This window comes from Butyrivibrio hungatei DSM 14810, from assembly GCF_900143205.1.
GTDB lineage: Bacteria > Bacillota > Clostridia > Lachnospirales > Lachnospiraceae > Butyrivibrio > Butyrivibrio hungatei.
Genome location: NZ_FRDH01000003.1, coordinates 519044 through 576714 on the forward strand (window position 1 = coordinate 519044; position 57671 = coordinate 576714).

The window sequence follows — 57671 nt, forward strand, 5'->3', positions numbered from 1 at the left end:
AAGTGCGACGATGCCAAGATCGACCATATGCTGGAATGCTTTGACAGTGCCTTCAAACACCCTGACAGTCAGGATATATATAGAACCCACCAGTTCGTAGATAATTGCCTAAAAAAGGCTCCTAAAAAGGAATTTGCACCTGTATGACATATTCCTTAAAGAGCCAATTTTGTAGTGAATTATTTAACGTGAATAGTGGCAATGCTCTTTTCAAATAAAGCTTCGCAGTCATCATCTTCTGCTCGCTGATATGTTATGGTAAATGTTCTGTACTTTGAAAGAACAATTACAACTATCTGATGGATCTTTTCTTCCCCTGATTTCTGATATTCAGAAACTATCTTATATCCCGGAAATCCATCAATCTCAACATTTTCAAAAGAAGTTACAGATAATCCCACATCCTCGCCATAAGCCTTGTTATAAGACTCAGACATGATCTCTAGATATTTATCTTTTGTGAGCTTTTCTGTGTTATCAACTACTGCCTCAGCAATAGACTCTGGATGCTCTTCTTTTTCCCTATTGGTCAGCACAATATCGTTGCCGTTGTACAGGACATTATAGGCGATCATTGATGATTCCATAGGATAGTTTCTGTTTAAAAAGAGGTCTTTTTCCTCTCCTGGAACAAAATCGGTAGGTATTACAAATGAGCAATGATGCGCTTCTTTTAAATCCTCTTCTACCATAGCATTTGCAACACTTGAGATAGATAGCGCTGCTACCAGTACAAGGGCAAATGTCATAACGCATCCTGCTACAATCTTAACCTTTTTCATAAACACTCCTAAATCACAAGCTTAGTTCAAATACGTCGAACCAGTATCTCTCCATCAGATAACTTCCAAGATTTTCTGATGTGATACCATAATCATTATACCATTCTTCAAGCAGTACTTCTCTGCTATTAAAGCTTCCCAGGAAAAGAACTTTTTTACCTGATAAAAGATAATTCTCAATATCTATGGAATCCTCAATAGTGTAGAGGCCAGTTCCCATTTCTTTTACCAAAGTTTCTGGTTCTGCGTAGTAAAGATATATTCCATACTGATCCTCGGAATATGCACCGCTGTTGAGATAGTAATCAAGTAGTCCCTGCACATGGTCAAAGTTGCTGATGATAACAGTGTCCGGATCAAGGCTTGCAAAAAACTCCAAGGTCTTGTCCATATTTACTTGTCTGTACTCTTCATTGCCGATAAAGGCCTTGAAATCTACACACCCAACTATAACAACTATGACTGTAAAGAGACAATAGGATATCTTTAACACCTTTTTGCCAGAATTCTTAAAATAATCCCCTATGCCAATGGCGATAGCCAGATAAAAGCATCCAAGGGCGGGTATCATGTATCTATTGGCAAATACAGGTCTCATAAGGATCGATACCACAATTCCAAATACTACAAGTACCGGAAGCACCAGAAATGCAAAGAACTGCTCGCAGCTTTCTATCTCTTTTTCCTTGATAAACTTCATAAATGAAAGGACAAATAGCGCTGCCACAAAAAGGAACATGATAACTGCAAGGACTACCGTCACCTTAGAATTACTAAAATATCCGCTAAATAGATATTTGATGACGCTTCCAAAGGATCTAAGTCCCACAGGCTGTATCCAGTAGCTGCCGCTTACCTGCTTGACCTGGGATAAAAGAGCTGATATCCACGGAATATATGAAACTACCGTGAGATTTCCACAAATGATCAGCATTGCAAAGGCTTTGGCCCCAAGTTTACCCTTGTGATCAGGTTCCTTCATGTTTTTAAGATATGTGACCAGCATCCAAATGAAAATAATGCCATAAATAATGCCTACAGAAAGGGCTGCATAGTAGTGAGTGTAAGCAGCTGCCGTTCCGTAAAGCCACAGTGCAAAGCCGTTTACTATGTCCCACTTAGCCTTGCCTTCTAGCATATCTCTCATGAGATTAAACCCATGCAAAAGAGCTGCTGTCACAAAAAACAGTGCCCAGGTATACATTCTGATCTCTGTTGTATACTCTGGAAGCGCCGGCATACTAACTACCATGAAGCTAAAGAGCCCCGCTGTAAGTAGTCCAAAGCGCTTTCTGATAACAGTCATGGAATAGATAAATAAAAGAATAAGAGGAACTATAGATACCATCTTGGCGATTATCTCAAGTGGAACTCCTGTGCCCTTACCAAAGAACACAAGAAAGCCCTTAAGTATCAGGTAGTAAAGAGGCGGATGGACATCTCTTGCTGTGCGGCTCACAAGCTCAGCTACAGATGAGTTTGCAAATCTCATTGAAAAGAGCTCGTCATACCATATGTCTGTAGACATAGATAGGAAAAATGAGCGCACAAGAAAAAAGCATGCCAATATGAACAGCGCCATGCCTATTATCTTATCTATGTTACCTTTAACTTTTTCTTTCATCTTTTCCTCGTAAATAGGCACAGCTTTTCGTTGCTGTGCCTATCAATAATCTTACTGTTTATTTAATGTCTATTAAGCTTCGTATGAATCAATGAGCTCAAGTGGACGTTCTTCGTTCATCTTCTTGCACATTGCTACAAGTGCATCAAGAGGAACGTTCTGGATCTGCTTGTTAGAACCACGTACGTTGATTGATACAGTTCCTTCTGCAGCTTCCTTGTCACCGATTACAAGAATGTATGGATCCTTGTAGTTCTTGAACTTCTTGATCTTCTCTTTCATGTTGTTGTCTGAGTAGTCAGCCTCAACACGAATACCAGCCTTGATAAGAGTATCTTCTACCTTCTTGGCATACTCATTGTGCTCTACTCTGATAGGAACGATACCTACCTGATATGGGCTGAGCCAGAATGGGAATACACCCTTGAAGTTCTCGATGATGATACCGATGAATCTCTCAAGTGAACCGTAGATAGCTCTGTGGATAACTACAGGCATCTGCATTGTTCCGTCCTGAGCCTGATATGTAAGGCCAAAGTTATGAGGAAGCTGGAAGTCAAGCTGTACAGTACCGCACTGCCATTCTCTTCCAAGAGCATCCTTGATCTGAAGGTCGATCTTTGGTCCGTAGAACGCGCCATCACCTTCGTTGATCTCATATCCACCCTCGCCATACTTCTCGTCAAGGATTTCCTTAAGAGCTGCCTCAGCTCTGTTCCAAACCTCGATGTCTCCCATGAAGTCATCTGGTCTTGTAGAGAACTCAGCTCTATATGTAACACCAAATGTTGAATAGATCTCATCTGCGATTGCGATTACGTCTGCAATCTCATCCTTGATCTGTGATTCCATTACGAATGTATGGTCATCATCCTGACGGAATTCCTGAACACGGAAAAGACCATTCATCTGCCCTGACTTCTCCTTACGGTGAAGTACATCGTACTCACTGTAACGGATAGGAAGCTCTTTATAAGAGTGGTTTGTTCTCTTATATGTCATCATGGCATTAGGACAGTTCATAGGTTTAGCTGCCATTGTGTCGTTCTGCTCACGATTATAGATTACAGAACCAGCCTGAATTTTAATGTTCTGTGGCTCTTCTGTAGGCTCGTTGATATTCTCAAGTACGCCTGGAATCTCAGCGTCAGCCTTAAGCCATCCTGAAACACCTGGTACCATGAACATGTTGTTTACATAGTGAGCCCAGTGTCCACTGATCAGCCAAAGCTTCTTGTTATTTACTAAAGGAGCAGCTATCTCTGTGTAGCCGTGTCTCTCCTGAACTTCTCTTGAATACTTAAGAAGTGCCTGGTACATCTTCCATCCTCTTGGAAGCCAGTATGGCATACCAGGTGCAGTCTCATCGAACATGAAAAGATCAAGCTCAGCACCGATCTTCTTGTGATCGCGCTCTAATGCTTCCTGAATAAGCTTGATGTGCTTCTTGAGCTCATCTTTGCTAGGGAAAGCATAAAGATAAATTCTAGAAAGCTGATCTCTCTTCTCGTCGCCTCTCCAGTATGCTCCAGATACAGCCTTGATCTGATATGCTGCATTCATGAGTTCCTGAGAGTTCTCAACGTGAGGTCCGCGGCAAAGATCTACATAATCATCGCCTGTATAATAAACTGTAATTGTCTCTCCCTCTGGAAGATCATTGATAAGTTCAGTCTTGAACTTCTGATCCTTGAACATTTCAAGTGCTTCCGACTTTGAAACCTCTTTACGTGTCCAGTTCTCTCTTCTCTTGATGATCTCGCGCATCTTGTCTTCAATAGTCTTGAAGTCATCCTGAGTTACAGCCTTAGGAAGTACAAAATCATAGTAGCAACCATCGTCGATCTGAGGTCCGATTGCATACTGAACTTCCTTGCCATAAAGCTCGATAACAGCCTTGGCGAGAACATGTGCCAGTGAGTGACGATAAACTTCTAAATACTCTTCTTTATTCATTTGTTTTTCCTTTCGTGCTACCCCAACCGGGAGCAGCCTCTTTCTAATATAATATTTTAATTAAGAGCTATGTTTAATGGCTCAAAATTATCACTTATTTTTGCCGTGGCACTTCTTGTACTTTTTGCCACTTCCGCATGGACATGGATCGTTAGGATAAACCTTCTCCTCTTTTCTGATTGTATGAGAAGCCTTCTCCTCTTTGTAAAGGGCTTTTCTCTTGTCCTCATCAAAGATTGCTTCCCATTCAGGAAGGTTGTAAAGCCAGTCAGCACCAGCATTTACCATGTTCTTGTAAAGAAGCTCCTTGTCAAAGCCAAGGTTAACCTCTGTATCCTCTTCCATATCATCAATAGGGTTCTGCTCTTTCAAGCTGTCGTTGATTCCATCAAGGAAACCAACCATAGTCATAAGATCAACACCGTACTTGTCAGCGAGCTCCTTAACTGTTCCCTTTACAACTTCATCAGGATTTTTTAAAAGAACTGCGTAGATATCACGCTCTTTCTGGAAATATTCTGTCCATAATTTCTGAAGACTTCCCTTATCTGCAGTCTCAGAATATGCCATATCACGCCACTTTTTTAATAATGCCATAATTACTACCTCTGTTTTTCAAATAAATTTAATAATAAAGAACATTTTAATATATTTGCAAAGATATGTAAACCGCATAAAATAGTAAGTGGTGATGAAATATCGTACTTAAAAGCAATATCAAAATCTATATCACCAGGGGGAAATAAAAATGAAAAAGACTAGCTCTTTAGGCTTGAAATGTATCTTGTTACTCTTATCTTTGCTTCTTTTGATAGGTTGTCAAAAGAACTCTTCGGCTACATCTGACAATACCACAATCCGGGTAGCATCACTAAAAGGTCCCACAACAATTGGTCTTGTAAATCTCATGGATGAGGCTTCTAGAGAAGAATGTGAGCACTCCTATGAATTTACAATGTACACTCAAGGCTCAGACATCATGGCAGCTATGGCAACCGGCGATATAGACATAGGCCTTGTACCTGCAAACGTAGCTGCAGTCATGAATAACAAAGTTGAAGGCGGCGTCGCTGTAATAGATATCAACACTCTCGGAGTTCTCTACTGTGTATCCGGCGATGATTCAATACATTCCATTTCTGATCTGTCAGGCAAAACAGTCTACACAACAGGTCAGGGCTCAACTCCTGAATACACCATAAGATATCTACTTGCTCAAAACGACGTAACTGATTGCACTCTTGAATTTAAGTCAGAGGCTACAGAAGTTGCAGCTTTTCTAGCAGAAGACCCAAGTGGAGTCGCAATCCTTCCTCAGCCATTCGTTACTGCTGCTCTTACTCAAAACCAAGAGCTTAAGATAGCTTTTTCTCTAGATGATGAATGGAACAAGGTAAACACTGATTGCCGCATGGTCACAGGAGTAACCGTTGTCAGAAAAGACTTCTTAGAAAACCACAAAGAATTAGTAAACGCCTTTATCAAAGACCACGAAGCAAGCACCAAGAAAGTATCAGAAGATTTGGAAGGAACTGCTGCCCTTGTAGTTCAGCAAGGCATCATAGCCAAGGAACCTATAGTCCTTGTCGCAATCGGCAACTGTAATGTCTGCTGCATCCACGGAAAAGAGCTAAGGAAAACCCTTGAAGGATACCTCGAAGTTCTACACGAACAGGATCCTAAGTCAGTTGGCGGAAACCTTCCACCAGATGAGTTCTACTATGTAGGCAAATAAACTGTTACTATTCACATTTTTTGAAAAAACCGCAAACTAGTTGGAGGCTCAGTTTTAACTGAGCCTCCATTCTTAACTAAAAAAATTATAGTCTCTTTATTCTCTCTAAAGCTTCTACGCTGTTCTCATAGCTTCCAAATGCTGTAAGTCTGAAGTAATGCTCTCCGCTTGGTCCAAAGCCTGATCCTGGAGTACCTACAACATTTGCATTTTCAAGAAGGTGATCAAAGAACTCCCAGCTTGTCATGTTGTTTGGTGTATGAAGCCATACATATGGTGAATTCTTGCCGCCGTACACTTCGTAGCCTGCATCCTTAAGTCCATTGTAGATATAAGTAGCATTCTTCATGTACTTACTAACCATGTCTTTTATCTGAGCCTTACCTTCAACTGAGTAGCAAGCCTCTCCTGCTCTCTGTACTACATATGGAGCTCCGTTATACTTAGTTCCATGTCTTCTAGCCCAGAGTCTGTGCATCTCCACTTCCTCACCATTAAACTTAACCTTAAGATCATGAGGAATGATAGTAGCGCCGAGACGAAGACCAGTAAATCCAGCATTCTTAGAAAAAGACCTAAGCTCTATAGCGCAGGTTCTAGCTCCTTCGCACTCAAATATTGAATGAGGGATATTATCCTGAGAAATATAAGCTTCATAAGCCGCATCAAATATGATAACTGCTCCAACCTTATTAGCATAGTCAACCCATACCTGAAGCTGATCCTTTGTTATAGCCTCACCTGTTGGGTTATTTGGGAAGCACAGATAGATAAGGTCTGGTGTTTCCTTTGGAAGTTCAGGTGCAAAGTTATTTTCTGCTGTGCATGGCATGTAGATAACGTTACTCCAGATTCCACTTTCTTTATCATAATCTCCACATCTACCAGCCATAACGTTTGAATCTACGTATACTGGGTAAACTGGATCGCAAACTGCTATCTTAGAGTCTTTTGCAAAGATTTCCTGAATGTTGGCTGAGTCACTCTTAGCTCCATCAGAAATAAAGATCTCATCATCAGCGATATCGCAGCCTCTAGCTCTAAAGTCATTCTCTGCCATGGCGTGTCTAAGAAACTCATAGCCAAGGTCTGGAGCATAACCTCTGAAAGTACTCTCACTTGCCTGCTCATCTACGGCTTTATGAAGTGCATCGATAACAGCTGGGCAAAGAGGCTGAGTAACATCGCCAATTCCAAGGCGAATGATCTTTTTATCAGGATTAGCCTCTTGATAAGCATTAACTTTCTTAGCTATTGTGCTAAACAAATAACTTCCTGGTAACTTCAAATAATCCTCATTTGGTCTGAACATATATTGGCCTCCTATCAATTATGATAGTTAGTTGTGTTCTTATATGTTTGGATGACGCTTTCGCTCTGTGAAAAACGTAGCGGTACTAAGCTGGTAAAAAACACCAGCAAGTACCGACGTTTTTCAAAGCATCCAAACCACATAAGACCAGCAACTAACTTAGCAATTATTCCAATAGATTTGCAACGAATAACAATTTTGTGTAATTCAATTGCGTGACTATAATAAACTAGAGAATATGATATAACAATTTTGTATCATTGTATACAAAATTCTTGTATTTTTATTCTGGAACAGATAGTATAGCAATATACTTATTAATAAGTGTGTTTGACTTATGTAAACGAAATGGTTTTGTATGAATATACAACTTATCATTATATAGAGGAGAATGCGTATGAAGTTTACTAAGATGCAGGGCTGTGGAAATGATTATGTATATGTTGATGGAGGAAGTGAGAAGATTTCTCAGGAAAAGAAATCTGATCTTGCCGTAAAGGTGTCTGACAGGCATTTTGGAATTGGTTCAGATGGACTTATCTTCATAAATCCTGTTGAAGATGATGACATAGATTTTGAAATGGAAATGTATAACGCTGATGGATCAAGATCTGAGATGTGCGGAAATGGTATCAGATGCGTTGCTAAGTATGTATATGATAAGGGGCTTACAAACAAGAAAAAACTTACTATCGTGAGCGCCGGTAAGAAAAAATACATTGATCTGACTGTTGGAGCTAACAACAAGGTAGAAAGCGTTAAGGTTGATATGGGTGCTCCTATTCTTGACGCCGAGACTGTCCCTGTAAGTGTTCCAGAAGATAAGCTTACTTCTTCTGATAAATTTGCAGAGCTTAATGGCAAATATGGTCACCTTGCAGTAGATGTTCCAATTACAGTTGATGGAAAACAGTGGCATATTACCTGTGTATCCATGGGCAATCCTCATGCAGTGGTATTCCTTCCTGAAGGAATGGACCTTGCCACCTTTGATATTGAAAAGATCGGACCACAGTTTGAAAATCACGAGTATTTCCCAAGACGTGTAAATACTGAGTTTGTAACAATAGATGACAGAAGCAACGTACACATGAGAGTATGGGAACGCGGAACAGGCGAAACTCTTGCCTGTGGCACTGGTTGCTGCGCAACAGCTGTTGCCTGCATCTTGAATGGTCACACAGATACATCAGTCACTATCCACGTCCTTGGCGGCGACATCAAGTGCAGTTGGGACAAGAATCCTTCATCATCAGTGATCATGGAAGGTCCAGCAACTACAGTATTTGATGGAGAAATTGAAATATAAGATTAGCTAATAGTACAAATGAAGCAAATTTTAGCCGAAAGCTCTAATCACACAAGCTTTCGGCTATATTTTTTTCAAATATACAAGATTTTATTTTATACAATTCACTCTTTTCTTTAGCCTACCAATTTAAATTTGCAGGCCTTCGGCTAATCAATTTTTTCTTTTTGATCTTTTAGATAGTTTTTTCTTTAGCCGAAAATAATAAATTGCGTAACTTAGGCTGAAAACACTTACACTTACACTTCCTCTACATAATACTGTGCCTGAGCATTCCAGAGTTCGTAGTACTTTCCATCATGATCTTCAAGGAGTTTCTCGTGTGTTCCCTTTTGGATAACCTGTCCTTCACCAAATACTGCTATCTCGTCGCAGAACTTACATGATGACAATCTATGAGAAATATAGATTGCTGTTTTATCACCAGAGATATCATCAAACTTACTGTAAATCTCAGCTTCTGCTATAGGATCAAGAGCAGCAGTTGGTTCATCAAGGATGATGAATGGAGCGTCTTTATATAATGCTCTTGCTATTGCAATCTTTTGGGCTTCTCCACCAGAAACATCAATTCCATCATCAGAAAGGTCCTTATATATCATGGTATCTAGTCCCTTTTCCAGACTCTCAAGCCTCTCACCAAACCCAGCATCTACTAAAGCTTTATACGCTCTATCTCTATCATAATCCGCGTTACCAGCCACATTCGCTCCTATAGGCTGGCAAAGAAGCTGAAAGTCCTGAAATACAATAGAGAAAATATCCATGTAGTCATCATATTTGTATTTCCTTATATCTATACCATTTAAAAGTATCTGCCCTTCTTGAGGATCATACAAACGGCACAATAGCTTTATAAATGTAGTCTTTCCACTTCCATTCTCTCCAACAATTGCAAGTCTCTGTCCAACCTTAAACTTCATATTTACGTGTCTTAGAGACCAAACATCTGATCCTGGGTATTTGAATGACACATCTTTAAACTCAATCTCATAATTCCTATCACTACGCTTTTCTGTAGTAAGAGAGCCCTGATACATAGCATTTGGAATATCGAGAAATTCAAAAGTTTTATCCAAATAGCTTGTGTTCGTCTCCATAAGAGAGATAAGTTCTGTGAAAGCAAAGATGTTAGCTATCATTGCAGTAGCCGCTCCAACATACTGAGTTACACTACCTACATCAAATGCTCCAGCCCAAGCTTTTAAACATGTAAATACATAGACAAAACCAGTGATAAGCACTGTCATACATACTCCCATGCTAGAATAGATGCCCATTTTCCCCATAAACATTTTTCCCAAAGGTCCATCCACTCCGAAAACAGAATTTCCATCCCAATAGGCTGCCACCAAGCCTTGCTGATCATTCATTCGTATATCTACACTGCGCTTTTTATCAAGGCCTATGAATCCAAAGTGCCAAAATAAGCGATTCCCAAGAGTTGCAAAATCAGCATAATTACTCCAAGACTTTTGTGCTATACCAGAAAGCTTTCCCGAAAAGACACTAATTCCCACCATAACAGCAGCAAAAATCAATATAAATATAGGATTATTCAAAATTACCAGCCGTCCAGCTGTCTTTGGAACAGGAGAAGTAAAAAGTGTTACAGTGAGCGTGATTCCACTTATCATACCTATCATTCCCGTAACAAAACGTTCATAAGCTCTTTGGGATCTCATAAGCCCCCAACTTGCCCAGTTCTCATTTTGTTTGATCTGCGCCCTCAGATCATGATTTTCCTGTTTATCAAGTTCAGAGAAATCCAAAGAAAACATCTTGTGAATAAAAAGAATTTCTTTTCTTCCCCATAAGTCATTTAATAACGTTTCATGTCTTTGTTTCAAAAAAGCATTAATGATTGCTAATACGCAAATGCAGATAGTTCCAGCGATTACCCAATTCCATAACACTTCTTCTCTTCTTAGTCCAGCTAATTCCTTTAATACCTGAGCTGAGAAAAAAACTGTTATATACGGCGATACTGCTTCAAAAATGCACTTTACTGTCAGAAGAGGGAAATAGCTCTTTTGCACTCTATGGAGTTCTCTGACACCGCGAAGATTCATTGCTATGGCATGTCTAAAATCTATTTTTTTCTTCATATCAGAACTCCTTTCCTTCTTGATAATAACGGCTTTGTACTTCAAAGAGCTGGGCATATTCACCGCCAAGCTTCATAAGGCTCTCATGAGTACCCTCTTCTTTGATACCTCCATCTGCCACGAAGATGATACGGTCACAAAATCTTGTTGAAGCAAGCCTGTGAGAAATAAATAGTGATGTCTTTCCTTTTGACATTTCACCATATTTCATGTACATATCATTCTCTGCTATTGGATCAAGTGCAGCTGTAGGCTCATCAAGCAGTAATATTGGCCCATCCTTGTAAAGAGCTCTGGCAAGCATCAAACGCTGAGTTTCTCCCCCAGAAAAAAGAACGCCATCCAAATAAACTTCTCTTCCAATATGCGTTTCTAGCCCCTTTGGGAGTTTTTCTATGTTAGAAGTTAGTCCTGCAAGATCAATGCATTTTTTTATCTTCTCATAATCAATATTCTCTTTAGTTTGGGCAATCTCTTCAGCTACTGTTACATCAACTATAGAGAAATCCTGAAACACAGCGCTAAATAGTCTGTAGTACTCTCTTCGATTGAAGTCTCGTATATCTCTTCCATTTAGAAGTACACATCCCTCTGTAGGATCAAGCAGTCCACACAATAATTTGACTAATGTAGTTTTTCCGGCACCATTAAGTCCGACGATTGCCAGCTTTTCACCCGGCCTGATCGTAAGACTAACGTCATGTATGGTATCTTCACTTGCTCCTGGATATCTAAAAGAAACACCTGATAACTGAAGTTCAAATTCTTCATATTCAGGAATCTTTTCACCATCTTCAAATTTGAATGGTTCTGGATAGTCCAGATATTCACGTAGTCGTGATATATCCATACCATGTTTATGCAGCTTACTAAGATCCTTTAGTACTCCCATTACCCATGTGGTAAAGGTCGTAACTGCCGCAAAATATAAAACAAACTCTGAGACGCTAAGTCCCTCATTCAAAGTCATCTTGATAAGATAAAAATAGGCAATTCCATTTCGTGCCAAAGTAAGAACTGCTTCCACAACTTCCGCAAACACTTCAGCTTTTTCGCATCGGAAAGCATATGCAAGATATACGTCATGAACTTTATCAAGTAAATCATTAAGCCAGTTCTGAAGTCCAAATATTCGAATGTCTTTTGCAAGCTCTACAGACTCTGCTTTTCTTCTGATATATGACTTCTTCAGATAATACTTTTCTTCTTCATCTCTATGTGCATAGCGCCAGTTGTTTGTATATCTAGATACCACAAAGCCTGCAAGACATGTAACAATTATCACAAGCAAGATCACAGGATCAATTTTAGATAAAATAGACAGATATATTATGAGTCCGCCAATATTTGTTAGAAGCTCAGTCAAGGTTTGCCAGATTTCTTCTGTTGCCTGTCCATTATCATTTGTAGCTTGATATGCCTTATCTCTAAGCTTTTGAAAATCTTCTTTAAGAGTATTTGAATACGAAGTCATATTACTCTTGAGCGTGACCTTGCTAATTATAGCTGATCGAACGTCTACTCTTGGAAATAGCGAATTCTGAGTGAAATAATGCATCAGTCCACGAAGTATAAAAATAGCTGCTGTAAACAGTCCAATTGTGGACAATAATGTTCCAATTGAAGCTCTCTGTTCGATGCGTAAAAGAACTTCTGGTGCAATATACAACTGTGCCAGATAATAAGCCACTTCCAATGCAGCAGAAATAATGCAAAAGAAAATAGCTCTTTTACCTGCTTTCCAAGCTACCTTTAACATCCACCAAACATTTTGGAGAGTATTATATTTAGGTCTTTCTTTATTATTCATAGTTGTTTGTCTCCTCTCCTACATATCATGCCACAAAAAAAGTCCCCGGATTTCTCTGGGGACGAATTGCTATTCTCAGGTGATGAATTGCTTTATACCTGTGGCAAAAGTATTTCCGTAGTAAAAGCACCATCTTCACTATTTCTACTTATATAGCCTTCAAGGCGTTCCACAATGGTGTCAATACGAACAAGTCCAAATCCGTGGCCTTCACCCTTGGTAGTACTAAATAAATTACCTTTTTTAGTAAGTTTCTTTTCCGCAGTGAAATTCGTAAAAGAAATGTACAATTGAGTATTCTTCATATCCATATAGACACGAATAAGTCTGTTTTCTTCAGGTAGCTTCACACTCGCCTCTATTGCATTATCAAAAAGATTTCCTATGATACAGCAAAGATCTATCTCAGACATTTTAAGCTTAACAGGTATATGCGCATCAGCAACTACCTTTATCCCCTTTGATTTTGCTAAAGATATCTTAGAATTAAGGATTGCATCTGTCATGGCATTACCAGTCTTGATAACTGTATCAACAGTAGTAAGGTCTTCGTCAAGAAGATCCAAGTATTTGCTGATTGCTTCCCAGTCTCCAGTCGCTGCATATGCTTTCATTGTCTGGATATGGTTGCGATAGTCATGCCTCCAGCCACGTATTTGGCGATACATATTATCAACTTCTCTGTAGTGTGTCTCAATCAGTTCATGTTGATAGGTAGCAATCTGTTTATCAATTTTCTTTGAAAAGAATCCCATTCTCTTACCCCATGTTGATTATAGCACGATTAACTCCATCATATGAGCCTCTGGGTAGATGAATCAATGTTCCATCACTTAACTTGATATCACTTTTGGTCACACGACTGATCTGAGTCAGATTGACGATTGCCGAACGTCCAACTCGATAAAATCTATCATCAAGCTGCTTTTCAACTTCACCAAGTGTCATCTTGACTGTCAACTCTTGCTGAGCATGGATAGTAACGTAATTTCCATAAACTTCAACATATCGGATCTGATATATTGGTACACGTACCATTTCACCATTCACGTCAAAATTTAATACTTTTTCATTTTTCTGAAGTTTATCTGATGCTCTATCTAAGACAGATAACAATTTACCCTCTTTTACAGGCTTCATAAGATAGTGAAGAGCTGCTACTTCATACCCTTCCGCTATATAATCAGAATATCCGGTAATAAAAACTATCTGGATGTTTTCATTGACTTTCCTAAGCCTCTTGGCAAGTGTCACACCATCCATACCATCCATTTCTATATCTAACAAGATGATGTCATAGTCATTCTCATCTTCATATTTGAATAAAAAACTCTCCGCAGATGGGAACTCATCAACATGGATCATGTAGCCATTATCCTTGGCCCAATGACAGACCATGTCACTTACATACTTTCTATCTATATCTGAGTCATCACAGATTGCAATCTTGTATCCCATCTAGTCAGTTCCTTACTTTCCGCTTTCTCTTGCCACAATATAGATTCTCTCGCTATCCTCGGTAGGCTCTTCTTGGGTGTCTGCATCGATTGCAGTGATAAACTCAAGGCCAGCCTTATCTACAAAGTTCTTCATCTCATCAAGGGTATATCCCCTCTGATAGTGAGTCTCAACAGAACGTCTAAAGAGCTCTTTTTCCTCATCACACATGGCAAAGATCGTAAGGTCGTATTCATTGATATGCTCTTCTTCGTGGTAATAATTATCCCAGATGAAGCTGCAATTCTCGCGGCTCTCAGCAATCGTAGTATCTCCGATCACATCGCGGTACTTGTGGAGAGTATTGAAATCAAAGATAAACACTCCCTTAGGAAACAGGAAGTTATTAACAAGCTTAAAGGTCTCTATGACGTCTTCATCCTCAAGAAGGTAGTTGACGCTATCACATACGCTTACGATAGTTCCAGCTGTGCAATAAAGGTCTAGTTCTCTCATGTCCTGTTCAAGGTACATGATGTTTAGGCCGTTCTGAGCCGCCTTATTGCGCGCAATATTGAGCATATCGGAGGATAAGTCGATTCCCACCATATCATATCCTCTTTTAGCCATTTCCTGGGTAAAAGAGCCGGTGCCACAACCAAGCTCAACAACTAGATTTCTCTCTTCTGCAAGAGCTGCCTCTGAATCTTCCTCTGTAGAATATTCTGCATTTCCCTGCTCTGAGGCTTTTGATGGCTTGCTCACTCCATATTTTTCAATTAGTGATACAACAAAATTACCCCATACTTCGTATGGGGTTTCATCCATGAATGTATCATATACAGCTGCAAAATCTGTGTATGCTTCCATAAATTAAAATAAACTTCCTATGATCAAAATAACTTTAGTTCCAAGTCCCATTATAACGCCTGCAAGTACTACTCCGCAAACAACCGCTCTAACGCTCTTCTTGAAATCCATATCAAGGATAGAAGCTGCAAGAGTTCCTGTCCATGCTCCTGTACCAGGAACTGGGATACCTACGAATAAGAAAAGTGCCCAGTAAAGACCTTTTCCAGCCTTCTCCTTAAGCTTCTCGCCGCCCTTGTGTCCCTTTTCAAGACAGAATGTAAAGAACTTGCCGATCACTGGCTTATCTTTTCCCCATTCAAGAACTTTTCTTGCAAAGAAGAAAATGAAAGGCATAGGTATCATGTTTCCTATGATCGCGATAATATAGCTTGGAAGAAGTGGAAGTCCCATACTAATAGCATATGGAATAGCTCCTCTAAGCTCAACAAGTGGCACCATAGAAACCAAAAATACGATCAAATAATCTTTTAACATCAAATAATCTCCTTCAAAGCTCTGATAAGAGTATCCATCTCTTCATCTGTACCAATTGAGATTCTGAGATACTCATCAATTCTAGGTAAATCAAATCGACGCACTATTATACCACGGCTTCTCAAATTAGCAAAGATTTCCTTACCAGACTTGTCTGGATGCTTAGCAAAAATGAAGTTGGTCTTGGAATCAGCAAATTCAAATCCAAGATTCTTTAACTCTTTCTTGACTCTTTCTCTGGTGCCAATGACCATATTCCTGGTCTTATCAAAATAGTCTCTGTTTGAGATAGCAAGTGCTCCAAGCTCAAGAGTTGGTGTGTTCATAGTGTATGAGTTAAAAGAATACTTGACGTCAGAAAGAAATTTTATAAGCTTCTCATTTCCAAAGGCATAGCCTATTCTCATTCCAGCCATTGACCTTGATTTTGAAAAAGTCTGGACAACCAGAAGATTATCATACTTATCAATAAGTGGAAGTGCAGATTCTCCGCCGAAATCAATGTATGCTTCATCAACGATAACTACTACGTCACGATTATTTTGCAATATTTCCTCAATATCCTTAAGAGGAAGCTCAACACCTGTAGGAGCGTTAGGATTAGCAATAACAACGCCGCCATTCTCGCCAAAATAGTCCTCTTTAGTTATAGTGAAATCTTCATTAAGCGGAATCTGCTTGAAGGGAATCCTATAGAGATTTGCCCATACATCATAAAATGAATATGTAATATCAGGGAAGAATACTGGCTTATCAGAATTGAAAAATGTAAGAAAAGCCATAGCAAGTACATCATCAGAGCCCACGCCAACAAAGACTTTATCAGATGATACATTATAAAAATCCGCTATAGCATCCACAAGCACAGAGCAACTAGGATCCGGATATTTCTTAAATCTATCCACATCCATATTCTTAATTGCCTCAGCAACTGCCGGTGCTGGAGGATATGGATTCTCATTTGTATTAAGCTTGATGATATTCTGAATCTTTGGCTGCTCTCCCGGTGTATATGGAACAACCTTCCTAACATTTTCTTCCCAGCTCATGGTCATACTCCTTTTTTGTAAAATACATGTCCTCATTATATACACTCTGTTACGCTATTGCAAGAAAGTGTTTTTGTCCTGTTATACTTCATAAACTTGCTATTATGCTTGGCTGATTACCTGCATTATTACTTTTTAATAATTTGCAGGTACTATTTCTATCTATACTTTCTCTTATATCTGGCATTCATTACCTGCTTTTATTCTTATGTGATATTTGCAGGTAATGCTTCCTGACATCAATCTCTTTTTTCCCGTCTTTCTTTACCTGCATCCAGTCTTTTCTATAATTTGCAGGTATTGCTTCCTGACGTCAATCTCTTTTTTCCCGTCTTTCTTTACCTGCATTCAGTCTTTTCAATAATTTGCAGGTAATGCTTCCTGACATCAATCTCTTTTTTCCCGTCTTTCTTTACCTGCATTCTCCAAAATCAACATATTGCAGGTAAAACACCATCATCCGCCTGTTTTTATCATATCGAAATTACAGGCAACTACTGCAAAAAGCAAGCTTTAAAATACAAAAAGCCCCGCTCCATATAGAGCGAGGCTTTATAACTATTTACATTATGATCAGTATGCACCGTCCTGACCAAAGATGGCCGGGAAGGTTCTGAATATGAGCTCGATATCTTTAGAAAGACTCATATCCTGAATGTATTGAAGGTCGAGTTCAACCCATCTGTCCCACTTGATCTTGGCTCTGCCACAAACCTGCCAATAGCAGGTGAGACCTGGTTTAACGATAGTGCGTTGTTTTTCGTAGGCATTACATTCTTCCATCTGGGAAGTAAGGATTGGTCTAGGGCCAACTACGCTCATATCACCTTTGATGATATTAAATAACTGTGGAAGTTCATCTATAGAAAATCTTCTTATAAATCTTCCTACATGTGTTACTCGTGGATCATTCTTGATCTTGAATGCATGGCCTGTCTGCTCATTCTGAGCCTGCATACGTTCAAACATTGACTCTGCGTTCTTGTACATGCTTCTGAACTTATAGATCTTGAAGCTCTTCATATCTTTACCAGCTCTCTGCTGGGTAAAGAACACAGGACCACCATCCTCTAGGAATATGGCAAGTGCAGTCACCAAAAATACAGGTGACAAAAGAATCAATGCCACACTAGAAGCAGCAATGTCAAACAATCTCTTTATCCACTTATAGATATTGGGCTTATGATCATATATTTCCTGATAGTTAAGCTCAATTATCTTTCTACCTGCTCCTGCTCTAAGCTCGGAAACAGGTATCGCATTTGCTTTAGACATTCTCATTTTTCCTCTTTGTAAAAGGTTTTATCAACCTGTAACTGATGCGAGAACAGGTACCCTTACAAAGGCAATCGTGCCGTGCTTAGTCATGTTAACTACTACGTGGTCTTTACGGATCTCTACTGTTGGTAACTGTACCCACTGATTATTCTGAATCTGGTAAACTGCTATGTTATCCCCAACAACTACCCCACTAACATAGAAATTAACTTTGGCTGTTGTAAATGAAGCTCCTGGTGAGCTTGTAGTAACTACATTAAGAAGTGCACCGCCTACATTTGCTGCAAGAGTAGTTGCAGAAGTAAGCTGTCCATTTGTAGCAGGTGTAAGAACGAATGTTACGTTACTCTTGCCACCATTTATCTCTACATGTCCGCCCTGGCCAACAATATTGCTGCCATAACCGACAATATTATTTCTCTTATAGAATTCATTAGCTGAAGAGCCTGAGCTCTTTCCTGATCCACCACCTGATGATCTCTTGTTATTATTGTTGTTATTGTTCTGACCAGCTCTGACAGCATTTGTCAAAGACTGGATCTGCTTGGTGAGTTCAGCAATTGTCTTATTGTTTTCTTCCTGGTTCTTCTGCATTTTTTCCCATTCTTCCTTGGAAATACTGATAGAACCACCTACATTGTTGTCCGTACTAGTCCCTGTACTTGCTGCATTTTCAGCGCATACGCACAATGTTGATGAAAACATCATGACGCCTACAACCATCAACGCAAGAATCTTTTTCATATTATTTGCCTCCATACATTTAAAAACAACGCTTCATTTATTCATCTTCTGGATTGCTCCAGTCAATTTCTCTGTCGATCTGACCTGCAGGATCACCTACAAGGCATCCCACAACAAGTATCTGTTTGCTAGGATCACTTGGGCTTGGAGCTGTCATTGTAAGTAAAAAATGTTCTGGACTAAGTCCCTGCTCCCAACCTGGCCTGATGATATTGGTCATACTCCTTTGTGAGTACATATCATCAATGAACTGCTGGCATCCGTATGCATACGAAAAGTCATATTTTTCAACCAGTCTTGTGCCCTCAGTAGTATAAGCCGCGATAACATAATAAGCAAGAACATTTCCTTCCATGTATACCAAAATGAACTGATGGTCATCAAAATATACCTTATCAAGAAATTTCTCAAGCTCCGATGGCGCAACTCCGTGTACTACTTCATTAAAGTCACACATATCCTGCATATTGGCAGCTTCTATATAAGCACATGCATTTGTTGCTGGTTCTTTGTCTGCATTATGTGTGGCATAAAAGTAATCATCGCCATCACTACTTTGACATAGGGGTAAATTTATATCTGTATCCTTCACATAGATCCAGGCAAATATGTCACTATTCTTTTCACGTAGCGCGTGCACGTCTACAAAATTGCCATTTTCCGGATCTGGTGTCTTTGCTTCTTTTGAACATCCCACCAGCATAGCTGCCACTAATAAAACAGCAAAAAACCGTTTAAAAGACAGCCTCTCTATATCTTTATATCGTCTTGTTCTACGCATTTGTTTAGCTCACACCATCAACTTTTTCATAAAAAACTTCAAGAATTGTCTCGTAAAGATCATCCTGATCCACATAAAACTCTTCAAACTTGCCACTTTTCTTGGTCTCACCATCCAAAAGGATCAGATCTGAAGCGTCAAATCTGTATGTAGTAATGCTAGGAGCAAGGTAGCTGATCTCATCTGCTGAGATATTGGTAGTCATCATGCTGCCTATTGCGGAAAAGAGCTCTATAGCTGCATTACTGTTATTTTCTGCAGTTTCTCTTGCTGATTCAAGGAAGCCATTTAGATACTGCTTTTGTCTCTCTAACCTGCCATCATTTGAAGCATAAATGCTAATGTCTCTAGCCTTAACATAGTAATAAGCTGTGTCACCTTCAAGATGAACCTCAGCGCCTTTCTTAAGGGACTTGTCCCACTTGGTAAGGTCCTCAAGAACTGTAACATCAACGCCGCCCACCTGATCATTTATGATAGGAATAGCACTCATATTAATGGCTGCATATCCATGGATAGGTAGCTGATAAAACATATTCGAAACAGCCTTGACCTGATATTCACAGCTCTGCTCAAGTCCATCGCCGTATGCATGCTGAATTGCGATCTGTCCAACTTCTGTAGTCTGATATCTGCCGTATTCATCATAGACATCTATGTCAGCCATACTGTTTCTGTTGATGCCGATGATCTTGATGGTCTCATCATGAGGATTAAGTACCAGCAGGAAAAGAGCATCGGCCTGGCCACCATTTTGTCCGTCTGTAACCTTTGATACTATCTCATCATCCTTATCAATTCCCATGATAAGGAAAGTAGTAATGTCCTCGTTGTAATCGTAAACACATCCGTTATATCTAACCCAGTCTGCTTCCCAGCGCTGCTCCGTTCCCTGCATAGCGCCATCATCTGTCTGGGCCATCATCGGTGTACTCGTAGCAGATTTAGATCCAAGATTTGATTTTCCAAGTATCCTCATTACTTCAAGGCCTGCAAGTCCAAGTGTTGTAATAGTCATCACCACAGCCCAGACAATGAGAATTATTCTGCCTGCTTTCTTCATCTAAAACTCCTAGTCTTCCGTCTCCTCATTTTCGCTACTTGCCTCTGTAGCCGCATCTTCTGAACTATACATCATATTAGGGAATTCATTATCCTCAAGTTCATCCAAAGGATCTCCGTTGCTTTCAAGGTCTCTTATGTCAGCCGGGAAAACTCGTGACTGCTTGGTCACATTTCCGCTGTAATCAGCAACTGCGTAATAAACAACTGCAGTTCCAGCATCTTTGTTGATTACCACCTTTTCCACAACTATCCTGTTTGTCAGATCGCCATCCTTGGCATCATAAGCGTTTATTCCTACAATTAGGTCTTCTTCCTCAGTCTCTGAATCATAGACCAGGTTGACTGATGAAAATCTAAATTCGGGTGCCATTCTGTCACTCCTACCGTAAGCGATCACAATAAGAGCAATGAGACATCCGCTCAATATGGTAAAAAATATCCCAAGAATATTACCTTTCACAAGTTCCTCCACATATATGCAATGAAATATTTAGTCTTTTCTTGTAACTCCGGCAAGATAATTAAGCTCATCAAGATCGTCATCATCAGGAAGGTCAGCTTCTGGAGTCTTTGGTCTTCCTGAACCGGAACTCATCTCTGCGTCATCCCCATATTTGCCGTAGTACTTGCCATAATATTTTCCATAGTACTTGCCATAATAATTGCCGTAATGGCCATAGTAGCCCTTACCTGAAATATCAACCTTATTAAGAACTACGCCAAGCATCTTGGCTCCAGCCTTATCCAGCTGATCCTTAACTCTCTGAGCAAAGCGGTAGCTGATGGCATTACTTTCTATTACCATAACTGTTCCGTCGCACTGCTTGGATACAACGGCCGCATCAATAACACTTCCAAGAGGAGGTGTATCTATAATGACGTAATCAAATACCTGTTTCATATTCTCAAGGACTTTGCTAAAGATCCTGCCTCCCAAAAGCTCACTTGGGTTAGGAGGAACCGGTCCACTGAATATTACATAGAGATTAGGTGTATCTGTTTCGCAGATGACACTTGAAAGTCTCTCTCTTCCTACAAGGCAATGTGTAAGGCCAAGTCTTACTGATCCTGTTCTGTATCTACCAACAAGAACTGATTTACGCATATCTGCGTCTACGAGAACAGTTTTTTTACCAGCTTCTGCAAAAGCCCTCGCAAGAGCCATCGCCACTGTTGTCTTACCTTCACCAGGTGTACAGCTTGTGACAGAGATAACCCTGACATTCTGTCCACTGAACTCTATATTACTTCTAAGTGTTTTGTATGCTTCTTTTATCTGATAGTTGTTTTCTGATTGGCTAAAGTGAAGTTTAGCTGTCTGCATAGGCTACCCCATCCTACTTTTTCTTGGCTTTTTTATTTTTCTTGTCCTGCTCATCAACGGAAAGTGGAACAAGTGCAAGTGTACTAAGTCCCAGATATCTCTCAACATCATCGTTGCTCTTGATGGTATCGTCAAGAAGGTATCCGAGTACTACAAAAAATGCTACGACTACAGCCCCAACAAATCCTGAAAGGATAGTCCATCTTGTAACACTAGGACTTGCCTTCTCAGTAGGAACATTAGCTGTCTCTGCAATATTGATAGCATCGATATCCATAACGTTAGTAATATGTTCACTGGACACTTCTCTGATACAGTTTGCTATCTTCATAGCCATAAGAGGATCCTCGTCCTTGACTGTGATAGCAACGATACGCGTATCAGATGGTGTATCAACTCTAAGAACTGATGCCAGCTGCTTATACTCCATGTCTATTAGGTTAAGTCTCTGAATAACTTCCTCAAGAACGTATCTGCTCTTTATAAGCTCTGCATAATCCTGAGTGAGCTGAGTAGAAATCTGCACGTCAGAATATGTGACTGTCTGATTCTCCTCTTTGTTCAGGATATAGATCTTGGTCGTAGATTCATAAGTAGGGTGTACCACAAACTTGCTGACAAAAAGACCTGAAAGTGCAAAGAAAAGTCCTGCACTGATGATCAGAAAAGCTCTTCCCAGCAATATAGAAAAAAGTTCCCCCAGATTGATTTCTATGATGTCGTCTTTTCTATCCACACATTTCTCCCTTATCCGGTGACTATCGTCACAGTGTTTCGTTTTTCAAAACTGCAACAGGATTATCGTAAAAGATTCTTTTACCGTATGATTCCCCATATTTCCTGTCTACATAATTGCGGCACTCAAGTAGCTCTGGAGCTCTTTTTTGGGTGTCATGAGCATCTGTAGCCACAAAGTGTACCAGTCTGTTTTTCAAAAGCTTTTTTACAAATAGTTTGATGCCAAAGCCATACTTACCCATAATACTGGAGGCATTTACCTGAATGAGGCAGCCCATATCCACAAGTTCCTCTACATAAGCAGGGTGAGATACTATATCACTATAGCGTTCCACATGGGCAATTATAGGAATAAAGCCCGCTGCCTGTACCTGGTATATTGCATTGTGTATAGCTTTATATGGATTGGTAGGATGAAACTCTACCAAAACATAATCAGAACCTGCCAAGGTACATATCTTGCCCTGTTCAAGCTCTGTCTGCGTCTCATCACTATAGTATATTTCGTTTCCTGAGTAAAGCTTTACTTTGATCCCAAGTGAATCTGCCTGCTGTTGCAGTTTACCTTTATATACTTCATTATGTTGTGGGCTGACATTGTGATGCATCGGTTTGTGATGTGGTGTTAGAATAATATGAGTGATGCCATTCTTTTCGGCTATCTTAAGCATCTTGAGACTAGTTTCCACATCTCTTGATCCGTCGTCTACGCCAGGCATAATATGACAATGTATATCTATCGATTCCAGCATATTTAACCTTCCAAAGTTTAGATGTATACTTACTTGTGTGTGCCGGTTTTTAATCGAGATCAACATACAAGATAATATAATTTAACACAATAATTATACACCCACAAAATAGGCACTTTCAACATAATGTGGTAATTTATAAAACTTTTATCAAGATGTTGGGGCGCTAAAAAAGGAGACCAAAATGTTACCTCAAGATCCAATCATGTTAATGAGCTACCTGAACACAAAACTTCGCGATAATTATAGTTCTTTACAGGCTTTCGCTGATGACAACAACCTTTCATCAGAGGAACTTTTATCCATAACAAAAAAACTGGAAGCAGCCGGCTTCACATACAATGCCGACCGCAACCAGTTTATCTGATAATTTTTTATACAGCTTTAGCTTTTAATTCTCCATCTACTACGTCAAACTCAATTGTTCCGTGAGGTTTGACCTGATCCTCGAGGATGAGTTTGGCGGAGAGGGTTTCTACGTTCTTTTGGATGAAACGCTTGAGTGGACGTGCGCCGTAGATTGGGTCGTAGGCGTTGTCTACTACGAAGGTCTTGGCTGCGTCTGTGAGGGTGATGGAGATTTCTCTATCTTCGAGACGCTTGTTAAGATCTGAGACTACTAGGTCTATGATGCCGCTAATGTTGTCCTTTGTGAGAGGCTTGAACATTATGGTTTCATCTAGTCTGTTAAGGAACTCAGGTCTAAAGTGAGCTCTCAGGTCATCCATGACTTCTTTTTCTGCAGCAGGATCAATTGTGCCATCATCTCTGATTCCATCAAGAAGGTACTGAGCACCAATATTTGATGTCATGATGAGAATAGTATTCTTGAAATCCACTGTTCTGCCCTGAGAATCTGTGATACGTCCATCGTCAAGAACCTGCAGCAGCACGTTGAATACGTCTGGATGAGCTTTCTCAACTTCATCAAAAAGAACTACCGCATATGGTTTTCTTCTGACAGCCTCTGTAAGCTGTCCGCCTTCGTCATATCCCACATATCCTGGAGGTGCTCCGATAAGTCTGGAGACGCTGTATTTCTCCATATATTCACTCATATCGATGCGGACCATGTTGTTCTCATCATCAAAAAGTGCCTGAGCAAGGCTTTTAGCAAGCTCTGTCTTACCAACACCAGTTGGTCCAAGGAAAAGGAATGAACCGATAGGCTTGGTTGGATCTTTGATTCCAGCTTTGGATCTCATGATAGCCTCTGAAACAAGGGTCACAGCATTATCCTGGCCAATGACTCTCTGATGAAGCTCATCTCCAAGATGAAGTGTCTTATTTCTCTCACTTTCAGTTAACTTGCTCACAGGAATACCAGTCCATCTGCTGATGATTCCTGCAATCTCGTCCTCTGAAACTCTCTCATGTACAAGAGCTCCGTCTGACTCTTTTTCACGAGCAGCTTCCTCTGCTTCTTCAAGTTCTTTCTTGAGTGCTGGAAGCTTGCCATACTGAAGCTCACCAGCTTTCTCATAATCGCCATTTCTCTGAGCTATAGCAATCTCTGAATTGATAGTATCTATCTGCTCACGCATAGCTGCAAGCTTGTCCACAGCCTCTTTTTCATTGGCCCACTGAGCCTTTCTGGCATTGAAATCTTCGCTAAGTTCTGCAAGTTCCTTCTGAAGGTTGGAAAGTCTCTCCTTGCTAAGGGAGTCATCTTCCTTCTTGAGAGCTGCCTCCTCGATCTGCAACTGCATGATCTTACGGTTCATCTCATCAAGTTCAGCTGGCATAGAATCCATCTCTGTCTTGATAAGAGCACAGGCCTCATCCACAAGGTCGATAGCCTTATCTGGAAGGAATCTATCTGAAATGTATCTGTTAGAAAGAACTGCTGCACTCACAAGAGCACTGTCCATGATCTTAACACCATGGAACACTTCATATCTTTCTTTTAATCCACGAAGGATGCTGATGGTATCCTCAACTGTTGGCTCTTCCACCATGACCGGCTGAAAACGTCTTTCAAGAGCTGCATCCTTCTCAATATACTGCCTGTACTCATTAAGAGTTGTAGCTCCGATACAGTGCAGCTCACCTCTTGCAAGCATAGGCTTGAGCATATTACCTGCATCCATCGCGCCGTCAGTCTTGCCTGCACCAACGATCAGGTGAAGCTCATCTATGAAAAGAATGATCTCTCCGTCAGATTCCTTGACATCCTCAAGGACTGCCTTAAGTCTCTCTTCAAACTCGCCTCTATACTTGGCACCAGCCACAAGTGCACCCATATCAAGTGAAAAGATCTTCTTGTCCTTTAACGCCGTTGGCACATCACCACTAGCTATTCTCTGAGCAAGAGCCTCAACTACCGCAGTCTTACCAACACCAGGCTCACCAATGAGGACCGGATTATTCTTGCTCTTTCTGGAAAGGATCCTGATCACATTTCTGATCTCAGTATCTCTGCCAATTACAGGATCAAGCTTCTGCTTCCTTGCCCTCTCAACCAGTTCTGTTCCGTACTTGTTGAGAGTATCGTAGGTTGCCTCAGGATTATCAGTTGTAACATTCCTGTTACCTCTGACCTCTGCCAGAACCTGAAGGAATCTGTTCCTGTCTATACCAAACTCCTTGAAGATCTCCTTGACCTCTCTATTAGGTCTCTTCATAACTGCAAGGAAAAGACACTCAACTGGAACATAGGAATCTCCAAGAGCCTTGGCCTCATCTTCAGCTGATAAAAGAGCTCTGTTAAGATCCGCTCCAATATATGGCTGTCCTCCCTGAACCTTAGTCCTCTTCTCAATTGCGTCAATGATCCTGTTAAGGAAAGTCTCACTGTTAATGCCCATCTTCTCAATGAGCTTGGCTATAAGGCTATCCTCGATCGTCATAAGAGAATAAAGGAGATGTTCCTGTTCAATCTCCTGATTGCCATACTCCATAGCAACTTTCTCACAGCCGTTGACTGCCTCTATGGACTTCTGTGTGAATTTCTGTATATTCATAGGCACCTCCCTTCTAACTTCTAAGCGCCCCACATAAAAAGACATTATGTTTTTGTGTTTGTTGTTCTATTACAACTATAACACACAAAAACATAATGTCAACATTAAAATTCTATTCCAAGTCTCCCCTGTATTCCCGCATCAAAAGGGTGTTTTACCTTTTCCATACGTGTAATATAATCTGCATGCTCTACAAAGAAATCATCAGCATTTCTTCCGGTTAATACTATCTCCATATTCTCCGGTTTATTAGCTATCAGATCCTGAAGCCTTGCCTTATCAATGATTCCAAAGTTCCACGGATAGGTCACTTCATCAAGCACCAGGACATCGCATTTTCCAGTCCTGACCTTATCAGTTATCTTATCTAATATCTCATTATGAGCCTTTGTGAAAAGAGCTATACTCTCCTCGTCATCTTTCTTAAACCAGCCCATGTCCTCTTCTTTTCTGATTACAGTAATATTAGGCAAGATCTCAAAAGAGTTAAGCTCTGAAGTATCTCTTCCCTTCATGAACTGTGAAAAGATGACTTTTTTACCAGCTCCTGCTGCCCTGACAGAGAGCCCTATAGCTGCAGTTGTCTTGCCCTTACCTTCTCCGGTATATAAGTGGATAAGGCCCTTTTCTTTGGGTGAAGCCTTAGTCTCTGCCTCATTATCTACATGGCTTGCCTTATATTTCTCCACTCTCATACTGCAATTAACGGCATTACATTCAGCACACTTAGAATGACTTTCCTGCTTCTTGTCATATAACTTTGTAGTAAAGAGAACGCTCTTTTTAGGCAAAAGCATATATGCTTCGTTATATCTTATCTTCTTTTGACCAAGCTTTTTCATGACGGCAGGAATCTCTTCAAGTGGAAATTCCTTGCTGCCAGCATAGATATATCCACCAGCATAAAGCCCTGTCATTTCATGGATCTTTACATCAATCTGATCATAAGCCTTAGACAAAAGCTCAAGTCCAAGGCAATCTACAATATAGGCTCCATGAATATCCTGCTGCCTCACAAGGACATTCTGGTATTCATCAAAAGCTCTTCCAAGGCTCGCAACAACTGTTGCCACCTTGCCGCCATTTTCATCCTCTTCAACTATATGGTGAAAAATAGCATGAACTCTGGGGTGAACCTTCCTGTAAAGTTTTATGATCTCGTTTTTATCTTCTTCATTAAAATGATATCGCTTGATGAAATCAGAAAAACAGTTTTCATCAAGCGATACATCAAGTGCTTCAAAAGTCATTTATTTCTTTCCTTCATCAACATCTTCTATAACCGCTTCAACATCGATAGGCTCTAGATCCTCTTCAGCTTTTCTCGAATACTTGCCCACTCTTGAAACTGTCCAAATATTGGATATTCCGTCATAGACAAGGAAAATTCCTATGATAATGACTGCAAACTTCTTGAAAAAAGCAGGATCAACAATAAGAAATACACCCATTCCAATAGTTATGATAGCAAGAACGAGTGAAAGCCACCAAAGTGGATATTTGTAACTCACAAGTGAAAATGTCTGTGACAGATTGACCATTCCTGTGATCAGGATAAAAAGTCCGAAGATCTTAGGAATGAGATCTGTAAAATCGTTAGGATTAAAGAATATCCAGATTCCAACGCCTACAATGATAATCCCAATGATGAATCCGCTGGAATGAAAAAAATTCTTTTCTTTGTGGACAAAGTAGCTAACGACCATCACTACTCCTGCAAGGAATAGCAAGATAGCCAGTGCTCTAGCCATTATAACAAGGCTAGCCTTTGGCCAAAAGATAAGCACGAAGCCTATAGTGATCATGATAAGAGCTTCAAAAACGTGGTTAAGTTTTAATTTCTTAAGCTTTTCCATCTCCCCACCTCCAACAATATAAATATATTATAGTCCTTTTAAGACACTATTGATCAAATTCCGCTCAAATCTTTTACAATTTCTCCTGCAATCAAAAGACCTGCTACAGCCGGTACAAATGCTGTGCTTCCTGGTGTGGTTCTTTTACCGACAGGCTTAGTGTCTGTTTCAGAAGAGTTTGAAGGATCAGTCATAGGTGTGATTGGTTCCTCATCTGAATAAACAACCTTCAGATGCTTCACATCTCTTTTCTTAAGTTCCCTTCGCATAACTCTTGCCAATGGGCAAATGCTGGTATCATAGATGTCTGCCACTTTAAATCTGCTGGCATCCAATTTATTACCTGCTCCCATAGCGCTTATGACAGGCACATTCTCTTTTTGTGCACGCATTATAAGCTCAATCTTGGCAGTTACTGTATCTACTGCATCTACAACGTAGTCATACTGAGAAAAGTCAAATTCATCTGCATTTTCAGGAAGGAAAAAGCAGTTATGGATCGTAACATCAACATCTGGATTAATATCAAGCATACGTTCCTTCATAACTTCCGTCTTGTACCTTCCAATTGTCTTTCTAGTGGCAATGATCTGGCGGTTCAAGTTGCTAAGGCAAACCGTATCATTATCAATTAAGTCGAATGCCCCTATCCCGCTTCGTACAAGGGCTTCGCATACATATCCGCCAACTCCGCCAATTCCAAAGACAGCTACCCTCTTTTTATGTAATTCTTCTACTTTATCCTGACCGATCAAAAGTGCGGTCCTGGAAAACTGCTCTGACATAATCTCACCTTTCAAACTCCTAGTCTTAACTGAAAAAAGCTTATCCTCATTTTCATACTGTGTCAACCGGATCAAAAGCTTATTTTTGCCTAAAATATCATTATAGTGTAGAATCTAGAATTAGAAAAAGAAAGGAATGATCTAATCTATTATGGTAATTAAAAATGTTAATTTAGAGACAGTTTGCGGTATTACCAGTACTCTTCCAGAAAATGAGCATCCAGAATTTGCCTTTGCCGGAAAGAGTAATGTGGGCAAGAGCTCTCTTATAAATGGAATAATGAATAGAAAAAACTACGCAAGGACATCTCAGGAGCCAGGTAAGACTCAGACTATCAACTACTACAACATAAATGATGAGTTTTATCTTGTGGACCTTCCTGGATACGGATTTGCGAGAGTTCCTGAAAAGGTTAAGGCTCAGTGGGGTGAAATGGTTGAAAGATATCTTCATTCATCCAAGCAGCTTCTTAGAGTATTTCTTTTGATCGATATCAGACACGAGCCATCAGCCAATGATGTTCAGATGTACAAATGGATCGTTCATCAGGGCTTCCAGCCTGTTATCATTGCAACCAAATCTGACAAGATCAAAAAGAGCCAGCACGAGAAGCATCTCAACATGCTCCGTCAGGGACTTGGACTTCCAGATGAAGTTAAGATTTTCCCTTACTCAGCTCTTTCAAAAGAAGGCCGAGATGAGATCTACGATTTCATGGATGAACTTCTTGAAGCTAATGCAGATCAGTAATGTAAAAGCTGCCATCAGTTAACCTGATGACAGCTTTTCTTTTTGTAATAGATTAAGCGAACTGCGCCATATAAAGATCATAATAAGCACCATGCTTTGAAATTAGTTCGTCGTGACTTCCGCTTTCCTGAATGCCACCGTTATTTATTACAAATATGCGGTCTGCATTCTTGATAGTAGAAAGTCTGTGAGCGATAACAAAGCTTGTTCTACCATTTATAAGTGTCTGAATTCCCTTCTGAACCAGCATCTCAGTATGTGTGTCAATGCTGCTTGTGGCTTCATCAAGGATCAGGATCTTTGGCATTGATATCATGGTTCTTGCAAAGGCAATGAGCTGCTTCTGACCAATAGAAAGACCTGCTCCCTGTCCCTTAAGCTCTGTATCATAGCCTTTTTCCATCTTCATGATGAAGTCATGGGCATTTACTGACTTGGCTGCTGCGATCATCTCTTCCTCAGTAGCATCAGGCTTGCCATACATAATATTCTCCCTGACTGTACCATGGAAAATAAAATTATCCTGAGTCATGACACCCATCTGTCTGCGAAGGCTGTTGATAGTAACATCTGTAAGATCATGGCCATCAATCTTGATCTTGCCCTTCTGAATGTCGTAGAAGCGGCTGATAAGATTTACGATGGTTGTCTTACCTGCTCCAGTTGGACCAACAAGAGCAATGGTCTCGCCCGGCTTTGCTGTAAAGCTAACATTATCAAGAACCCTGGTTTCTTCGCTTGTTCCCTCATCGTAGGTAAATCCAACATTTTCAAAAGAAACCTCTCCCTTAATATCAGGAAGTTCTGTGGCATCTTCTTTATCTACGATCTCAGCCTCAGTATCAAGAAGATCAAAGACTCTTTCTGCTGCTGAAAGATTAGTAACAAGCTGGTTGTAATATCCTGAAAGTCCCATAATTGGGCGCCAGAACATATTTGCATAGGTTGCAAAGGCAACAATGATGCCAAGTGAGCTCTCGGTATAGCCAAGGAAATATATTGCAACCAGGTACATTACCATGCTGCTGATAGCCCAGCTCATATCAATCGCAGGTCCAAAGAGATCTGAATACTTGCAAGCCAGGATATAAGCATCTCTGTGCTCATTTGCCAGCTGTCTGAAAGTTGACTTGGTCTCGTTCTCAGCATGGAAGCTCTGTACAACTGAGATTCCAGCTATATCTTCATGAACATAGGCATTCATGTTTGATGACTTCTTTCTGGTATCTTCCCAGCTCTTATGAGTCTTTTCACGGATCCAAAAGATACAGGCTATCATTACAGGCATGGAACAAAGGGTTCCAAGGGCAAGCTTCCAGTCTTTGATCAGCATGATTATCACAACGCCAATAACCGTCAGGAAGTTTGGGATGAGGTTTGTGATAGTGTTCTTCATAACCTCTTTTAATGAGTTAACATCACCGATGATCCTAGCCAGGATCTTACCTGTTGGTCTGTTGTCAAAAAATGTAAATGACAAAGTCTGTATGTGTTCATATAGTTCCTGCCTGATGTCCAGGAGGATCTTGTTGGCCATCTTGTTCATGAGAAAAAGTCTAAGCTCAACTGTTGCCACATATATGAGACTTAGTACCACGATCACAAGGATTATATTGACCAGTCCTTTTATATTTTTGTTTGCTACAAGTTCATCTATGGCATACTCAATAAGTAGCGGACTCTCAAGGTTTATTCCTACTCCTACCAAAAGAGATATGAGTACTGGGATGATCTCTTTCATGTGTGGTTTTAGATACCCCAGCATCCTTGAGATGACCTTCTTATAGTCCGTATGCCGCATGTTCTCATCTTCACGAAATGAGTTTGCTGCCATTACGCACTCACCTTCCTCTCGTCAAGAGCCCCGTACTGTGCGACGAATGTATCGTAATAAAGGCCCTTTTTTGCAAGGAGTTCTTCGTGTGTGCCACGCTCAGCAATCCTGCCATCCTTGAGATATATGATCTCATCTGCATTTCTAACTGCTGATATTCTGTGAGCTACCACAACTCTTGTAACTCCTGTAATTCCATCTAATGTCTTTTGTATTTCTGACTCTGTCTCCATATCAAGGGCTGATGTAGAGTCATCAAGCACCAGGATAGGTGCCTTCTTGGAGATTGCTCTCGCAATGCTGATACGCTGCTTCTGTCCACCAGAAAGTCCAACGCCTCGCTCTCCGATTACTGTTTCGTAAGTGTCTTCCAGCTTCTCAATGAAGTCGCTTGCTTTGGCCATCTTGGCTGCATCCTTGATCTCTTCCATGGTCATCTCATCTCTGCGACCCATTCGGATATTTTCCTGAATTGAATCAGAGAAAAGAAATGCATCCTGCATAACAACTGCTGATGAGCCTCTTACCTGATCAAGGTCCATATCTTTTATCTCTACTCCATCAATCCTGATATTACCGCTTGTAGGATCATAGAATCTCTGAAGCAGGTTTATGATAGTAGACTTACCTGATCCTGTTTCGCCCATGATTCCAAGAGTCTTTCCTGCCGGAATCTTGAAACTGATATCATTAAGGATTTCCTTCTCTCCAAATGAAAGAGATACCTTATCAAACTCAACTGAACCAGAAACCTTGTCTACATGAACGTTTTCCTCTGACTTAGTAAGAGTTGAATGCTCTTCATAGATCTTCTTGATCTTCTTGAGTGAAGCAAGGGAGCTTGAGAAATCGTTTGTGATCCAGCCGATTTCCTCCATTGGCCATGTACAGTTACGGCTGTAGATGATGTACGCCGCAAGATCACCAAGATCCATCTCTCCTTTTACTACTGCCATTCCGCCCAGAACAGCACATGCTACAGGAAGGAACATTGAAACAAGCTGCCAGATTGGATAGAACTTTATTATTGTCATGGCCTCTTTCATGTTAAGGTCATAATATTTCTGGTTGTGAACAAGGAACTTTTCAATCTCCATCTTTTCCCTTGCAAAAGCCTTTACAGTTCTAACTCCTGTAAGGTTCTCTTCTGCAATAGTTGTAAGTTCCGCATTTTCCTCACTTATAGCATCGTAAACTTTATCAAGCTTCTTTTCCATGATGATGGCTGCAGATCCAGAGATCACCATGCATACAAATGGAAGTATGGTAAGTGAAGGATTGATTCTAAACATAAAGAACAGCAAAAGTACTGCGTTTAAGATAACCTCCATACCCATCATGGCTTCCATTCCCACCATCTGGAAAACTTTATCTATATCATCCTTAACTCTGGCCATGAGTTCGCCAGTATTAGCACCATCAAAATAATCAAGTGACAGTCCCTGAATGTGGTCAAAGAGGTCTTTTCTCATCTCTGTGCCAATAGTTATGCAGTTTCTGTCAAAGGTAAATTCCTTGAAGTATCCAAAAATGCTGCGTCCAACGCCGATAAGTATTATTGTCAGTAAAAACAAGCCAAGTCTGTGAAAATCTCTACCTACAATAACTTCATTAACAAGTTTCTTTGTAATCTTTGGATATAACATATCCAGTGCAATAGCAAATAACATGAAAGTCACTGCCATTGTGTAAGTCTTCCAATGCTTTCGCACATAACTACCTAATGAATTCACTTTTTCTCCTCCTTTCAAAATAAAGCAATAACAACAGTTGTCCTCGGGGGAGTTTTATGCACAGAAAAAAGCACACAAAAAGCCCCTAGGCAAATTCCTTTACCTAGGGGCACCATGCACAAAACCATATTCAAATAACTATAGCAAAAGAGCTACCTTATCTGAATACAACATCCCGAGGTAAAAAAACAGTGTTATTAAATAAATGAAATAAATTCGCCACTCTAATCATTACTTTTACCTCGCTTTCTGAATAATTTTATCAGCTAGTAGCTTCGCTGATGTAGCTATCATCACACTTTAATGGAAACTTGTCAAGCTTTTATTTTGCCTGCTTAAGTTTTTTCTGGTCTCTGTGTACGATGAGAGGCTCGCTCTCGCCTTCTACAGCAGCGCTTGTGATAACACATTCGCTGATAGAATCGTCTGAAGGAATCTCGTACATTACGTTCATCATAGCTTTCTCCATGATAGAACGAAGTCCTCTTGCACCAGTCTCCCTCTCGTAAGCCATCTCTGCAATCTTCTGAACAGCTTCATCTTCAAATGAAAGCTTAACGTCATCAAAATCAAAGAGCTTCTGATACTGCTTAACAAGAGCATTCTTTGGCTGTGTGAGGATCTTTACAAGAGCCTCTTTTGAAAGTCCCTCAAGAGTTACTGTAATAGGCACACGTCCTACGAACTCAGGGATAAGTCCAAATTTAACAAGGTCATGAGGAGTTACCTCCTTGAAGATCTCACCAATCTCTCTCTCGGACTTGTCTGCAATCTCTGCATTAAATCCGATTGAATTTCTATCAAGTCTTGCCTCTACGATCTTATCGAGACCATCAAACGCACCACCACAGATAAAGAGGATGTTGCTTGTATCGATCTGGATAAGTTCCTGATGTGGATGCTTTCTTCCGCCCTGAGGTGGAACGCTTGCGATCGTGCCTTCTACGATCTTAAGAAGTGCCTGCTGAACGCCTTCACCAGATACATCTCTTGTGATAGATACATTCTCGCTCTTCTTGGTGATCTTATCGATCTCATCGATATAAACGATACCGTACTGAGCTCGCTCGATATCATAGTCAGCATTCTGAATAAGCTTTAAAAGAATGTTCTCAACGTCTTCACCTACGTAGCCTGCCTCAGTAAGTGTTGTAGCATCAGCTATAGCAAATGGAACATTGATGATCTTGGCAAGTGTCTGCGCAAGATATGTCTTACCTGAACCTGTAGGGCCTACCATGATGATGTTGCTCTTCTGAAGCTCTACCTCGTTGTTTGCACCCTCATTCTTTGGTGCAAGTACACGCTTGTAGTGATTATATACAGAAACAGCCAACACTTTCTTGGCTTCTTCCTGGCCGATTACATAATCATCAAGGAAATTCTTGATCTCAACAGGTTTAAGCAGATTGATGTCTTTGTCCATTACTGGCGCTGAAGTCTCATCATCTTCGAATTCCTCTTCGATGATATCTGCACAGATGTCTACGCACTCATCGCAGATATATACGCCTGCAGGTCCTGCTATAAGTTTTTTTACCTGATCCTGTGTCTTGTTACAAAAAGAGCACCTGATCTCTCCAGAATTCTTTCCTGCCATTTTATCTCCTTATAGTACTAATTATTTCTTTTCTTTTTCTGTAGGACGATTCTCTACGATAGAATCGATAAGTCCGTACTCAAGAGCTTCCTGAGCTGTAAGCCAGTTATCACGCTCTGTATCTGCGCATACCTGCTCATAAGACTTGCCTGTGTTCTCAGAGAGCATTCTGTTCATCTTCTCTTTTGTTCTGATGATGTGCTTAGCTGCGATCTCAATCTCAGTAGCCTGTCCCTGTGTTCCGCCAAGTGGCTGATGGATCATAACTTCTGCATTAGGAAGAGCCATTCTCTTGCCCTTAGCACCACCTGCAAGAAGGAATGCGCCCATACTTGCTGCCATACCAATGCAGATTGTGCTGACATCACACTTGATGTACTGCATTGTGTCATAAATAGCCATACCGGAAGTGATCTCTCCTCCAGGGCTATTAATGTACATGTGGATATCCTTGTTAGGGTCTTCTGCTTCAAGGAAAAGAAGCTGTGCAACTACAGTACTTGCAGATGCTGCATTAACCTCCTCACCAAGGAATACAATTCTTTCTTTTAAAAGTCTTGAGTAGATATCGTAAGATCTCTCTCCGCGACTGGTCTGTTCAATGACATAAGGTATCAAACTCATTATTCTAGTCCTCCAACTCTGCTGTCGTCAGCATTTTTGCACTACAACCTAACTAGTGCGGATGTGTATACCCTACAACAAACTATACACAACCAATTTATATTATACGTCCATATGTTCTTTTTTGAAAGACTTTTGCGCTATTTAATAAAAGTATAAGAAATGGTAAAATAACTGCTTGATAATACTCGCTTGAAAGGAAAGATATTACATGAAAAAAACTTTATTTTTACCCCTAGCTATTTTTTTACAGGGTCTTATATTTTTAGCCCTGGGATCTTTGGGAATCCTAACTATTTTTAATTTGACTACACCTATTGGGATAACTAATTTACTACTTTGGTTTTTGGTGTTTAGTCTGATCCCCTTAGCTTCAGGAAAAGATCTGAAATCATCCGCCATAAGCGGCCTCATCTTTTTGATCATTTGGGTGGTGATTGAAACACTTATGGAGCTGTTCTTAGTCCCTATACTATATGAAGTATCAGAGTTACTAGGCTATATCTTTTACGCCTTCCAAAGCATTTTGTGCTTAGAAAGCGCATTTGAGGTAGCACAGCGAAAAAGCAAGAAAACCGGAAGTAAAAATCCACTTTTCCTAATAGGTATCGTTGTTGCCTCTATCATCTTTGTTGTGGTGATCATACATTTCATCAATACTCTTCCAGAGTATAATACGAGTTCATCCTTTTTCTCTATGGTGACAGACAATAGCCTTCCAAGATATGATGCATGCAAAAAGGCTCTCGCGATCTTCTATTCAGTTGCAGGTTCATTCCTTGCCTTGTATCACACCTATAGAAAAGAATAAAGATTCTACCACTATAAATTTTTTCTTAGTGAATGAAGATAATAGCATATAGAAATACCCTCCTTACTGGTTACCAGTAAAGAGGGTATTTCTTATTGACTACTTATGTCTTATACAGAATTATTCTTCTGTCTTTTTCTTTCTTGTTGTTGTCTTCTTTGGCTTTTCTTCAGCGTCAGCTTTCTTAGTTGTTGTCTTCTTAGCAGCTGTCTTCTTTGCTGGCTTTTCTTCAGCATCAGCCTTCTTTGTTGTTGTCTTCTTAGCGGCTGTCTTCTTTGCTGGCTTCTCTTCTGCTTCGTCAGCCTTCTTTGTAGCTGTCTTCTTAGCAGCTGTCTTCTTTGCTGCAACTTCCTTAACGTTCTCTACAAGGAAATCTGCTGCCTTCTGAACAGCGAGGTCGCTACGCATTGTCTTCTGCTCAGACTCTGACATAAGCTCTTTAAGCTTAGAAAGCTCCATTCTGTACTGCTCAGCCATCTTCTTAAGCTCTTCCTCGAACTCTTCATCAGAAACTGTGATCTTTTCCTTCTCAGCAACTGCCTCAAGAACAAGACGAGCCTGAATTCTCTCTACAGCCTGTGGCTTAACCTGCTCAAGCATCTTGTCTACAGTGTTGCCTGTGTACTGAAGATACTGATCCATGCTCATGCCCTGCATCTGAAGTCTCTGAGCGAAATCATTAACGATCTGTCTAGCCTGAGTCTCAACCATAGCCTCAGGAAGCTCCATATCTGAATCCTCGATAACGGCCTTAACAACGAGATCTTCTCTCTTAGCCTTCTCTTCGTTTGTCTTTCTCTCAACAAGCTTGTTCTTAACATCTTCCTTGTACTCAGCAAGTGTATCGAAATCTGATACATCGCTAGCAAACTCATCATTGAGTTCAGGAAGCTCTTTAGCCTTGATAGCCTTGATTGTGCACTTGAATGTTGCAGCCTTACCTGCAAGCTCGTCTGCCTGGTAATCCTCAGGGAATGTTACGTTAACATCGCCTTCCTTACCAATCTCAAATCCAACAAGCTGCTCCTCGAATCCAGGAATGAAAGCGCCTGAACCGATTGTAAGAGGATAATCTGTTCCCTTTCCACCCTGGAAAGCCTTACCATCAACAAATCCCTCGAAATCAAGAGTTACGATATCGCCATCCTTAACAGCTCTGTCTGTAACTTCAACTGTTCTAGCGTTTGTATTTCTCTGCTTATCAATTTCAGCATCAACGTCAGCATCTGTAACGTCGATATCCATCTTAGGAGCTTCTACTCCCTTATATTTACCAAGCTTAACTGGAGGCTTAAGAGCTACCTCTGCTGTAAAGATGAAGTCCTTACCAGCCTCAAGCTGCTCTACATCGATCTTAGGTGAAGAAACAACATCCTCTCCACACTCCTCAATAGCCTTAGGATACTCTTCCTCGATGAGCTCGTTAGCTGCATCCTCATAGAATACTCCCTTGCCATACATCTGCTCGATCATCTTACGAGGAGCCTTACCTTTACGGAATCCAGGAATCTGGATCTTGCTCTTGTTCTTGTCGTAGGCTTTCTGAATAGCCTTCTCAAGCTGCTCTGCAGATACTGTGATCTTAAGCTTAGCCATGCTCTTTTCAAGCTTCTCAACTGTTACGCTCATGTTAACTAATATCTCCTTCTAAAAATATATTGTTTACAATTTATGTATTGTCCAATAATGCAATAAGCCCACTAAGGCACAATTGCCTTCCGATTATAACATAGGCAGTTTTATTTTTCCACTTATTTTTTAAAGAAAATTTCGAAGAAAAAGGGTGTTCAAAATTGAACACCCTAGAAATTATATCGAGATTCTTGTGGCTTTTTCTTGTAATACCATTCACACATTTTTTCTTGCTTGGTATTACTGAGCTAATTGTCGATGATACCATTACTATCTTTTATTCTCTTTTGGTATTACAGGAGCTTATGATGGTAATACCAAATTCATTTATTATACTTGTTTAGTATTACCTGTTTATTTTATGATAATACCATTTCTTTATTTTTCATCTGATTGTTATCACTTTGATCATTATCAGTAATACCAATTTAGTCTTAAAATTATCATTAGTATCACTTCTGTCAGTCCCAGTAATACTAATTCTATTTTTATCAACCTTTTGGTATCTCATAAGTTTCAATCAAAGCTTATATTGCATGAAATTCCCATTATGAATAAATCCATAGGCAGTATAGAGCTTTACTCCCATATCAGATGCTGTGATCTGTACAGTTCCACAGCCATAGTCTCTGGCTTCAGTAACCACTCTATCTAACAGCTCTTTTGCTATCCCCTGACGCCTATAGGTAGGATCAGTGAACATGCTTGATAATAGTCCCATCTTGCCACTTGGGCATCCAAAATATGGAGGCTTCTCTACAAAAGACATACCGCTAGTTCCAATGATCTTGTCTCCATCAAGTGCAAGCCAAGAAACAAAGGTTCCGTCAGCCATATGACGCTCATAGTAATTCCTAAGCGCAGGAACAAGGTCAATGTCTTCCTTTGCCCCCTCTTCTCTAAGCTGATTAATCCTCATTTGGATAAATGTGTCTAGATCATCTTTGGTTAGTTTCCTGTATGTAATATTCATGCCAATCCCCCTTGGTCATTTATAATCTGCTGACACTTCCACAAAGGACCTATTCCCACTAATATAGTCTTCGTATGCAGTCTCAGCATCTTTTCCATGAAAAACTTTACAAAGCCCACACATATCGCAATCCGCAATGCAAGGAAATCTCTCCTTTATGTAGGCTCTTCGCTCTTCAACCGTAGAGCATTCTAACTCAGGTGCATTTTCCATAAGTCACATATCCTCTCAGTGAATCTGCCGATCCTGGCGATACTTTTCCATATATTCCATATTTATCTCACGGATTTCTTTCTTGCCATCAATGTAATCCTGGTAAATATCCCATGGGCTTCCACCACCAAGCCAGCACGAAGAACAGTTCTCACAGCCGCCACCACAATCCAGGGAGCTCTTTACAATCTGTTCCCTCTCTTCTTTTGTTGTATCTTTGATCAGAATCGACTTTCTTTCCATTAGCATCGCCCTCCTTAGGCAACTGATGCCATCTTCTGGTTAATAAGGTCTTCACATTCTGCCATTGCCTTAAGTGTCATCACTTGTTAAACACGATTTTCTTTGCCATGTCATCTGCTGCAGCTTTTCCGCAGAATCTCTCGATGATTGTAAGGCCAAAAGGAATTGCTGTTCCCATGCCGCGGCTTGTGATGAAGTTGCCATCTACTGTAACTTCTGTGGTTTGGACATCTGCTCCCAAAAGACCCTCTTCACATCCAGGGTAGCAGCATGCTCTTTTGCCCTGTAATAGACCAAGCTTACCGTAAACAGTAGGAGCTGCGCAGATTGCAGCAAGGTTTTTTCCTGCGTCGTTATGTTTGATAAGCTCCTCTGTAAGCACCTTGCAGTTACCAAGATTTGTTGTTCCTGGCTGTCCACCTGGAAGGATGAGCATGTCAAAAGAGCTAAAATCAACCTTTCCTAATACTGTATCAGCCTTAACCGTTATATTGTGAGATCCTGTAACCTCGACTGCGTCTGTGATAGATACTGTTGTGATCTCGATTCCCTGTCTTCTTAAGAGGTCTACTACTGTGAGTGCCTCGATCTCTTCAAATCCGTTTGCCAAAAAAAGTGCTGTCTTTGCCATTTCTTTTCCCTCCAAATCAACTTTTTATATTCATATATTTTGTTCGTTTGTTGTTAAGCCATCTTTACTTTTCCATTGTACGTTAAGCTCATAACCATGTAAAATAAAAACTGTAGATAATGCACTTTAGTATAGAGGAAATATCATGGGATTAGAGATCGAAAGAAAATTCACAGTAAAAGAACTTCCACAGGATTTAGATAAATACCCTTTTCACATAATAGAGCAGGGCTATCTCAATGTGCGCCCCGCAATCCGCGTAAGGCGTGAGGACGACATCTACTACATGACTTATAAAGGGGACAATACCCTAGCTAAAGCTGGAGAAATCGGCAAGATTGAATACAACATGCCTCTTGATAAGAACAGCTACGAGCATATGGTCGAGAAAGCCGATGGCAACATGATCAGGAAAAAGAGATATCTGTTACCACTAAACGAAGATGGCTTTTCCACAGAGTATTTATCTAGCCATCCAGATATCCACAAAGAAATCCAAGAAAAAGACATCAAGATCGAACTTGATGTCTTTGAAGCTCCATTTGATGGAACAATAATTGCAGAAGTTGAATTCCCGGATGAGGAATCCGCTGCCGCCTACAAGCCTGCAAGCTGGTTTGCAGAGGATGTAACTGGGCAAAAAGAGTATAGCAATGCGTATATGAGCGCCATGTAACAAGTGACGGAAGTGAGCCCTCAAGGGACGGAAGTTATGGCTCATTTTACTCTGTAAAATGAGCCATAACCTCCGTCCCTAGGGCTCACTTCCGTCCCTCGAGGGCTCACTTTTTTTGTGCTGTGGATTCTCCCACAATTAGTTCTCCGGGGAATACGATATGCTTGTGTCCGCTCTCTTCATCGATGATATTGAAGATAAGCTTCATAGTCTCTCGAGAAATGTCTTCAAGTGGCTGACGAAGTGTAGTAAGTCTTGGAACGCAGAATCTGGAAATATCCTGTCCGTCAAATCCTGCAACGCTCACATCTTCCGGAACGCGGATCCCGGCATCAGCAAATGCTCTAAGAGCACCTACTGCCAGAACATCTGATATACAGTAAAGAGCTGTGAATTCCTCTCCTGAATCTATCAAAGCTTTAGTAGTCTCATAGCCATTTTCCATGGAATAGATTCTTCGATCCACATATCTTATAAGCTTTTCATCAACTTTGATCCCGTTAGCTTCAAGAGCTTCTACATATCCTTCAAGACGCTGCTTTACAATCGAAGGCTTGTCGCTTCCCTCTGAGAGGATAGCGATCCTCTTGTGTCCAAGTCCGATAAGATACTCAGTCATCTTGCGGCTCTCAAGCTTATCATCTACAGAAACCGTTGAATATGAGTTCTTACTAAGCTTTTCTGAAATATCTGAACCTACAGTTGCAAAAACTACAGGAACGTTAAGCTGTTTGAGCTTGTGAGAAGAATGCTTGGAGCTACCTCCCATAAAGATGATACCGCGCAGTCTCTTTTCTTTTTCCAGTTCGAGAGCAACATCAACCTCATCTTCATAGGCCTCAACGTGCCTTAACACCAGAGCATACTTTCTCTCTTCTGCCTCTGCCTCAGCAATCTCTATCATTGGAGTAAAGAATGGGTTAGTAATACCTTTTACAAGAACAGCTATGCACTTTGCGTCTGTTCTCTTAAGGTTTCGTGCGCTGTTATTTGGAATATACCCTGTTTCCTTGATAACCTCCATTATCCTTTTCTTGGTCTCTGGATTGATATCCGTATGGTTATTAAGGGCTCTGGATACAGTACTAACGCCTACTCCACATCTTTTCGCTATCTCAACAATTGTAATCTCTGCCATTATTAGTTCCTACCTGGTATTAGATTTAACTAAGTCTGCCATAGATTCTAGCATAATCGTGCATCCTCTGGCAAAGCTCTTTTGACAAAGCATTCTTCTTCATACGCCATGTCCAGTTGCCTCCCAGAGTAGATGGTGTGTTGATCCTAGCATAAGCGCCAAGTTCAAGGTAATCCTGCATAGGAATGATAGCTGTATCAGAAACGCTTGCAAATGCAGCTCTAATCATAGCCCTTACTGCATCCTTGGCGTAATGGATTCCAAGATATTCCTTGGCAAATCTCTTGTCATTTCTAGGAAGGTGGTCAAACCAGCCCCTTGCAGTCTCATTGTCATGAGTTCCTGTATATACAATACAGTTCTTTGTATAATTGTGTGGAAGATAATCACTCTCTTCCCTTGAATCAAAGGCAAATTCCAGGATCTTCATTCCCGGGAAGCCTGTCTTTTTAACAAGCCCTATAACTGTATCTGTAAGGAAGCCAAGATCCTCGGCAATGACCTTCTTGTCACCAAGCTGCTTCTTCATAACATCAAAGAGGTCATAGCCTGGTCCCTTGCGCCACTCACCAATCTCAGCAGTTGGATTGCCGTAAGGAATTGCATAGTACTCATCAAAACCTCTGAAGTGGTCGATCCTGACAACATCATAAAGTTTGTAGCACTGAGAGATTCTCTTAAGCCACCACTTATAGCCAGTTTTTTTGTGGTAATCCCATCTGTAGAGAGGGTTGCCCCAGAGCTGACCGGTAGCACTAAATGCATCTGGAGGGCAGCCTGCCACGTCAATTGGTGTGTTCTCTTTATCCAGTAAAAAGAGCTCTGGATTAGCCCAAGTATCTGCACTATCGAAGGCAACGTAAATCGGAATATCACCGATTATCTCGATTCCCTTAGAATTGGCATAGGACTTAAGGGCTTCCCACTGCTTTGAGAAAAGATACTGAAGAAAGCTGTAGAAATCAACTTCCACTTTATACTTTTCATGAGCCTTCTTTAAGGCCTCTTTCTTTCTGAGTTTTATATCCTCTGACCATGTATTCCAGGCTTTTCCGCCATTGGCATCTTTTAATGCCATGAAAAGAGCATAGTCTGAAAGCCAGTCGTTATCCGGATTTTTCTTGAAGGCTTCAAATTCCTTTTTGATCTCTTTTGCAACAGGACTCTTGTCTACATTGTCATAAGCGTTCTTGAGGAGTTTAAATCTTGAACGGTACAGCCTCTCATAATCTATCTTTTCCTCTGTGCCGCCAAAGTCACATCCTAAAGCCTGCTTCTTGGTAAGAAGCCCATCTGTAATAAGGGCATTTATATCGATAAAATATGGATTCCCAGCAAATGTGGAGAAAGACTGATAAGGTGAATCTCCGTAACTTGTAGGTCCCAGCGGTAATATCTGCCAATAGCTCTGGCCTGCATCGCTTAAAAAGTCCACAAAGTCATAGGCTTCTTTTGAAAAGGCTCCGATACCATATTCAGAAGAAAGTGAAAAAATTGGTAAAAGAACTCCACATCGCCTTGTATGTTTCTTTTCATTCTTTGCCATAGATATACCTCACTTTGATCATCGTCATTAAAAAAGTTACGGAAAAAATCACCGTTACCGGTAACGTTTCCGTAACTCTACTTTATCAGTTTTTTTACATATTTTCAAGTTTTAGTTGCCATGTTCTTCAAATGGATTCATCTTGATTCCCCAGATTAGATTTCTCCACTGCTCTACCTGTTCAGTGGTCATGAAGCCATTGGATGTGCCCATGAATCCTATCTTGTAAGAAGCAAACAACAGCGCATTCTTGATGGCATTAACACTGTCGCCAGTTTCCATGTAATAGTGGAGGAAGCATGCAAAGAGGGCATTACCAGCACCGATAGTATTAACTACTTCATTGGTCTTGACAGTCTTGTAATGTGCTCTAATGTCCTTGGTCTTGTCGTAAATGATAAGTCCTTCACTACCCTGTCCAAGGATAATGACCTCAGTTCCATAGGTTGAAGCCATTCTGTCTATGAATGCGTATGGATCCTCTGTAAGAGTATCATCACTAAAATATAAAACCTTGGCTGGTTTTAAGAAGTCCGTATTATACTTCTCTTTTTCCGGATTGTAATTTCTGATATTAACTGCTATAGGCTTATTATGCTCAGCAGCAGCTAATGCAAAAGGTCTGCAGAAATTGGCATTAGCAAGAATCATCATATCACAGCTATTTACCAGAGGAGTTACCATGGACATGTCATAGGTATTCTCTCTAAGATCCTTGATATCCTCAAAGATCTGCTGCTTTCTGTTTTTGTCATAGAAAACAACCTCAGTTGGAGTTTCATTCATCTGAGGAACAATATACTCAGTAGATAGTGTGACTTTCCTATCAGGTGGGTTGATGACTCCCAAATCCTGATTTCTTCCCACAATGGACATAAATGTAACATCATCGCCAAGCCACTTAAGAGCTAATGATTCATTATAAGCATCGCCTCCAACTGCAGTAAAAATGGAATCATTTGCACTTGTAAGTGGCACATAACTTACAGGAACCTTGTCAACTCTGACGATTGTCTCGATCTGTGTTACTCCAGCTACTAAGAATTTGCTCATTTGCGCCTCCTTTATGCCAATACCATTTTTTGTATCATATCAACATACTCCTCAGCTTCTTCGAGGAATAAATCAGCTCTGAAATTCTCACCTTTCACGTTTTCTGTAAGCAAACCATCTATTGTGTATTCCAGGATGTCTCCCAATCTGTCGTAATCAAAATGCGGCGGTAATACCGTTATATCAGCCCTTTCCTTTAGGGCTTCCATTATTCTCCTGTACTTATCACGTCTCTCACTTATCTGCGCCAGGGCTTCCGGATAAGTCTCCTCCTCAGCTTTTTTCAGGAAAAGATATATGTAAGGATACTGAGCCATGGCATTAGCCTTGGCTGATACTATCTGTTTGAAGAGCTCAAAGTATCCATTTTCATCTTTATCCACATTCTGAGTTAGCTCCAATGTCGCAAATCTTGTGGCGTAATCATATAAAAAGGCATATAGCCCAATCTTACTTCCAAAGTAATGAAAGAGAAGTCCTTTACTGATATTCGCCGCCTTGACGATCTCATCGGTACTTGCATGATAATAGCCTCTTTCAGCAAATACATAGAGCGCAGCGTTTATCATACGATCCTGCTTTTCTTTCTTTAGTTCAAAAAATCTTTCATTCATTATGTCTTTTCCCCAAGTCCCCAATTGACCATCGTAGTCTAGGTTAATTATATCATTTATTACAGTAGTTATTCGAACGATTTTACGTTATTTATCAAATTTTAATACAGTACACTTTTATTTATAAATAAATTGTATTAAAATAAAGTCAGCGTTTTGATAGGAGGATTCCCGATATGTCCAAAAACAATGGATTTGGTAAATTTATATTATTCTGCACTGCAGTAGGTGCTGCTGCCGCAGGAGCTTACTATTATCTTTCTAAGAGAGAAGCTGAAATTGCCGATGAATTCGATGATGAAGATTACGAAGACGTTGACGATTTCGAAGATGACCTCGAAGAAGAAAAAGACTACAAGAACTCATCTAGAAGATATGTTGATATAAAGACTTCTTCCGAGACAGGTGATTCATCAAAAGAGCCTTCATCTTCAGAAGAATTCTTTGATGACGAAGAATCAAAATAATAATTATTAAAGATAAGGGACATAGGCTTTAGCCTATGTCCCATTTTTATTACTGCTCTTTTTCTTCAGCCATCATTTCTTTTAATAATCTTGCTTTATCTTTGATTCGGCTATTTGCTGTTCTGGATGTAAGGATCTCAGAGATCATCTTACCAGCCGTATCATGATCTCCTGTCTCCATTGCAAGTGCTGCAATAAGGTAATCAAGCGTAGTTGAATCCATTCCTGCAATAGGGAACTCTTCTGACTGTCTAGCCATTACAAATCCATTAAGTGCATTCTTTAAAAGTTCTTTCTCCTGAGCATCATTCTCATCCTTCTTTTTCTGGTAATCAGGATCAGCAGAATCAAGTCTCTGAGTCTCACCTCTAAGTACCCATGCTGTCTTAAGACAGATATAAGCCTTCTCACTGTTCTTAGCCTTTTTAACTACAGCATTTGCAAGCGCAAGCTGATAAAGGTTCTTGGCATGCTCATATGTATATGTTGGCTCTTTGTAATCAAGCTTCTTGTAATTCATACAGATCTTGACTCTGATGTCATCGATCTGATACTTGTTAAGTGTATTGAAGTATCTTCCAAGTGCTGCGTATCCACACTCTGGACAAGCAATAACGTCATACTTGGTCTGGTCAAGCTCAGCGTAATCAGGTCTTAAGTCGATATCTACGGCCTTCATTCTGACTTTACCAGTTCTGACGGTCTTTGCCTCAAAGTCCATGTCGCATACAGGACACTTATACTTCTTGTCAAAAAGATAATCTTCTTCGTTAACAAGAGTAAGCTTCTTCTGAGGTTCACCCTGCTTTACAGCAGCCTCTTTTTTCTTTGGATCCTCAAAGAGATCTCCGCCTCCGATGTTTCCTAATCCAAGTTTTTCAAGTCCGGAAAAAATACCAGCCATAACTTTACCTCTTTTCTAACAATTAGTTTTTAGGCAGAACAAAAGAACTCTTAAGTGACACTATTCTGTTAAACACAGGTGCTCCTGGTTTTGAATCCTTACTATCTACGCTAAAGAAACCATTTCTGACAAACTGGAATTTGTCGTAAGCAACAGCTTCGCCAAGTTCTGGCTCAAGCTTTGCATCTTTGATAACTGTGATGGAGTGAGGGTTAAGATTAAGTGAACCATCCTCGTTGTAAACACCCTTTTCCTCATCAATGATATTTTCATAAAGGCGAACTTCGCAGTTAACAGCTTCTTTGGCTGCTACCCAGTGAATTGTTCCCTTTACTTTTCTGCCGTCAGCACTGTCGCCGCCCTTTGTCTCAGGATCATATGTACAGTGGATCTCTGTTACCTTGCCATTTTCATCTTTAACAAAGCTTGTGCATGTAACGAAATATGCATTCATAAGTCTTACTTCGTTACCTGGGAATAAACGGAAGTACTTCTTTGGAGGCTCCTCCATGAAGTCTTCTCTTTCAATGTAGAGTTCTCTTCCAAATGGAACCTTTCTTGATCCCATCTCAGGAACTTCTTTATTATTTTCAATATCGAGGTACTCTGTCTGTCCTTCTGGATAGTTGTCGATAACAAGCTTAACAGGATCAAGAATTGCAAGCATTCTCTTAGCCTTGAGCTTTAAGTCCTCTCTGATACAGTACTCAAGCATTGCATACTCTGCTGTAGAATTAGCCTTACTGATACCGCACATATCTACGAACATCTTGATAGACTCTGGAGTAAATCCTCTTCTACGAAGTGATGCGATAGTTACAAGTCTTGGATCATCCCATCCATCAACGATTCCATCCTCAACAAGTCTCTTGATATATCTCTTACCTGTTACAACATTGTTGAGGTAGAGCTTAGCAAACTCGATCTGACGAGGAGGGTTCTTGTATTCACATTCCACTTTTACCCAGTCATATAAAGGTCTGTGGTCTTCGAATTCAAGAGTGCAAAGAGAATGTGTAATGCCCTCGATAGCATCCTCGATAGGATGAGCAAAGTCGTACATAGGATAGATGCACCACTTATCGCCTGTTCTGGCATGTGTCATGTGGGCAACTCTATAAATGATAGGGTCTCTCATGTTGATGTTAGGAGAAGCCATATCGATCTTGGCACGAAGAGTAACGCTTCCGTCCTCAAACTTGCCATTCTTCATATCTTCAAAGAGCTTTAAGTTCTCTTCTACACTTCTATTTCTGTTAGGATCCTCTTTACCTGGCTCAGTAAGAGTCCCTCTGTATTCACGCATCTCATCTGCAGAAAGTTCTGAAACATATGCTTTGCCCTTCTTGATGAGCTTAACAGCGTCTTCATACATCTCGTCGAAATAATCTGATGCATAGAATAAACGATCTTCGTAATCAGCTCCAAGCCACTTAACATCTTCGATGATAGAATCCATGAACTCAGCCTTTTCCTTGGTTGGGTTGGTATCATCAAATCTCATGTTGAACTTGCCGCCGTACTCCTTGGCCATACCATAGTTAAGAAGAATACTCTTAGCATGTCCTATATGTAAAAATCCGTTTGGTTCAGGTGGAAAACGTGTATGTACGTGATCATACACTCCATCCTTGAGATCCTTATCGATAGCCTGCTCGATAAAATGTCTTGAAGGTGTATTTCCTCCTTCTGCATTCTCGTTTAAATTTGTTACAACTTCTTCTGCCATTTCTCTTAAAAAACCAACTTTCTAATTAGAATAAATTTTAACAAGTATATCATATCATACTTTTGAATTATATACGTACTTTTCCTCAAAAGCCGCTCTACGCAAGGGCTGATCAAAATAGTAGCCCTGAATGTATTTAACCCCCATGCCCTTAAGAGCATCAAACTGTGCCTTTGTCTCTATTCCTTCAACACAAATCTCTGCGTCAATGGTCTCGCCCAGCTGGACAATTGTACGTATAAATGCCTTGGAATAATCATCCTCAGCCACATCTTTTGCAAAGTTCTGATCGATCTTGATGATATCAAACGGAAGGGCTCTGATACTACTAAGAGCTGAATAACCCGTTCCGAAGTCATCAAGAGCAAGTCTGACACCAAGTGCCTTGATATCAAGCAGGATCTGCTTGGTCCTTGCAAGATCATTTATAGCAAGTCTCTCTGTTAACTCGAGGATTAGATTATGAGGCTTGATGTGATTTTCTTCAATACATTTTTTTATCGTATCTACAATATCAGTCTGCATGATCTGTACAACTGACAGATTGACGCTGACTGTGTAATCACCTGTTCCTGATTCATTCCACATTCTGCAGCACTCACATGCTCTCTGCAGAACAAAGTTACCAATAGGATTGATAAGTCCCAGATACTCAGCAAGTGGAACAAATTCATCAGGCTTGATAAATCCAAGCTTACTGCTATTCCAGCGCACAAGAGCCTCAGCCCCCATATGTCTGTACTGCTTGGTTCCGCCCTTCATTGAGAACTCACTGATGACAGGCTGGAAATAAACTTCAAACTCATCACAGCTGTTGTTGATGGCATCATACATGCTCTTTTCAAGGTCCAGTCTGTGGATTGATGAAGAATCTATCTTGTCTGAATATTCAGCAATCCTGTTCTTACCAGATTTCTTGGCTTCGTACATGGCAACGTCAGATTTTCTGATAAGCTCTGATACGTTGTCACCCTGATCTGGGAATCTCACGATACCCATACTCATTGTGCAGTAATAATCGCTATTTTTGAGATACCAAGGTGTAGCAAAGGCTTTCTTGATATCTTCTATGATCTTGTCCATTTTCTCAAAGTTTTCAGGTGGAATGATGATGACAAACTCGTCACCGCCCATTCTGTAGCAGGAGTTTGATATTCCTTCTACTCTGCTGATAGTCTTGGAAATATCCTGAAGGAGCACATCACCATACTGATGACCAAGGCTATCGTTGATATGCTTGAAATCATCAAGGTCAAGATACATAAGGGCTCCGTGTTTACCTGTCTGTCTAGCCTCATCCACATACCTTGCAAGATCCTTTTCGCAACACATTCTGTTGTAAAGACCTGTAAGAAAGTCTGTGTAAGCCTGAAGCTCAATTCTCTTTTGATAGAGTTTCTTTTCAGTAATATCATAGATAGCGCAAAGAGATACTGCTCTTCCGTCTACCCACTTGATCCTTGTGTAATATACGTCGTACCATTTACCTCTGTCTTTATGATTAACTTCATAGTTGCCGCTGTGGCTCCTGGACGGGATATTGGATTCAAACAGATTAACAAGGGTGTTTTCTGTTATCTCTTTTTTGAAGTTCTTTTTAAGGCTTCTGTTAGCAAACAGAAGTACTCCGGTATTGATATCTCTTACATAGATCGCACTTCCGACATTATCAAGAACCGCTTCTAATGATGCAAAAGAGCTAGCTAATGAATTCTTCTGAAGTCTCTTGGTGATGATACCCTGAAGGACCTTAATGGCGTCATTTACAAACTTGATATCATCTATGGACCAGTTCCTTAATTCTCTTGTCTCAGAAAAGCATGCATAGAAAAGAATCGAGTTATTGATGATAACAGGCATGGCGACAAGCGCCTTAATACCAAGGCTATCGATTTGTTCTCTCTCTCCGGCATTCATCTGTGTATCACTTGATATGACTGTTGCCTGATCAGAACCTAAAAACCAGCAAAGCTCCTGATCTGTAGTATCAGTAAACATCTTGTTGACTCCAGGAGCTGTCCACTGAACCACTATGTCCATGAGATGTCCATGGTGGATCTTACAGGTAAAGCCGTTACTGATCTGAAGATAATTACAAAGCTTTGAGATTATGACAACCATTATCTCTTCTATTGAATCATCATTATCAAGGAGAGATACGATCTCAGTCATGGTCTCAGCTCGTCTGAACGACGATGTCATCTCTATCTCTTGTTTCTTGCTAAACTCACTGTTAGCAACAGCCTGAGATTTTGAAGTCTCTATACTGATGAGAACATTTAATGTTTCTCTTAAGAGATCAAGTGTCTTATAAAATTTCTGTTCGGAAATCTGATAGCTAAAAGAATCTATTGGCGGAATGTGATAAAAATCCTGATCATAGTCCGCGTCTGAAAAGACACCACAAACAATCCATACTGCTGTGGTGGAATTACCATTTTTGACTGCAACAGCTGCCAGCTTCAGATTAGGAACCTCTGTTATCTCAACAGCCTGATCCTCAAGCTCGCCCTCAGAAACACGTCTGTAAATATTACGAATCCTGACGTCTGTTACATATTTTCTAATGATCTGAACCTCATGTGGGTTCCCTGAAAAATCACTAAGCGGGACACCGGAGACATCTAAACACATGGCATAGATACCAGCCATCTCGCAGAATTTATCCTGCCATGACTGCATAGTCTTGCCATTTTTTTGCGCAAAATCCCCAAGGGCTCTGCTAAAGTTACTTAGAGAGCCCTCATTTGCTACATTTTTAGATTCCAAATCCGAAACCCGCTCCTGCAATTTTCACTCCTGATTAAACTGCACTATAGTTAGGTGCTTCTTTAGTGATCTGAATATCATGTGGGTGAGATTCACGAAGTGATGCTGCAGACATCTTAATGAATCTGCCATTCTCCTTGAGTTCCTCAATAGATTCACATCCGCAATATCCCATACCAGCTCTGAGGCCGCCAATAAGCTGGAATACTGTATCCTCTACAGTTCCCTTATAAGCAACTCGTCCCTCTACGCCTTCTGGAACAAGCTTCTTGGCATCTTCCTGGAAATAACGGTCCTTAGATCCATTCTCCATAGCTGCGATTGAACCCATTCCACGATAAACCTTATATTTTCTGCCCTGATATAGCTCGAAATCTCCTGGAGCCTCGTCGCATCCAGCAAACATTGAACCCATCATTACAAGGTTACCACCAGCTGCAATAGCCTTAGTAACATCTCCTGAATACTTGATACCACCATCAGCGATGATAGGTACTCCATACTCTCTGGCAACTTTGTAGCAATCCATGATAGCTGTGATCTGTGGAACACCGATACCTGCAACTACTCGTGTTGTGCAGATAGATCCAGGTCCGATACCAACCTTAACAGCATCAGCGCCAGCTTCGATGAGAGCCTTTGTAGCTTCACCTGTTGCGCAGTTACCTGCAATAACCTGAAGATCTGGGAATTTCTCTTTTATCATTCTAAGGCACTTAAGAACGTTCTCTGAATGTCCATGTGCTGAATCAAGTACGATAACATCAACCTTAGCATCTACAAGGGCTGCTACACGGTCAAGGCAATTAGCTGAAATACCTACGCCTGCACCGCAAAGAAGTCTGCCCTGATCATCCTTGGCTGCAAGAGGATATTTGATAGTTTTCTCAATATCCTTGATTGTGATGAGTCCTACAAGATTGTAGTTGTCATCAACGATTGGAAGCTTCTCTTTTTTGGACTTAGCAAGAATGCTCTTTGCTTCCTCAAGTGTAATACCTTCCTTGGCTGTGACAAGATTCTCACTTGTCATTACATCTTTTATCTTCTGGGAGTAATCTTTTTCGAATTTAAGATCACGGTTAGTAATGATACCAACCAGTTTTCTTCCTTCTGTGATTGGGACACCTGAGATGCGGAACTTAGCCATAAGTGAATCCGCGTCTGCTAATGTATGATCTGGTGAAAGTGAAAATGGATCTGTAATAACACCATTTTCTGATCTCTTAACCTTATCTACCTCTTCTGCCTGAGCTTCGATAGACATGTTCTTGTGGATGATACCGATACCACCCTGTCTGGCCATTGCGATAGCCATTCTGTGCTCAGTTACAGTATCCATTCCTGCACTCATCATAGGAATGTTGAGCTTGATCTTCTTGGTAAGATAGGTGCTAACATCTACCTGATTTGGTACAACCTGTGAATAAGCAGGTACCAAAAGTACGTCGTCAAAAGTAATTCCTTCGCCAATTATCTGTCCCATTTTTTCTTACTCCTCTTTTATCATTCTGTATATACTTTTCTAGGTGCAACTGCCTTGATAGCAGATACAAACTCGCTTGTAGGCTCTAAGATGATCTTCTCTTTGCCATCGTAAATGATAGTATATGTAGGATCAGGCTGAGCATTCTTGTCTTTTGATGAATAATCCACAACCTTGAATGTTCTGTTTTTGAATTCGTCTAAATGATATGAACGTGATGGAGCCATGATCTCAATGTGCTCAACGGAATAAGTGCCCACGTGCTTACGGGAACTTTTATTAAGAACTTTATCTACTGAAATTTCTCTTTCGCAGTACTGATATTCGTACTCGATATTTGCATTTAGAGCTGCAAAATGATAACCAAAACCTGCGGCTATACAAAGGATCATAAACACTAATCCACCGCCGAGCAAAAATGCTCCGATAAAGAAAAGAATTGCAAAAATAAGTAACAAGTACTTAAGAAAAACCATTACTGGAGATCCCTTACTAGGAACCAGACACTCTACAAAATTGTTCTCTACACCCATGCTAGTCTAATATCCTCCTATAGTCTCAGCTATAAACTCCCCATTTACAGCCCATTTTATCGACTATCTTATATGTAATCCCGGCCAATGTCAAGGTGAAAAGTATCTAGTTTTCGGCAAATATTAAACCTAAATTTTATGCTAAAAAATCCTTATCGCATTGACATTTACAGATTAAAATCTGTATTATATCTTTCGTATGTGATCTAATAGTAGGATAAAAAGTATACCATCATTAATTATATATGTTTTTGCGATTAAATAAAATTATATTTTTGTAATATTTATTAGACCTAAACTGGAGGGGAAAGCCATGTCATTGCACGATGAGATCAAAGAACAGCAAAAGAAATTAAAAGGTCAGGGTTTCAAGGCTCACTGGGATTATTTTTGGGAATACTACAAAATTCACACTTTTGTAGCCATTGCAGCTATCATACTTCTTACAATTCTTATAAAAGACATTACAAACAACAAGCCTTACGCGCTTTATGCAGTCTTACTTAACAGCAATGTGCCTGATACTCAGCAGACCTTTGAGTCCGATTTTACTGAATACGCGCAGATCGATACTAATAGCTATACCTGCTTCGTAGATACATCTTCCTCTTATAGGACTGATGCCATCAATGAGATGACGATTGCCACATCAGAGAAGATCATGGCTAATATCTCAGCCAAAGAGCTGGATGTTATGGCCGCAGATACTGACATGTTCCGATATTATGCATATCAGGATGTTTACATGGATCTTAGAGATGCCTTTGATCAAGCTTTTCTTGATAAGTACTCAGATAAGATCTGCTACGTAGACAGAAAGCTTATTGATTATATCTCTTCCGATGAATATCAAAGCTTCATGCTAAATGGAGAATATGATAAAAACAACAAATACGCTGTCATGGCTGCTGAAATCTACAATACAGGGATATATCCTGACATTCCTGTTTCTGAAATGGAAGACCCTGTTCCAGTTGGATTATATATCGAAGATTCAAATGCCATCAAAGAGAACAATGCCTACTATGGTCAGAAGTGCATTGTAGGAGTGATCATTAACACAGGCAGACTTGATACTGCCAAGCAGTTTGTAGAATTTCTTTTACAATAATAAATATATGCAAACAAAAAAGTGAGCCCTAGGGCTCACTTTTATATTGTCATTAAACCTGAGTCGTTACGAAGATATCGTAGATAGCTCTGATTGCCTTTTCATAATCTCTTGTCTCAACACCAATGATGATATTAAGCTCTGATGATCCCTGATCGATCATTCTAACGTTTACGCTTGCATGTGCAAGTGCTGAGAAGATTCTGCCAGCAGTACCACGTGTAGACTTCATACCTCTACCAACAACTGCAATAAGAGCAAGGTCTGAGTCAATCTCAAGCATATCTGGACGAGCAAGTCTGTGAATTTCTGAAACTACTGACTGCTCCTTCTCAATAAACTCATCCTGCTGAACAAATACTGTCATAGTATCGATTCCTGAAGGAACATGCTCGATGGAGATATTCTGATCTTCAAATGCCTGAAGAACCTTTCTCACAAAACCTACCTCAGAGTTCATCTGATCCTTTAAGATATTCACGCAGCAGAAGCCTTTTTTGCCAGCAATACCAGTGATGACAAACTTTGACTTCTTGGCTGTTGACTCAACGATCCATGTTCCTGGATCCTCTGGCTTGTTGGTATTTCTGATATTGATAGGAATACCTTCTTTTCTAACCGGGAAGATAGCGTCTTCATGAAGAACAGAAGCACCCATATATGCAAGCTCTCGAAGCTCTGTATATGTGATAGTATCGATGTGTGGTGGCTTGTCGATGATCCTAGGATCTGCAACAAGGAAGCCAGATACATCAGTCCAGTTCTCATATACATCAGCCTTAATAGCTCTTGAAACGATAGATCCTGTTATATCAGAACCACCTCTTGAAAACGTCTTGATGGTTCCATCTGGATATGCTCCATAGAATCCTGGAATTACAGCATTAGGTGTCTTCTCAAGCTTTTTAGCCATAAGCTTGTTAGTCTTCTCACTATCAAATTCACCGTTCTTATCAAAAGCAACTACAGTTGCTGAATCAATGAATTCAAACCCAAGATAGGTAGCCATTACGATACCATTAAGGTATTCTCCACGGCTGGCAGCATAGTCATTACCAGCTTTAGCCTTAAAATTCTTTTCAATGGTCTTAAATTCATTTGAAAGATTAAGCTTTAATCCAAGTCCCTTGATGATCTCATCATAACGCGCCTTGATAGCATCAAGCTGCTTCTGGAAATCTTTTCCAGCCTCTGCAAGAGCATATGTCTTGTAGAGCATGTCTGTAACCTTTGTGTCTTTGGAATTTCTTTTTCCAGGTGCAGAAGGAACTACATAAGCTCTGTCTGGATCTGATTTGATGATCTGGCCCACTTTCATGAACTGCTCTGCGCTGGCAAGTGAACTTCCTCCGAATTTAACTACCTTCTTCATAATAGTATTATCTCCTCAAATTTCATCAATATAATCTTATATAACCCTTAACACTATCCATCTTCCAAAGCTTTTCTTCAAAGTCTTTTTCTGAAATGGAATCTGTAATAAATGCAAACTCATTAGGAATGCTGTTTCTCTTAACTACATCCAGATTGCTTCCAAATATCTCTCTTGCCTGATCTTCAAGTTCTGCTGAAACTCTTACAAAGAAATGTCTGACAGCATTATCCTTAGGTGAAAGATTTGCTTTCTCAGCTTTCATGTTTACTTCAATATGTTTACCCTTGTGCTTGACCATATCGATCACGTCAGCTACTACAGCGCTTGCTGTGGCATTCTTACCTGCTCCTTTGCCGTAGAACATAACGTCGCCTAACATATTACCATGAACGTTGATGGCATTAAATACCCCATTAACATTTGCAAGTGGATTCTCATATGGAATGAGGAATGGTGCTACGATAGTAAAAAAGCCATTCTCATTTCTTTTGCACATTGCAAGGAGCTTGATAGCCATATTAAGTGATCTGGCATATTCAAAGTCCTGAATGTTGATCTTGCTGATACCCTCTGTGTAGATATCTTCATAATCAACATGTTTGCCGCTCATAAGGCTTGAAAGGATCGCAATCTTACGACATGCATCATAGCCCTCTACGTCAGCTTCCGGATTGCGCTCAGCATATCCTTTCTCCTGAGCCTGTTTGAGGACTGTTTCAAATCCAATGCCCTCTTTATCCATCTTGGTTAAGATGTAGTTTGTTGTTCCATTTAAGATACCTGTGATGGAATCAATCTTTTCATGTTTAAGGGAATCGTTAAGGCTTCTAAGAACAGGAATTCCGCCACCTACACTTGCTTCAAAAAGATAGCTTACACCGTTTGCTTTAGCCAGCTCTACAAGCTCTGGTCCATGAGCCGCTACAAGCTCTTTATTGGATGTGCAGACGCTCTTGCCCTTAGAAAGAGCCTGCTTCTCAAATGTAAAGGCAGGTTCTATTCCACCCATTGTTTCGCAGATCACATCTACTTCCGGATCATCGAGAATAACATTTATGTCGTGAACAACCTGTGACTCATGCTTGTCACCAGGAAAATCTCTAAGATCAAGAATATATTTAAGCTCGATCTTTTCGCCTGCGCTCTTCTCTACTTCAGCTGCGTTTGTATCAAGAACTTCAACAACACCGCTACCTACTGTGCCATATCCCAAGACTGCTACTTTTGCCATTACATCCTCCAATTTTTCATAATATTTTTTCCTCAATTTATGCAAAGGTTGCGCTGCGTCCGGAAATGTGGACCTTGTGAACGCCGCTTGCCTTTTCCATCTTGTCGATCATATCCATAACATCTCTTGTAGTTGGGAGAACCTGGATCGTTATTGAAATCGATGCAACTCCATTAAGCGGAATAGACTGGTGAATAGTCAGAATATTTGCACCAAATTCAGCAATAAGATTTAGAACGTAGGATAAAAGACCTACTTCATCATTCATCTGGAATGTAAGAGTTAATGTTGTTCCCTGCAGGCTGTCGTGGAATTCATAGATATCATCTTTATATTTGTAAAAAGAGCTCCTACTGATGCCCACACTATCGGCTGCGTCATTTACAGTTTTTACTTTGCCGGATTCCAAGAGTTTCTTGGCTTCTACAACCTTTAAAAGAACCTCTGGAACTGCCTGTTTTTTTATAACATAGTAGCCTGCATCCTGCTGCATTTCTCTCACCTACAAAATTAAAATATTTGTTTTCGTACCACGGACATTTGTATGTACTGGAAAGAATTTTAGCACACTAAAGTTATAAAGGCAATAGGCAAAATAAAAAAAGTTCAGCATATAAGCTGAACTTTTTTGGATACTATTTTATTTTTTCAACTTATCAAGCTTATCTTTGTCGATCTTGCCGTCGGCAATAGTATTAGCAACCCACAATTTGAGAGCCTCTACAGTTACATCTATATGTTCAAGCTGTGTCTGAATGCTGACAAAATCTGAAAGCTCATCATCTGTGATCTCGCCATCTGCAGTTATCTCGATCAGTCTATTCTTTTGACGCTCGAGAGAATTAAGGGAAGATAACATAGCGAGAACGATTTCTGATAATGAAGAAATCTTAACTTCAGGCACTGAAGTTCTTCCTATAGCACACTCGTGAGTGCAATAATAATTGCAAAGCTCAGGTTTTCTGTATGCCTTGGCCATAGCAACTACATCTTCAGGATATATATTTGTCTTGCCTGTTTCCATCTTTTCAAGACTGCTCTCAGAGATTCCTCCCATAAGCTCACTTGCCTGAGCTCTGGAATATCCCATTGCTTCTCTGCTTTCGAAAAAGATATTCTTGTTTTCCTTAATAGATCTCTTTCCCATGAAACCTCCCAAATCTGCATTTTGCCATTTTAGCAAATTAAACTATCATATTTTGCGATCACTAGTATGTTACTGTATTTTGTAATAATTTA

56 protein-coding genes (1 of these 56 cut by a window edge) are annotated in these 57671 nt (G+C 40.3%); 9 read left to right on the forward strand and 47 right to left on the reverse strand.

The window, feature by feature from the left end; genetic code table 11:
* On the forward strand, positions 1-147 hold the 3' portion of the coding sequence (bilS, locus tag BUA02_RS02435; protein ID WP_072700671.1) for a flavodoxin family protein BilS. The gene continues 396 nt to the left of window position 1, outside the view; 147 of the gene's 543 nt are visible here — the last part of the coding sequence; the start codon falls outside the window, past its left edge; it ends in the stop codon at positions 145-147.
* Positions 148-179: 32 nt separating this feature from the next.
* Here the strand turns inward: bilS and BUA02_RS02440 are convergent, their stop codons facing one another.
* From BUA02_RS02440 to BUA02_RS02455, 4 genes are all read right to left on the reverse strand, one after another.
* Positions 180-782, reverse strand: a complete 603-nt coding sequence (locus BUA02_RS02440; RefSeq protein WP_072700673.1) for a DcrB/PsbP domain-containing protein — start codon at positions 780-782, stop codon at positions 180-182.
* Between the two features lie 13 nt (positions 783-795).
* Positions 796-2406, reverse strand: coding sequence for a hypothetical protein (locus tag BUA02_RS02445; protein ID WP_072700675.1), 1611 nt, complete (start codon positions 2404-2406; stop codon positions 796-798).
* Positions 2407-2478: 72 nt separating this feature from the next.
* Complete coding sequence (locus tag BUA02_RS02450) at positions 2479-4362, reverse strand: threonine--tRNA ligase (protein WP_072700676.1); 1884 nt, start codon at positions 4360-4362, stop codon at positions 2479-2481.
* 90 nt (positions 4363-4452) lie between these two features.
* The gene (locus BUA02_RS02455; protein WP_071176796.1) at positions 4453-4959 is read right to left on the reverse strand and encodes an SEC-C metal-binding domain-containing protein; all 507 of its coding nucleotides are present in this window, start codon (positions 4957-4959) and stop codon (positions 4453-4455) included.
* A gap of 151 nt (positions 4960-5110) precedes the next feature.
* Here BUA02_RS02455 and BUA02_RS02460 point away from each other — a divergent pair, with 151 nt between their 5' ends.
* Positions 5111-6097: an ABC transporter substrate-binding protein gene (locus tag BUA02_RS02460; RefSeq protein WP_072700678.1), complete on the forward strand. Its 987-nt coding sequence runs from the start codon at positions 5111-5113 to the stop codon at positions 6095-6097.
* A gap of 85 nt (positions 6098-6182) precedes the next feature.
* Here BUA02_RS02460 and BUA02_RS02465 read toward each other — a convergent pair whose 3' ends face one another.
* Positions 6183-7409: an LL-diaminopimelate aminotransferase gene (locus tag BUA02_RS02465; protein WP_072700680.1), complete on the reverse strand. Its 1227-nt coding sequence runs from the start codon at positions 7407-7409 to the stop codon at positions 6183-6185.
* Between the two features lie 397 nt (positions 7410-7806).
* On the opposite strand from BUA02_RS02465, the gene dapF reads away from it, so the two are divergent.
* On the forward strand, positions 7807-8718 hold the full coding sequence (dapF, locus tag BUA02_RS02470) for a diaminopimelate epimerase (RefSeq protein ID WP_072700682.1): 912 nt from the start codon (positions 7807-7809) through the stop codon (positions 8716-8718).
* Positions 8719-8957: 239 nt separating this feature from the next.
* On the opposite strand, the gene BUA02_RS02475 is transcribed toward dapF, so the two are convergent.
* From BUA02_RS02475 to BUA02_RS02545, 15 genes are all read right to left on the reverse strand, one after another.
* Positions 8958-10826 (reverse strand): ABC transporter ATP-binding protein, encoded by a 1869-nt coding sequence (locus tag BUA02_RS02475; protein WP_242946456.1) that lies wholly within the window; start codon positions 10824-10826, stop codon positions 8958-8960.
* Position 10827: 1 nt separating this feature from the next.
* Complete coding sequence (locus BUA02_RS02480) at positions 10828-12636, reverse strand: ABC transporter ATP-binding protein (RefSeq protein ID WP_072700686.1); 1809 nt, start codon at positions 12634-12636, stop codon at positions 10828-10830.
* A 92-nt stretch (positions 12637-12728) separates the two neighbouring features.
* Positions 12729-13391, reverse strand: a complete 663-nt coding sequence (locus BUA02_RS02485; RefSeq protein ID WP_071176802.1) for a sensor histidine kinase — start codon at positions 13389-13391, stop codon at positions 12729-12731.
* A gap of 4 nt (positions 13392-13395) precedes the next feature.
* The gene (locus BUA02_RS02490; protein WP_072700688.1) at positions 13396-14094 is read right to left on the reverse strand and encodes a LytR/AlgR family response regulator transcription factor; all 699 of its coding nucleotides are present in this window, start codon (positions 14092-14094) and stop codon (positions 13396-13398) included.
* Between the two features lie 12 nt (positions 14095-14106).
* Complete coding sequence (locus BUA02_RS02495) at positions 14107-14943, reverse strand: class I SAM-dependent DNA methyltransferase (RefSeq protein ID WP_072700690.1); 837 nt, start codon at positions 14941-14943, stop codon at positions 14107-14109.
* A gap of 3 nt (positions 14944-14946) precedes the next feature.
* Positions 14947-15420: a COG2426 family protein gene (locus tag BUA02_RS02500; RefSeq protein ID WP_071176805.1), complete on the reverse strand. Its 474-nt coding sequence runs from the start codon at positions 15418-15420 to the stop codon at positions 14947-14949.
* On the reverse strand, positions 15420-16469 hold the full coding sequence (hisC, locus tag BUA02_RS02505) for a histidinol-phosphate transaminase (protein ID WP_072700692.1): 1050 nt from the start codon (positions 16467-16469) through the stop codon (positions 15420-15422). Before hisC ends, BUA02_RS02500 begins: the two co-directional genes overlap by 1 nt.
* 573 nt (positions 16470-17042) lie before the next feature.
* A complete protein-coding gene (locus tag BUA02_RS02510; RefSeq protein WP_083385950.1) occupies positions 17043-17744 on the reverse strand; it encodes a sugar transferase in 702 nt (233 codons plus the stop codon).
* Positions 17745-17774: 30 nt separating this feature from the next.
* Positions 17775-18491, reverse strand: coding sequence for a hypothetical protein (locus BUA02_RS02515; RefSeq protein WP_072700694.1), 717 nt, complete (start codon positions 18489-18491; stop codon positions 17775-17777).
* 37 nt (positions 18492-18528) lie between these two features.
* Positions 18529-19272, reverse strand: coding sequence for a class B sortase (locus tag BUA02_RS02520; protein ID WP_143147360.1), 744 nt, complete (start codon positions 19270-19272; stop codon positions 18529-18531).
* A gap of 4 nt (positions 19273-19276) precedes the next feature.
* On the reverse strand, positions 19277-20335 hold the full coding sequence (locus BUA02_RS02525) for an LCP family protein (RefSeq protein ID WP_072700696.1): 1059 nt from the start codon (positions 20333-20335) through the stop codon (positions 19277-19279).
* 9 nt (positions 20336-20344) lie between these two features.
* The gene (locus tag BUA02_RS02530; RefSeq protein WP_072700698.1) at positions 20345-20797 is read right to left on the reverse strand and encodes a DUF5011/hyalin repeat domain-containing protein; all 453 of its coding nucleotides are present in this window, start codon (positions 20795-20797) and stop codon (positions 20345-20347) included.
* 30 nt (positions 20798-20827) lie between these two features.
* Positions 20828-21661, reverse strand: a complete 834-nt coding sequence (locus tag BUA02_RS02535; protein ID WP_071176812.1) for a polysaccharide biosynthesis tyrosine autokinase — start codon at positions 21659-21661, stop codon at positions 20828-20830.
* A 13-nt stretch (positions 21662-21674) separates the two neighbouring features.
* Entirely contained in the window at positions 21675-22397 is a 723-nt protein-coding gene (locus tag BUA02_RS02540; protein WP_071176813.1) for a YveK family protein, read from the reverse strand.
* Between the two features lie 28 nt (positions 22398-22425).
* On the reverse strand, positions 22426-23151 hold the full coding sequence (locus BUA02_RS02545; protein ID WP_072700700.1) for a CpsB/CapC family capsule biosynthesis tyrosine phosphatase: 726 nt from the start codon (positions 23149-23151) through the stop codon (positions 22426-22428).
* Between the two features lie 184 nt (positions 23152-23335).
* Between BUA02_RS02545 and BUA02_RS02550 the strand changes: the two genes are divergently transcribed.
* Positions 23336-23518: a DUF4250 domain-containing protein gene (locus BUA02_RS02550; RefSeq protein WP_071176815.1), complete on the forward strand. Its 183-nt coding sequence runs from the start codon at positions 23336-23338 to the stop codon at positions 23516-23518.
* A gap of 7 nt (positions 23519-23525) precedes the next feature.
* Here BUA02_RS02550 and clpB read toward each other — a convergent pair whose 3' ends face one another.
* The 4 genes from clpB to BUA02_RS02570 all read right to left on the reverse strand — a co-directional run bounded on the left by clpB (position 23526) and on the right by BUA02_RS02570 (position 28755).
* Positions 23526-26114 carry an ATP-dependent chaperone ClpB gene (gene clpB, locus BUA02_RS02555; protein ID WP_072700702.1) on the reverse strand — a complete coding sequence of 863 codons (2589 nt, stop codon included), beginning with the start codon at positions 26112-26114 and terminating at the stop codon, positions 23526-23528.
* Between the two features lie 104 nt (positions 26115-26218).
* Complete coding sequence (locus BUA02_RS16035) at positions 26219-27364, reverse strand: cob(I)yrinic acid a,c-diamide adenosyltransferase (RefSeq protein ID WP_236845913.1); 1146 nt, start codon at positions 27362-27364, stop codon at positions 26219-26221.
* Positions 27365-27970 carry an HdeD family acid-resistance protein gene (locus BUA02_RS02565; protein WP_072700703.1) on the reverse strand — a complete coding sequence of 202 codons (606 nt, stop codon included), beginning with the start codon at positions 27968-27970 and terminating at the stop codon, positions 27365-27367.
* 53 nt (positions 27971-28023) lie between these two features.
* Positions 28024-28755 carry a tRNA threonylcarbamoyladenosine dehydratase gene (locus BUA02_RS02570; RefSeq protein ID WP_072700705.1) on the reverse strand — a complete coding sequence of 244 codons (732 nt, stop codon included), beginning with the start codon at positions 28753-28755 and terminating at the stop codon, positions 28024-28026.
* A 151-nt stretch (positions 28756-28906) separates the two neighbouring features.
* Here BUA02_RS02570 and yihA point away from each other — a divergent pair, with 151 nt between their 5' ends.
* A complete protein-coding gene (gene yihA / locus BUA02_RS02575) occupies positions 28907-29506 on the forward strand; it encodes a ribosome biogenesis GTP-binding protein YihA/YsxC (protein WP_071176819.1) in 600 nt (199 codons plus the stop codon).
* 52 nt (positions 29507-29558) lie between these two features.
* Here yihA and BUA02_RS02580 read toward each other — a convergent pair whose 3' ends face one another.
* The 5 genes from BUA02_RS02580 to BUA02_RS02600 form a co-directional block, all read right to left on the reverse strand.
* On the reverse strand, positions 29559-31340 hold the full coding sequence (locus BUA02_RS02580) for an ABC transporter ATP-binding protein (RefSeq protein WP_072700707.1): 1782 nt from the start codon (positions 31338-31340) through the stop codon (positions 29559-29561).
* Entirely contained in the window at positions 31340-33073 is a 1734-nt protein-coding gene (locus BUA02_RS02585) for an ABC transporter ATP-binding protein (RefSeq protein ID WP_083572615.1), read from the reverse strand. Before BUA02_RS02585 ends, BUA02_RS02580 begins: the two co-directional genes overlap by 1 nt.
* Before the next feature lie 322 nt (positions 33074-33395).
* On the reverse strand, positions 33396-34673 hold the full coding sequence (gene clpX / locus BUA02_RS02590) for an ATP-dependent Clp protease ATP-binding subunit ClpX (RefSeq protein ID WP_072700709.1): 1278 nt from the start codon (positions 34671-34673) through the stop codon (positions 33396-33398).
* A gap of 21 nt (positions 34674-34694) precedes the next feature.
* Positions 34695-35297 (reverse strand): ATP-dependent Clp endopeptidase proteolytic subunit ClpP, encoded by a 603-nt coding sequence (gene clpP, locus BUA02_RS02595; RefSeq protein WP_071176822.1) that lies wholly within the window; start codon positions 35295-35297, stop codon positions 34695-34697.
* A gap of 207 nt (positions 35298-35504) precedes the next feature.
* Positions 35505-35699, reverse strand: coding sequence for a hypothetical protein (locus BUA02_RS02600; protein ID WP_071176823.1), 195 nt, complete (start codon positions 35697-35699; stop codon positions 35505-35507).
* Positions 35700-35745: 46 nt separating this feature from the next.
* On the opposite strand from BUA02_RS02600, the gene BUA02_RS02605 reads away from it, so the two are divergent.
* Positions 35746-36108, forward strand: a complete 363-nt coding sequence (locus BUA02_RS02605) for a hypothetical protein (RefSeq protein WP_072700711.1) — start codon at positions 35746-35748, stop codon at positions 36106-36108.
* A 120-nt stretch (positions 36109-36228) separates the two neighbouring features.
* On the opposite strand, the gene tig is transcribed toward BUA02_RS02605, so the two are convergent.
* The 5 genes from tig to BUA02_RS02630 all read right to left on the reverse strand — a co-directional run bounded on the left by tig (position 36229) and on the right by BUA02_RS02630 (position 39800).
* The gene (tig, locus tag BUA02_RS02610; protein WP_072700713.1) at positions 36229-37737 is read right to left on the reverse strand and encodes a trigger factor; all 1509 of its coding nucleotides are present in this window, start codon (positions 37735-37737) and stop codon (positions 36229-36231) included.
* A gap of 523 nt (positions 37738-38260) precedes the next feature.
* Positions 38261-38713, reverse strand: coding sequence for a GNAT family N-acetyltransferase (locus BUA02_RS02615; RefSeq protein WP_072700714.1), 453 nt, complete (start codon positions 38711-38713; stop codon positions 38261-38263).
* 15 nt (positions 38714-38728) lie between these two features.
* The gene (locus tag BUA02_RS02620) at positions 38729-38926 is read right to left on the reverse strand and encodes a hypothetical protein (protein WP_072700716.1); all 198 of its coding nucleotides are present in this window, start codon (positions 38924-38926) and stop codon (positions 38729-38731) included.
* Between the two features lie 15 nt (positions 38927-38941).
* Positions 38942-39169, reverse strand: coding sequence for a hypothetical protein (locus BUA02_RS02625; RefSeq protein WP_178297593.1), 228 nt, complete (start codon positions 39167-39169; stop codon positions 38942-38944).
* A 79-nt stretch (positions 39170-39248) separates the two neighbouring features.
* A complete protein-coding gene (locus BUA02_RS02630; RefSeq protein ID WP_072700720.1) occupies positions 39249-39800 on the reverse strand; it encodes a DJ-1 family glyoxalase III in 552 nt (183 codons plus the stop codon).
* A 145-nt stretch (positions 39801-39945) separates the two neighbouring features.
* Here BUA02_RS02630 and BUA02_RS02635 point away from each other — a divergent pair, with 145 nt between their 5' ends.
* Positions 39946-40476, forward strand: coding sequence for a CYTH domain-containing protein (locus BUA02_RS02635; protein ID WP_072700722.1), 531 nt, complete (start codon positions 39946-39948; stop codon positions 40474-40476).
* A gap of 106 nt (positions 40477-40582) precedes the next feature.
* Here the strand turns inward: BUA02_RS02635 and BUA02_RS02640 are convergent, their stop codons facing one another.
* The 4 genes from BUA02_RS02640 to BUA02_RS02655 form a co-directional block, all read right to left on the reverse strand.
* A complete protein-coding gene (locus BUA02_RS02640) occupies positions 40583-41614 on the reverse strand; it encodes a LacI family DNA-binding transcriptional regulator (protein WP_072700724.1) in 1032 nt (343 codons plus the stop codon).
* A 25-nt stretch (positions 41615-41639) separates the two neighbouring features.
* Positions 41640-43160: a 4-alpha-glucanotransferase gene (malQ, locus tag BUA02_RS02645; RefSeq protein WP_072700726.1), complete on the reverse strand. Its 1521-nt coding sequence runs from the start codon at positions 43158-43160 to the stop codon at positions 41640-41642.
* A 111-nt stretch (positions 43161-43271) separates the two neighbouring features.
* Positions 43272-44213 (reverse strand): carbohydrate kinase family protein, encoded by a 942-nt coding sequence (locus tag BUA02_RS02650; protein ID WP_072700728.1) that lies wholly within the window; start codon positions 44211-44213, stop codon positions 43272-43274.
* A gap of 11 nt (positions 44214-44224) precedes the next feature.
* Positions 44225-44827 (reverse strand): TetR/AcrR family transcriptional regulator, encoded by a 603-nt coding sequence (locus tag BUA02_RS02655; protein ID WP_071176831.1) that lies wholly within the window; start codon positions 44825-44827, stop codon positions 44225-44227.
* 176 nt (positions 44828-45003) lie between these two features.
* Here BUA02_RS02655 and BUA02_RS02660 point away from each other — a divergent pair, with 176 nt between their 5' ends.
* Positions 45004-45294, forward strand: coding sequence for a hypothetical protein (locus BUA02_RS02660; RefSeq protein WP_072700730.1), 291 nt, complete (start codon positions 45004-45006; stop codon positions 45292-45294).
* 49 nt (positions 45295-45343) lie between these two features.
* On the opposite strand, the gene BUA02_RS02665 is transcribed toward BUA02_RS02660, so the two are convergent.
* Genes BUA02_RS02665 through BUA02_RS02685 form a run of 5 tightly spaced genes read right to left on the reverse strand, consistent with a single transcriptional unit; the run spans position 45344 to position 52715 of the window.
* The gene (locus BUA02_RS02665; protein WP_072700732.1) at positions 45344-46198 is read right to left on the reverse strand and encodes a DUF2225 domain-containing protein; all 855 of its coding nucleotides are present in this window, start codon (positions 46196-46198) and stop codon (positions 45344-45346) included.
* A 22-nt stretch (positions 46199-46220) separates the two neighbouring features.
* The gene (locus tag BUA02_RS02670; RefSeq protein ID WP_072700734.1) at positions 46221-47927 is read right to left on the reverse strand and encodes a glutamine--tRNA ligase/YqeY domain fusion protein; all 1707 of its coding nucleotides are present in this window, start codon (positions 47925-47927) and stop codon (positions 46221-46223) included.
* A gap of 54 nt (positions 47928-47981) precedes the next feature.
* The gene (locus BUA02_RS02675) at positions 47982-50696 is read right to left on the reverse strand and encodes a bifunctional diguanylate cyclase/phosphodiesterase (RefSeq protein ID WP_242946457.1); all 2715 of its coding nucleotides are present in this window, start codon (positions 50694-50696) and stop codon (positions 47982-47984) included.
* A 34-nt stretch (positions 50697-50730) separates the two neighbouring features.
* Positions 50731-52182 carry an IMP dehydrogenase gene (gene guaB, locus BUA02_RS02680; protein ID WP_072700736.1) on the reverse strand — a complete coding sequence of 484 codons (1452 nt, stop codon included), beginning with the start codon at positions 52180-52182 and terminating at the stop codon, positions 50731-50733.
* Between the two features lie 20 nt (positions 52183-52202).
* Positions 52203-52715 (reverse strand): DUF6106 family protein, encoded by a 513-nt coding sequence (locus BUA02_RS02685; RefSeq protein WP_071176836.1) that lies wholly within the window; start codon positions 52713-52715, stop codon positions 52203-52205.
* Positions 52716-53028: 313 nt separating this feature from the next.
* Between BUA02_RS02685 and BUA02_RS02690 the strand changes: the two genes are divergently transcribed.
* Entirely contained in the window at positions 53029-53826 is a 798-nt protein-coding gene (locus BUA02_RS02690; RefSeq protein ID WP_072700738.1) for a hypothetical protein, read from the forward strand.
* 52 nt (positions 53827-53878) lie between these two features.
* Here BUA02_RS02690 and BUA02_RS02695 read toward each other — a convergent pair whose 3' ends face one another.
* The 4 genes from BUA02_RS02695 to BUA02_RS02710 all read right to left on the reverse strand — a co-directional run bounded on the left by BUA02_RS02695 (position 53879) and on the right by BUA02_RS02710 (position 57579).
* The gene (locus BUA02_RS02695) at positions 53879-55198 is read right to left on the reverse strand and encodes an aspartate kinase (RefSeq protein WP_072700740.1); all 1320 of its coding nucleotides are present in this window, start codon (positions 55196-55198) and stop codon (positions 53879-53881) included.
* A 25-nt stretch (positions 55199-55223) separates the two neighbouring features.
* On the reverse strand, positions 55224-56432 hold the full coding sequence (locus BUA02_RS02700) for a homoserine dehydrogenase (RefSeq protein ID WP_072700742.1): 1209 nt from the start codon (positions 56430-56432) through the stop codon (positions 55224-55226).
* A 37-nt stretch (positions 56433-56469) separates the two neighbouring features.
* Positions 56470-56925, reverse strand: coding sequence for an ACT domain-containing protein (locus BUA02_RS02705; protein WP_072700744.1), 456 nt, complete (start codon positions 56923-56925; stop codon positions 56470-56472).
* A 147-nt stretch (positions 56926-57072) separates the two neighbouring features.
* Entirely contained in the window at positions 57073-57579 is a 507-nt protein-coding gene (locus BUA02_RS02710) for a helix-turn-helix domain-containing protein (protein WP_072700746.1), read from the reverse strand.
* Between the last annotated feature and the right edge of the window lie 92 nt (positions 57580-57671).

Bases quoted from the DNA above. Each gene is read 5' to 3' on its own strand.
- BUA02_RS02440 (WP_072700673.1), bottom strand. From the start codon at position 782: ATGAAAAAGGTTAAGATTGTAGCAGGATGCGTTATGACATTTGCCCTT.
- BUA02_RS02445 (WP_072700675.1), bottom strand. From the start codon at position 2,406: ATGAAAGAAAAAGTTAAAGGTAACATAGATAAGATAATAGGCATGGCG.
- BUA02_RS02450 (WP_072700676.1), bottom strand. From the start codon at position 4,362: ATGAATAAAGAAGAGTATTTAGAAGTTTATCGTCACTCACTGGCACAT.
- BUA02_RS02455 (WP_071176796.1), bottom strand. From the start codon at position 4,959: ATGGCATTATTAAAAAAGTGGCGTGATATGGCATATTCTGAGACTGCA.
- BUA02_RS02460 (WP_072700678.1), top strand. From the start codon at position 5,111: ATGAAAAAGACTAGCTCTTTAGGCTTGAAATGTATCTTGTTACTCTTA.
- BUA02_RS02465 (WP_072700680.1), bottom strand. From the start codon at position 7,409: ATGTTCAGACCAAATGAGGATTATTTGAAGTTACCAGGAAGTTATTTG.
- dapF (WP_072700682.1), top strand. From the start codon at position 7,807: ATGAAGTTTACTAAGATGCAGGGCTGTGGAAATGATTATGTATATGTT.
- BUA02_RS02475 (WP_242946456.1), bottom strand. From the start codon at position 10,826: ATGAAGAAAAAAATAGATTTTAGACATGCCATAGCAATGAATCTTCGC.
- BUA02_RS02480 (WP_072700686.1), bottom strand. From the start codon at position 12,636: ATGAATAATAAAGAAAGACCTAAATATAATACTCTCCAAAATGTTTGG.
- BUA02_RS02485 (WP_071176802.1), bottom strand. From the start codon at position 13,391: ATGGGATTCTTTTCAAAGAAAATTGATAAACAGATTGCTACCTATCAA.
- BUA02_RS02490 (WP_072700688.1), bottom strand. From the start codon at position 14,094: ATGGGATACAAGATTGCAATCTGTGATGACTCAGATATAGATAGAAAG.
- BUA02_RS02495 (WP_072700690.1), bottom strand. From the start codon at position 14,943: ATGGAAGCATACACAGATTTTGCAGCTGTATATGATACATTCATGGAT.
- BUA02_RS02500 (WP_071176805.1), bottom strand. From the start codon at position 15,420: ATGTTAAAAGATTATTTGATCGTATTTTTGGTTTCTATGGTGCCACTT.
- hisC (WP_072700692.1), bottom strand. From the start codon at position 16,469: ATGAGCTGGGAAGAAAATGTTAGGAAGGTTGTTCCATATACACCGGGA.
- BUA02_RS02510 (WP_083385950.1), bottom strand. From the start codon at position 17,744: ATGTCTAAAGCAAATGCGATACCTGTTTCCGAGCTTAGAGCAGGAGCA.
- BUA02_RS02515 (WP_072700694.1), bottom strand. From the start codon at position 18,491: ATGAAAAAGATTCTTGCGTTGATGGTTGTAGGCGTCATGATGTTTTCA.
- BUA02_RS02520 (WP_143147360.1), bottom strand. From the start codon at position 19,272: ATGCGTAGAACAAGACGATATAAAGATATAGAGAGGCTGTCTTTTAAA.
- BUA02_RS02525 (WP_072700696.1), bottom strand. From the start codon at position 20,335: ATGAAGAAAGCAGGCAGAATAATTCTCATTGTCTGGGCTGTGGTGATG.
- BUA02_RS02535 (WP_071176812.1), bottom strand. From the start codon at position 21,661: ATGCAGACAGCTAAACTTCACTTTAGCCAATCAGAAAACAACTATCAG.
- BUA02_RS02545 (WP_072700700.1), bottom strand. From the start codon at position 23,151: ATGCTGGAATCGATAGATATACATTGTCATATTATGCCTGGCGTAGAC.
- BUA02_RS02550 (WP_071176815.1), top strand. From the start codon at position 23,336: ATGTTACCTCAAGATCCAATCATGTTAATGAGCTACCTGAACACAAAA.
- clpB (WP_072700702.1), bottom strand. From the start codon at position 26,114: ATGAATATACAGAAATTCACACAGAAGTCCATAGAGGCAGTCAACGGC.
- BUA02_RS16035 (WP_236845913.1), bottom strand. From the start codon at position 27,364: ATGACTTTTGAAGCACTTGATGTATCGCTTGATGAAAACTGTTTTTCT.
- BUA02_RS02565 (WP_072700703.1), bottom strand. From the start codon at position 27,970: ATGGAAAAGCTTAAGAAATTAAAACTTAACCACGTTTTTGAAGCTCTT.
- BUA02_RS02570 (WP_072700705.1), bottom strand. From the start codon at position 28,755: ATGTCAGAGCAGTTTTCCAGGACCGCACTTTTGATCGGTCAGGATAAA.
- yihA (WP_071176819.1), top strand. From the start codon at position 28,907: ATGGTAATTAAAAATGTTAATTTAGAGACAGTTTGCGGTATTACCAGT.
- BUA02_RS02580 (WP_072700707.1), bottom strand. From the start codon at position 31,340: ATGGCAGCAAACTCATTTCGTGAAGATGAGAACATGCGGCATACGGAC.
- clpX (WP_072700709.1), bottom strand. From the start codon at position 34,673: ATGGCAGGAAAGAATTCTGGAGAGATCAGGTGCTCTTTTTGTAACAAG.
- clpP (WP_071176822.1), bottom strand. From the start codon at position 35,297: ATGAGTTTGATACCTTATGTCATTGAACAGACCAGTCGCGGAGAGAGA.
- BUA02_RS02600 (WP_071176823.1), bottom strand. From the start codon at position 35,699: ATGGCGGATGATTTCAGATCTTTTCCTGAAGCTAAGGGGATCAGACTA.
- BUA02_RS02605 (WP_072700711.1), top strand. From the start codon at position 35,746: ATGGAGCTGTTCTTAGTCCCTATACTATATGAAGTATCAGAGTTACTA.
- tig (WP_072700713.1), bottom strand. From the start codon at position 37,737: ATGAGCGTAACAGTTGAGAAGCTTGAAAAGAGCATGGCTAAGCTTAAG.
- BUA02_RS02615 (WP_072700714.1), bottom strand. From the start codon at position 38,713: ATGAATATTACATACAGGAAACTAACCAAAGATGATCTAGACACATTT.
- BUA02_RS02620 (WP_072700716.1), bottom strand. From the start codon at position 38,926: ATGGAAAATGCACCTGAGTTAGAATGCTCTACGGTTGAAGAGCGAAGA.
- BUA02_RS02625 (WP_178297593.1), bottom strand. From the start codon at position 39,169: ATGGAAAGAAAGTCGATTCTGATCAAAGATACAACAAAAGAAGAGAGG.
- BUA02_RS02630 (WP_072700720.1), bottom strand. From the start codon at position 39,800: ATGGCAAAGACAGCACTTTTTTTGGCAAACGGATTTGAAGAGATCGAG.
- BUA02_RS02635 (WP_072700722.1), top strand. From the start codon at position 39,946: ATGGGATTAGAGATCGAAAGAAAATTCACAGTAAAAGAACTTCCACAG.
- BUA02_RS02640 (WP_072700724.1), bottom strand. From the start codon at position 41,614: ATGGCAGAGATTACAATTGTTGAGATAGCGAAAAGATGTGGAGTAGGC.
- malQ (WP_072700726.1), bottom strand. From the start codon at position 43,160: ATGGCAAAGAATGAAAAGAAACATACAAGGCGATGTGGAGTTCTTTTA.
- BUA02_RS02650 (WP_072700728.1), bottom strand. From the start codon at position 44,213: ATGAGCAAATTCTTAGTAGCTGGAGTAACACAGATCGAGACAATCGTC.
- BUA02_RS02655 (WP_071176831.1), bottom strand. From the start codon at position 44,827: ATGAATGAAAGATTTTTTGAACTAAAGAAAGAAAAGCAGGATCGTATG.
- BUA02_RS02660 (WP_072700730.1), top strand. From the start codon at position 45,004: ATGTCCAAAAACAATGGATTTGGTAAATTTATATTATTCTGCACTGCA.
- BUA02_RS02665 (WP_072700732.1), bottom strand. From the start codon at position 46,198: ATGGCTGGTATTTTTTCCGGACTTGAAAAACTTGGATTAGGAAACATC.
- BUA02_RS02670 (WP_072700734.1), bottom strand. From the start codon at position 47,927: ATGGCAGAAGAAGTTGTAACAAATTTAAACGAGAATGCAGAAGGAGGA.
- guaB (WP_072700736.1), bottom strand. From the start codon at position 52,182: ATGGGACAGATAATTGGCGAAGGAATTACTTTTGACGACGTACTTTTG.
- BUA02_RS02685 (WP_071176836.1), bottom strand. From the start codon at position 52,715: ATGGGTGTAGAGAACAATTTTGTAGAGTGTCTGGTTCCTAGTAAGGGA.
- BUA02_RS02690 (WP_072700738.1), top strand. From the start codon at position 53,029: ATGTCATTGCACGATGAGATCAAAGAACAGCAAAAGAAATTAAAAGGT.
- BUA02_RS02695 (WP_072700740.1), bottom strand. From the start codon at position 55,198: ATGAAGAAGGTAGTTAAATTCGGAGGAAGTTCACTTGCCAGCGCAGAG.
- BUA02_RS02700 (WP_072700742.1), bottom strand. From the start codon at position 56,432: ATGGCAAAAGTAGCAGTCTTGGGATATGGCACAGTAGGTAGCGGTGTT.
- BUA02_RS02705 (WP_072700744.1), bottom strand. From the start codon at position 56,925: ATGCAGCAGGATGCAGGCTACTATGTTATAAAAAAACAGGCAGTTCCA.
- BUA02_RS02710 (WP_072700746.1), bottom strand. From the start codon at position 57,579: ATGGGAAAGAGATCTATTAAGGAAAACAAGAATATCTTTTTCGAAAGC.